Annotated in this window: 49 protein-coding genes (1 of these 49 only partly in view); 27 read left to right on the forward strand and 22 right to left on the reverse strand. The window is 71.5% G+C overall.

Annotation, left to right across the window (positions count from 1 at the left end; translation table 11 throughout):
* The 6 genes from L3i22_RS21855 to narI form a co-directional block, all read left to right on the forward strand.
* A protein-coding gene (locus L3i22_RS21855; RefSeq protein WP_221328809.1) for an FAD-binding oxidoreductase crosses the window boundary here: on the forward strand, positions 1 to 1,332 show its 3' portion. Its footprint begins 45 nt before the window's first position; only the last 1,332 of its 1,377 coding nucleotides appear in the window; its start codon lies beyond the left edge, outside the window; it ends in the stop codon at positions 1,330 to 1,332.
* Positions 1,333 to 1,433: 101 nt separating this feature from the next.
* Complete coding sequence (locus L3i22_RS21860; protein WP_221328810.1) at positions 1,434 to 2,693, forward strand: MFS transporter; 1,260 nt, start codon at positions 1,434 to 1,436, stop codon at positions 2,691 to 2,693.
* A complete protein-coding gene (locus L3i22_RS21865) occupies positions 2,690 to 6,370 on the forward strand; it encodes a nitrate reductase subunit alpha (protein WP_221328811.1) in 3,681 nt (1,226 codons plus the stop codon). Before L3i22_RS21860 ends, L3i22_RS21865 begins: the two co-directional genes overlap by 4 nt.
* Positions 6,370 to 8,013, forward strand: coding sequence for a nitrate reductase subunit beta (gene narH / locus L3i22_RS21870; RefSeq protein WP_221328812.1), 1,644 nt, complete (start codon positions 6,370 to 6,372; stop codon positions 8,011 to 8,013). The genes L3i22_RS21865 and narH overlap by 1 nt, the downstream gene beginning before the upstream one ends.
* Entirely contained in the window at positions 8,010 to 8,612 is a 603-nt protein-coding gene (gene narJ, locus L3i22_RS21875) for a nitrate reductase molybdenum cofactor assembly chaperone (protein ID WP_221328813.1), read from the forward strand. Before narH ends, narJ begins: the two co-directional genes overlap by 4 nt.
* Entirely contained in the window at positions 8,609 to 9,343 is a 735-nt protein-coding gene (gene narI / locus L3i22_RS21880; protein WP_221328814.1) for a respiratory nitrate reductase subunit gamma, read from the forward strand. The genes narJ and narI overlap by 4 nt, the downstream gene beginning before the upstream one ends.
* Positions 9,344 to 9,454: 111 nt before the next feature.
* Here narI and L3i22_RS21885 read toward each other — a convergent pair whose 3' ends face one another.
* Complete coding sequence (locus tag L3i22_RS21885) at positions 9,455 to 10,105, reverse strand: hypothetical protein (RefSeq protein ID WP_221328815.1); 651 nt, start codon at positions 10,103 to 10,105, stop codon at positions 9,455 to 9,457.
* Positions 10,106 to 10,225: 120 nt separating this feature from the next.
* Between L3i22_RS21885 and L3i22_RS21890 the strand changes: the two genes are divergently transcribed.
* On the forward strand, positions 10,226 to 10,525 hold the full coding sequence (locus tag L3i22_RS21890) for a hypothetical protein (RefSeq protein ID WP_221328816.1): 300 nt from the start codon (positions 10,226 to 10,228) through the stop codon (positions 10,523 to 10,525).
* Between the two features lie 197 nt (positions 10,526 to 10,722).
* Here L3i22_RS21890 and L3i22_RS21895 read toward each other — a convergent pair whose 3' ends face one another.
* The 3 genes from L3i22_RS21895 to L3i22_RS21905 form a co-directional block, all read right to left on the reverse strand.
* Positions 10,723 to 10,926 carry a cold-shock protein gene (locus L3i22_RS21895; RefSeq protein WP_221328817.1) on the reverse strand — a complete coding sequence of 68 codons (204 nt, stop codon included), beginning with the start codon at positions 10,924 to 10,926 and terminating at the stop codon, positions 10,723 to 10,725.
* A gap of 253 nt (positions 10,927 to 11,179) precedes the next feature.
* Positions 11,180 to 11,656, reverse strand: coding sequence for a hypothetical protein (locus L3i22_RS21900; protein WP_221328818.1), 477 nt, complete (start codon positions 11,654 to 11,656; stop codon positions 11,180 to 11,182).
* 21 nt (positions 11,657 to 11,677) lie between these two features.
* Entirely contained in the window at positions 11,678 to 13,303 is a 1,626-nt protein-coding gene (locus L3i22_RS21905; protein WP_221328819.1) for a diguanylate cyclase, read from the reverse strand.
* 123 nt (positions 13,304 to 13,426) lie between these two features.
* Between L3i22_RS21905 and L3i22_RS21910 the strand changes: the two genes are divergently transcribed.
* The 5 genes from L3i22_RS21910 (at position 13,427) to L3i22_RS21930 (ending at position 17,529) form a co-directional block, all read left to right on the forward strand.
* Positions 13,427 to 13,942: an RNA polymerase sigma factor gene (locus L3i22_RS21910; protein ID WP_255658481.1), complete on the forward strand. Its 516-nt coding sequence runs from the start codon at positions 13,427 to 13,429 to the stop codon at positions 13,940 to 13,942.
* Positions 13,939 to 14,748: a zf-HC2 domain-containing protein gene (locus L3i22_RS21915; RefSeq protein WP_221328821.1), complete on the forward strand. Its 810-nt coding sequence runs from the start codon at positions 13,939 to 13,941 to the stop codon at positions 14,746 to 14,748. Before L3i22_RS21910 ends, L3i22_RS21915 begins: the two co-directional genes overlap by 4 nt.
* Positions 14,745 to 15,611, forward strand: a complete 867-nt coding sequence (locus L3i22_RS21920; RefSeq protein WP_221328822.1) for an ATP-binding cassette domain-containing protein — start codon at positions 14,745 to 14,747, stop codon at positions 15,609 to 15,611. The genes L3i22_RS21915 and L3i22_RS21920 overlap by 4 nt, the downstream gene beginning before the upstream one ends.
* Positions 15,608 to 16,456: a hypothetical protein gene (locus tag L3i22_RS21925; RefSeq protein ID WP_221328823.1), complete on the forward strand. Its 849-nt coding sequence runs from the start codon at positions 15,608 to 15,610 to the stop codon at positions 16,454 to 16,456. Before L3i22_RS21920 ends, L3i22_RS21925 begins: the two co-directional genes overlap by 4 nt.
* 137 nt (positions 16,457 to 16,593) lie before the next feature.
* Complete coding sequence (locus L3i22_RS21930) at positions 16,594 to 17,529, forward strand: hypothetical protein (protein ID WP_221328824.1); 936 nt, start codon at positions 16,594 to 16,596, stop codon at positions 17,527 to 17,529.
* A 7-nt stretch (positions 17,530 to 17,536) separates the two neighbouring features.
* Here the strand turns inward: L3i22_RS21930 and L3i22_RS21935 are convergent, their stop codons facing one another.
* Genes L3i22_RS21935 through L3i22_RS21970 form a run of 8 tightly spaced genes read right to left on the reverse strand, consistent with a single transcriptional unit; the run spans position 17,537 to position 26,409 of the window.
* Entirely contained in the window at positions 17,537 to 18,403 is an 867-nt protein-coding gene (locus tag L3i22_RS21935) for a helix-turn-helix transcriptional regulator (RefSeq protein WP_221328825.1), read from the reverse strand.
* 18 nt (positions 18,404 to 18,421) lie between these two features.
* A complete protein-coding gene (gene hpaD, locus L3i22_RS21940) occupies positions 18,422 to 19,435 on the reverse strand; it encodes a 3,4-dihydroxyphenylacetate 2,3-dioxygenase (RefSeq protein ID WP_221328826.1) in 1,014 nt (337 codons plus the stop codon).
* Positions 19,436 to 19,454: 19 nt separating this feature from the next.
* Positions 19,455 to 20,951 carry a 5-carboxymethyl-2-hydroxymuconate semialdehyde dehydrogenase gene (hpaE, locus tag L3i22_RS21945; RefSeq protein WP_221328827.1) on the reverse strand — a complete coding sequence of 499 codons (1,497 nt, stop codon included), beginning with the start codon at positions 20,949 to 20,951 and terminating at the stop codon, positions 19,455 to 19,457.
* Entirely contained in the window at positions 20,948 to 21,901 is a 954-nt protein-coding gene (gene dapA, locus L3i22_RS21950) for a 4-hydroxy-tetrahydrodipicolinate synthase (protein ID WP_221328828.1), read from the reverse strand. Before dapA ends, hpaE begins: the two co-directional genes overlap by 4 nt.
* The gene (locus L3i22_RS21955; RefSeq protein WP_221328829.1) at positions 21,898 to 23,340 is read right to left on the reverse strand and encodes a fumarylacetoacetate hydrolase family protein; all 1,443 of its coding nucleotides are present in this window, start codon (positions 23,338 to 23,340) and stop codon (positions 21,898 to 21,900) included. Before L3i22_RS21955 ends, dapA begins: the two co-directional genes overlap by 4 nt.
* Complete coding sequence (locus tag L3i22_RS21960) at positions 23,337 to 24,818, reverse strand: GMC family oxidoreductase (protein ID WP_221328830.1); 1,482 nt, start codon at positions 24,816 to 24,818, stop codon at positions 23,337 to 23,339. Before L3i22_RS21960 ends, L3i22_RS21955 begins: the two co-directional genes overlap by 4 nt.
* Complete coding sequence (locus L3i22_RS21965; RefSeq protein ID WP_221328831.1) at positions 24,815 to 25,594, reverse strand: molybdenum cofactor biosynthesis F family protein; 780 nt, start codon at positions 25,592 to 25,594, stop codon at positions 24,815 to 24,817. Before L3i22_RS21965 ends, L3i22_RS21960 begins: the two co-directional genes overlap by 4 nt.
* A gap of 11 nt (positions 25,595 to 25,605) precedes the next feature.
* Positions 25,606 to 26,409, reverse strand: a complete 804-nt coding sequence (locus L3i22_RS21970) for an SDR family NAD(P)-dependent oxidoreductase (RefSeq protein ID WP_221328832.1) — start codon at positions 26,407 to 26,409, stop codon at positions 25,606 to 25,608.
* A gap of 161 nt (positions 26,410 to 26,570) precedes the next feature.
* Between L3i22_RS21970 and L3i22_RS21975 the strand changes: the two genes are divergently transcribed.
* Genes L3i22_RS21975 through L3i22_RS21985 form a run of 3 tightly spaced genes read left to right on the forward strand, consistent with a single transcriptional unit; the run spans position 26,571 to position 30,256 of the window.
* Positions 26,571 to 27,644: an ABC transporter permease gene (locus L3i22_RS21975; protein ID WP_221328833.1), complete on the forward strand. Its 1,074-nt coding sequence runs from the start codon at positions 26,571 to 26,573 to the stop codon at positions 27,642 to 27,644.
* Between the two features lie 12 nt (positions 27,645 to 27,656).
* Positions 27,657 to 28,742, forward strand: a complete 1,086-nt coding sequence (locus L3i22_RS21980; protein ID WP_221328834.1) for a sugar ABC transporter substrate-binding protein — start codon at positions 27,657 to 27,659, stop codon at positions 28,740 to 28,742.
* Positions 28,743 to 28,744: 2 nt separating this feature from the next.
* Positions 28,745 to 30,256 carry a sugar ABC transporter ATP-binding protein gene (locus L3i22_RS21985; protein WP_221328835.1) on the forward strand — a complete coding sequence of 504 codons (1,512 nt, stop codon included), beginning with the start codon at positions 28,745 to 28,747 and terminating at the stop codon, positions 30,254 to 30,256.
* A gap of 2 nt (positions 30,257 to 30,258) precedes the next feature.
* On the opposite strand, the gene L3i22_RS21990 is transcribed toward L3i22_RS21985, so the two are convergent.
* Positions 30,259 to 31,236 (reverse strand): helix-turn-helix domain-containing protein, encoded by a 978-nt coding sequence (locus L3i22_RS21990; RefSeq protein ID WP_221328836.1) that lies wholly within the window; start codon positions 31,234 to 31,236, stop codon positions 30,259 to 30,261.
* 231 nt (positions 31,237 to 31,467) lie between these two features.
* Between L3i22_RS21990 and L3i22_RS21995 the strand changes: the two genes are divergently transcribed.
* Together L3i22_RS21995 and L3i22_RS22000 are read left to right on the forward strand one after the other, a co-directional pair.
* Positions 31,468 to 33,006, forward strand: coding sequence for an aldehyde dehydrogenase (locus L3i22_RS21995; RefSeq protein WP_221328837.1), 1,539 nt, complete (start codon positions 31,468 to 31,470; stop codon positions 33,004 to 33,006).
* Positions 33,006 to 33,395 carry a nuclear transport factor 2 family protein gene (locus L3i22_RS22000; protein ID WP_221328838.1) on the forward strand — a complete coding sequence of 130 codons (390 nt, stop codon included), beginning with the start codon at positions 33,006 to 33,008 and terminating at the stop codon, positions 33,393 to 33,395. Before L3i22_RS21995 ends, L3i22_RS22000 begins: the two co-directional genes overlap by 1 nt.
* Before the next feature lie 8 nt (positions 33,396 to 33,403).
* On the opposite strand, the gene L3i22_RS22005 is transcribed toward L3i22_RS22000, so the two are convergent.
* Positions 33,404 to 33,814, reverse strand: a complete 411-nt coding sequence (locus L3i22_RS22005; protein WP_221328839.1) for a VOC family protein — start codon at positions 33,812 to 33,814, stop codon at positions 33,404 to 33,406.
* Positions 33,815 to 33,986: 172 nt separating this feature from the next.
* Between L3i22_RS22005 and L3i22_RS22010 the strand changes: the two genes are divergently transcribed.
* Entirely contained in the window at positions 33,987 to 34,844 is an 858-nt protein-coding gene (locus L3i22_RS22010) for an aldo/keto reductase (RefSeq protein ID WP_221328840.1), read from the forward strand.
* Between the two features lie 55 nt (positions 34,845 to 34,899).
* On the opposite strand, the gene L3i22_RS22015 is transcribed toward L3i22_RS22010, so the two are convergent.
* Positions 34,900 to 35,742, reverse strand: coding sequence for an aspartyl/asparaginyl beta-hydroxylase domain-containing protein (locus L3i22_RS22015; RefSeq protein WP_221328841.1), 843 nt, complete (start codon positions 35,740 to 35,742; stop codon positions 34,900 to 34,902).
* A gap of 217 nt (positions 35,743 to 35,959) precedes the next feature.
* Between L3i22_RS22015 and L3i22_RS22020 the strand changes: the two genes are divergently transcribed.
* The 7 genes from L3i22_RS22020 (at position 35,960) to L3i22_RS22050 (ending at position 43,749) form a co-directional block, all read left to right on the forward strand.
* Positions 35,960 to 36,436, forward strand: coding sequence for a hypothetical protein (locus L3i22_RS22020; protein ID WP_221328842.1), 477 nt, complete (start codon positions 35,960 to 35,962; stop codon positions 36,434 to 36,436).
* A 15-nt stretch (positions 36,437 to 36,451) separates the two neighbouring features.
* Positions 36,452 to 37,477 carry an SMP-30/gluconolactonase/LRE family protein gene (locus L3i22_RS22025; protein WP_221328843.1) on the forward strand — a complete coding sequence of 342 codons (1,026 nt, stop codon included), beginning with the start codon at positions 36,452 to 36,454 and terminating at the stop codon, positions 37,475 to 37,477.
* Positions 37,478 to 37,708: 231 nt separating this feature from the next.
* Positions 37,709 to 40,636 carry a glycosyl hydrolase gene (locus L3i22_RS22030; protein ID WP_221328844.1) on the forward strand — a complete coding sequence of 976 codons (2,928 nt, stop codon included), beginning with the start codon at positions 37,709 to 37,711 and terminating at the stop codon, positions 40,634 to 40,636.
* A gap of 33 nt (positions 40,637 to 40,669) precedes the next feature.
* Positions 40,670 to 42,091 carry a dienelactone hydrolase family protein gene (locus L3i22_RS22035; RefSeq protein ID WP_255658701.1) on the forward strand — a complete coding sequence of 474 codons (1,422 nt, stop codon included), beginning with the start codon at positions 40,670 to 40,672 and terminating at the stop codon, positions 42,089 to 42,091.
* Between the two features lie 49 nt (positions 42,092 to 42,140).
* Positions 42,141 to 42,800, forward strand: a complete 660-nt coding sequence (locus tag L3i22_RS22040; RefSeq protein WP_221328846.1) for a type 1 glutamine amidotransferase domain-containing protein — start codon at positions 42,141 to 42,143, stop codon at positions 42,798 to 42,800.
* On the forward strand, positions 42,797 to 43,417 hold the full coding sequence (locus tag L3i22_RS22045; protein WP_221328847.1) for a TetR/AcrR family transcriptional regulator: 621 nt from the start codon (positions 42,797 to 42,799) through the stop codon (positions 43,415 to 43,417). Before L3i22_RS22040 ends, L3i22_RS22045 begins: the two co-directional genes overlap by 4 nt.
* A complete protein-coding gene (locus L3i22_RS22050) occupies positions 43,414 to 43,749 on the forward strand; it encodes a TfoX/Sxy family protein (protein WP_221328848.1) in 336 nt (111 codons plus the stop codon). Before L3i22_RS22045 ends, L3i22_RS22050 begins: the two co-directional genes overlap by 4 nt.
* 123 nt (positions 43,750 to 43,872) lie before the next feature.
* On the opposite strand, the gene L3i22_RS22055 is transcribed toward L3i22_RS22050, so the two are convergent.
* From L3i22_RS22055 to L3i22_RS22070, 4 genes are all read right to left on the reverse strand, one after another.
* The gene (locus L3i22_RS22055) at positions 43,873 to 44,595 is read right to left on the reverse strand and encodes a ZIP family metal transporter (protein WP_221328849.1); all 723 of its coding nucleotides are present in this window, start codon (positions 44,593 to 44,595) and stop codon (positions 43,873 to 43,875) included.
* 245 nt (positions 44,596 to 44,840) lie between these two features.
* On the reverse strand, positions 44,841 to 46,673 hold the full coding sequence (gene asnB, locus L3i22_RS22060) for an asparagine synthase (glutamine-hydrolyzing) (protein WP_255658482.1): 1,833 nt from the start codon (positions 46,671 to 46,673) through the stop codon (positions 44,841 to 44,843).
* A gap of 196 nt (positions 46,674 to 46,869) precedes the next feature.
* Entirely contained in the window at positions 46,870 to 47,592 is a 723-nt protein-coding gene (locus tag L3i22_RS22065) for a hypothetical protein (protein WP_221328851.1), read from the reverse strand.
* Between the two features lie 43 nt (positions 47,593 to 47,635).
* The gene (locus L3i22_RS22070; RefSeq protein ID WP_221328852.1) at positions 47,636 to 48,136 is read right to left on the reverse strand and encodes an SRPBCC family protein; all 501 of its coding nucleotides are present in this window, start codon (positions 48,134 to 48,136) and stop codon (positions 47,636 to 47,638) included.
* Positions 48,137 to 48,231: 95 nt separating this feature from the next.
* Between L3i22_RS22070 and L3i22_RS22075 the strand changes: the two genes are divergently transcribed.
* Positions 48,232 to 48,903: a TetR/AcrR family transcriptional regulator gene (locus L3i22_RS22075; RefSeq protein WP_221328853.1), complete on the forward strand. Its 672-nt coding sequence runs from the start codon at positions 48,232 to 48,234 to the stop codon at positions 48,901 to 48,903.
* 3 nt (positions 48,904 to 48,906) lie between these two features.
* Here L3i22_RS22075 and L3i22_RS22080 read toward each other — a convergent pair whose 3' ends face one another.
* Positions 48,907 to 52,017, reverse strand: coding sequence for a PAS domain-containing hybrid sensor histidine kinase/response regulator (locus L3i22_RS22080; protein ID WP_221328854.1), 3,111 nt, complete (start codon positions 52,015 to 52,017; stop codon positions 48,907 to 48,909).
* Between the two features lie 383 nt (positions 52,018 to 52,400).
* Between L3i22_RS22080 and L3i22_RS22085 the strand changes: the two genes are divergently transcribed.
* On the forward strand, positions 52,401 to 54,038 hold the full coding sequence (locus tag L3i22_RS22085; RefSeq protein ID WP_370644545.1) for a methyl-accepting chemotaxis protein: 1,638 nt from the start codon (positions 52,401 to 52,403) through the stop codon (positions 54,036 to 54,038).
* A 58-nt stretch (positions 54,039 to 54,096) separates the two neighbouring features.
* Here L3i22_RS22085 and L3i22_RS22090 read toward each other — a convergent pair whose 3' ends face one another.
* Together L3i22_RS22090 and L3i22_RS22095 are read right to left on the reverse strand one after the other, a co-directional pair.
* Complete coding sequence (locus tag L3i22_RS22090) at positions 54,097 to 55,275, reverse strand: GAF domain-containing sensor histidine kinase (RefSeq protein ID WP_221328855.1); 1,179 nt, start codon at positions 55,273 to 55,275, stop codon at positions 54,097 to 54,099.
* A gap of 754 nt (positions 55,276 to 56,029) precedes the next feature.
* A complete protein-coding gene (locus L3i22_RS22095) occupies positions 56,030 to 57,643 on the reverse strand; it encodes an ATP-binding protein (protein WP_255658483.1) in 1,614 nt (537 codons plus the stop codon).
* Positions 57,644 to 57,671: the final 28 nt, after the last annotated feature.

Raw genomic sequence — 57,671 nt, forward strand, 5'->3', positions numbered from 1 at the left:
GGCCCGATCTTCCTGCCCGGCGACCCCGGCTACGACCTGGAGTGCGCCACCTTCAACCTGAACTCCCCGCTGACCCCGGCGATCGTGGTGGGCGCCGCGAGCGTGCGCGACGTGCAACTCGCGATCCGGTTCGCCACCGGGCACGGGCTGGCCGTGGCCGTGCGTGGCGGCGGGCACCTGCAACCGCGTACCGGGGAAGGGCAGTTGATGTTGACTTTGGATCGCATGACGTCGTGGACGGTCGACGCCTCGCGCGCGTCGGTACGGGTCACCGGATCGCCGCGCTGGGGGCAGCTGATGGCACCGCTGGCCGCGCACGGGCTGGCCGCGATGAACGGCTCGTCGCCGCACGTGGGCGTGGTCGGCTACCTGCTCGGCGGCGGGCTGAGCCCGGTGCTGGCGCGCTCGCACGGCTACGCCTCCGACCACGTCACCGCGATCGAGGTGGTCACCGCCGACGGCGAGCTGCGCCGGGCCACCGAGCACAGTGACCTGTTCTTCGCGTTGCGCGGCGCGAAGGGCAACCTCGGCGTGGTCACCGCGGTCGAGTTCGGCGTCTTCCCGATCCCTGCCGTGTACGGCGGCGGCCTGTGGTTCCCGGTCGACCGGCTGGCCACGCTGCTGCCCGCCTGGCGCGACTGGGCGCCGACACTGCCCGAGCGGGCCGGCACCTCGCTGGGCATCCAGCGGCTGCCCGACCTGCCGGGGATGCCGGAACCGCTGCGCGGGGCGGCCGTGGTGCACCTGCGCTACTCGTACGTGGGCGGGGCCGCCGAGGGGGAGGCCCTGCTCACGCCGATGCGCGGGCTCGGCGACCCGGTGTTCGACACGGTCACCGAGATGCCGTACGCGGCGTCGGGCACGATCCACAACGACCCGCCCGAACCGCTGCCCTACTTCGACCTCGGCACCGGCCTGCGCTGGCTTCCGGACGCGGCCTTGGCCGCGCTGGTCGAGCTGACCGGCCCGGATTCGGGCTGCCCGCTGGTCAACGTGGAGATCCGGCTGCTCGGCGGCGCCCTCGACCGGGCACCGGACGCACCGGACGCGGTGCCCACCCGGGGGCTGCCCTACCAGTTCACGGCGTTCGGCATCGGCGGGCCGGAGCAGGCCGGCTTCGTCAACGGCTGGCTGACCCGGGTGATCGAGGGCATGCGGCCGTGGGCGGACCCGCGCCAGATGCTCAACTTCATCTCGCCGGAGGCCGGGCTCACCCCGGGCGAGCTGCGCGGGATCTACGGCGCCGACCTCTACGACCGGGTTGTCGCGGTCAAGGAGAAGTACGACCCGGCCAACACGTTCCGGGTCAACCACAACCTGGTGCGCGCCTGACCCCGGCCACGCTGTCGGGACCAACGGCCCTATGTGGACGGGCGGACAACCGGGACCTTGGGAGGGGCCGCGCATCACCGCGAACGAGATGGGGGACGACGATGAGCCAAGGGCAGCCCCGCTCCGGTCCGCGGCCGGCGATGATGCTGGCCCTGGCCACCCTCGGGTTCGCGGTCAACTTCTGGGCCTGGGCGCTGCTCAGCCCGCTCGCCCCGACGTTCAAGGACGTGCTGCACCTGAGCTCGTTCCAGCAGGCCCTGATCGTCGCCGTCCCGGTCGTCGTCGGCTCGGTGGGCCGGATCCCGGTCGGCGCGCTGACCGACCGGTTCGGCGGGCGGGCGATGTTCCCGCTGGTCTCCCTGATCACCATCGTTCCGGTGCTCTACCTGGGCCTGTCCGGGCACGCCACGCTGACCGGGCTGCTGGTCGGCGGGTTCTTCCTCGGTGTCGGTGGCACCGCGTTCGCCGTCGGGGTGCCGTTCGTCAACGCCTGGTTCCCGCCCGAGCGCCGGGGCCTGGCGATCGGGGTGTTCGGCGCCGGGATGGGTGGCACCGCGATCAGCGCGCTGAGCACGGTCAAGCTGGTCACGGCCCACGGCATCGCCACCCCGTTCGTGGTCACCGCGGTCGTGCTCGCCGGGTACGCGCTGCTGGCCGGGCTGCTGCTGCGCGACGCGCCGGGCCGGGTCGCGCCGGCCGAGCCGCTGTCGCGGCGGCTGGCCGCGACCGCCCGGCTGGCCATCACCTGGCAGGCGTCCGCGCTGTACGCGGTTCTGTTCGGCGGGTACGTCGCCTTCTCGGTCTATCTGCCGGCCTACCTGCGGACCGCCTACGGGCTGACCCAGGCCGACGCGGCCAACCGGATGGCCGGGTTCGTGCTGCTGGCCGTGGTGATGCGCCCGGTCGGCGGCTGGCTGTCCGACCGGCTGGCCCCCACCCGGGTGCTGGCGGTGTCGCTGGCCGTGGTGGTCGCCGGCGCGGCCGGGCAGGCGTTCACCCCCGGGCTCGCGCCGTGGGGCACGGTCGCGTTCCTGGCCATGGCCGCGGCGCTGGGCGCCGGCAGCGGGGCGACGTTCGCGCTGGTCGCCCTGCTGGCGCCGCAGAACAAGGTCGGCTCGGTGACCGGGATCGTCGGCGCCGCCGGCGGCCTGGGCGGGTTCGTCCCGCCGCTGATCATGGGAGCGCTCTACGGTCAGTACGGCTCGTACGCGCTGGGCCTGGCCGCCCTCGCGGTCGTCGCGCTCGCCGCGCTGGGGCTGACCGTCACCGCCGTCGCCGGCAGCGTCGCCCGATCGGCGACCGGCCCGGACCCCCGGGTCACCGCACCACCCGGAAGCGAGCTACGGGAGGACCGATCATGACCGGCCGCACCGATCCGCTGACCGAGGCGCTGGCCGGCACCCGCCGGTTCTTCACCCGCGGCGAGGTCTCGGCCGACCACCGCACGCTGTATCAGATCGGCGGACGCCAGTCGGACGCGTTCTACCGCGACCGCTGGTCACATGACAAGGTGGTGCGGTCGACCCACGGGGTGAACTGCACCGGCTCCTGCTCGTGGAAGGTGTACGTCAAGGACGGCATCATCACCTGGGAGTCGCAGCAGACCGACTACCCGTCGGTGGGCCCGGACCGGCCGGAGTACGAACCGCGCGGCTGCCCGCGGGGCGCGGCGTTCTCCTGGTACACCTACTCGCCGACCCGGGTGCGCTACCCGTACGTGCGCGGGGTGCTGCTCGAGATGTACCGGGAGGCGCGCGTCCGCCTGGCGGATCCGGTCGCCGCCTGGGCGGAGATCACCGGCGATCCGGCGAAGGCCCGCCGGTACAAGTCGGCGCGCGGCAAGGGCGGCCTGGTGCGCGCCACCTGGGCGGAGGCGACCGAGCTGATCGCCGCCGCGCACGTGCACACGATCAAGGAGTACGGCCCGGACCGGCTGGCCGGGTTCTCCCCGATCCCGGCGATGTCGATGGTCTCGCACGCCGCCGGCGCCCGGTTCTACCACCTGCTCGGCGGCGTGATGCTGTCGTTCTACGACTGGTACGCCGACCTGCCGGTGGCCTCCCCGCAGGTCTTCGGCGACCAGACCGACGTGCCCGAGTCCGGGGACTGGTGGGACGCCGGCTACCTGATCATGTGGGGTTCCAACCTGCCGGTCACCCGGACCCCGGACGCGCACTGGATGGCCGAGGCCCGCTACCGGGGGCAGAAGGTGATCGCGGTCGCGCCGGACTACGCCGACAACGTCAAGTTCGCCGACGAGTGGCTGGCCCCCGCCCCGGGCACCGACGGCGCCCTGGCGATGGCGATGGGCCACGTCATCCTCAAGGAGTTCTTCGTCGACCGGCCGGCCGCCTACTTCGCCGGCTACGTCGCCAAGTACACCGACCTGCCGTTCCTGGTCATCCTCGACGAGGACGGCGACGGGGCGTACCGGCCGGGCAAGCTGCTCACCGCCGAGCAGCTGCCCGGGGCGCTGGCCGGCGCCGAGCACGCCGCCTTCAAGACGGTGCTGCTCGACGCGGACGGCACGCCGGTGGTGCCCAACGGATCGCTCGGCTTCCGGTTCGGTGCGGCCGGCGCCGGCCGGTGGAACCTCGACCTCGGCGACGTCGAGCCCCTGCTGTCGGCGGCCGGCGGCCCGCAGCCGGCGGTCGAGGTGGTCCTGCCGCGCTTCGACACCGCGTCCGGCGCGGCCGGCGTGTCGCGCCGGGGCGTCCCGGTGCGGCGCATCGGCGGGCATCTGGTCACCACCGTCTACGACCTGATGCTCGCGCAGTACGGCGTCGGCAGGCCGGGGCTGCCCGGACAGTGGCCCAGCGGCTACGACGACGCCGCCCAGCCTTACACCCCGGCCTGGCAGGAGACGATCACCGGCGTTCCCGGCCCGGCGGCGGCCCGCATCGCCCGGGAGTTCGCCGCCAACGCCGAGGAGTCCGGCGGCCGCTCCATGATCATCATGGGGGCGGGGACCAACCACTGGTTCCACTCGGACACCATCTACCGCTCCTTCCTCACGCTGACCACGATCACCGGTTGCCAGGGGGTCAACGGCGGCGGCTGGGCGCACTACGTCGGTCAGGAGAAGGTTCGCCCGATCACCGGCTACTCGGTGCTGGGCACCGCGTCCGACTGGTCGCGGCCGGGCCGGCAGATGATCCAGACGGCGTACTGGTATCTGCACACCGACCAGTTCCGCTACGACCCGTTCTCCGCCGCCACCCTGGCGACCGGGCAGGCGAGCGGCGGCTTCGCCGGCCGGTCCACCGCCGACCTGATCGCCGCGTCCGCGCGGATGGGCTGGATGCCGTCGTACCCGACCTTCGACCGCAACCCGCTCGAGCTCGCCGACGAGGCCGCGGCGGCCGGGGTGCCGGTCGCCGAGCACATCGTCGACCGGCTCCGCGGCGGCGACCTGCGGTTCGCCGGTGAGGACCCGGACGCCCCGGCGAACTTCCCGCGGGTGCTGACCGTCTGGCGGGCCAACCTGCTCGGCTCCTCGGCCAAGGGCAACGAGTACTTCCTGCGCCACCTGCTCGGCACCGATCACGCGGTCCGCGCCGGCGAGGCCGCGCCCGAGCACCGGCCCCGCGACGTGGTCTGGCACGAGCAGGCGCCGACCGGGAAGCTGGACCTGCTGCTCACCCTGGACTTCCGGATGACCTCCACGACGATCTTCTCCGACGTGGTGCTGCCCGCGGCGACCTGGTACGAGAAGCACGACCTGAACACCACCGACATGCACCCGTTCGTGCACTCGTTCAACCCGGCCATCGCCCCGCCCTGGCAGACCCGCACCGACTGGGACGCGTTCGCGACCATCGCGACCGCCTTCAGCGCCCTGGCCGCCACCCACCTGGGCACCCGCACCGACGTGGTCGCCGCGCCGCTGCTGCACGACACCCCCGACGAACTGGCCAACCCGCACGGCCGGGTCCGGGACTGGAAGGCCGGCGAGTGCGACCCGATCCCCGGGCAGACCATGCCCAAGCTGGTCACGGTCGAGCGCGACTACCCGGCGGTCGCCGCCAAGATGGCCGCCCTCGGCCCGCTGCTGGACACCCTCGGCGCGACCACCAAGGGCGTCACCTTCGAGGTCGGCGCGCAGCTCGACTACCTGCGCCACAAGAACGGTGTGGTCCGCGGCGGCGTCGCCGACGGGCGCCCGTCGATCGCCCGCGACGTGCAGGCCTGCGAGGCGATCCTGGCCCTGTCCGGCACCACCAACGGGCAGCTGGCCGTGCAGGGCTTCCGCACCCTGGAGAAGCGGACCGGGGTGCGGCTGGCCGACCTGGCGCGGGAGCACGAGGGCAGACAGATCACGTTCGCCGACACGCAGGCCCGCCCGACCCCGGTGATCACCTCCCCGGAGTGGTCCGGGTCGGAGTCCGGCGGCCGGCGCTACTCGCCGTTCGTCATCAACGTCGAACGGCTCAAACCGTGGCACACCCTCAGCGGCCGGCAGAGTTTCTACCTGGACCACGACTGGATGGCCGAGCTGGGGGAGTGGCTGCCCACCTACCGGCCACCGCTGAACATGCACGCGCTGTTCGGTGAACCCCGCGTCGGCGACCGGGGCGAGCTCGGCATCACCGTGCGCTACCTCACCCCGCACAACAAGTGGTCGATCCACTCCGAGTACCAGGACAACCTGTTCATGCTCTCGCTCTCGCGCGGCGGGCCGAACATCTGGGTGTCGAAGCAGGACGCGGCGAAGATCGGGGTGCACGACAACGACTGGATCGAGGCGGTCAACCGCAACGGGGTCGTGGTGGCCCGCGCGATCGTCTCGCACCGCATGCCCGAGGGCACGGTCTACATGCACCACGCCCAGGACCGGCTGATCGACGTGCCACGCACCGAGACCAACGGCCGGCGCGGCGGCATCCACAACTCGCTGACCCGGCTGCTGATCAAGCCGACGCACCTGATCGGCGGGTACGCCCAGCTGTCGTTCGCGTTCAACTACCTCGGCCCGACCGGGAACCAGCGCGACGAGGTCACCGTGATCCGGCGGCGTTCCCAGGAGGTGGAGTACTGATGCGCGTGATGGCTCAGCTGGCGATGGTGATGAACCTCGACAAGTGCATCGGCTGTCACACCTGCTCGGTCACCTGCAAACAGGCCTGGACCAACCGCACCGGCGTCGAGTACGTGTGGTTCAACAACGTCGAGACCCGGCCCGGCCAGGGCTACCCGCGCCGCTACGAGGACCAGCAGAAGTGGCAGGGCGGCTGGCGGCTCAACCGGCGCGGCCGGCTCACCCTCGCCGGCGGCGGCCGGTTCAAGAAGCTGCTGAGCATCTTCGCCAATCCGAAGCTGCCGTCCATCGACGACTACTACGAGCCCTGGACCTACGACTACGAGACGCTGACCAGCGCGCCGCTGCAGGAGCACACCCCGGTCGCCCGCCCGAAGTCGCTGCTCACCGGCCGGGACATGAACGTCACCTGGTCGGCGAACTGGGACGACGACCTCGGCGGCTCGGCGGATCACGGCGACAAGGACGTGCTGCTCAAGAGCATCGCCGACAAGGTGAAGCTGGAGTTCGAGCAGACCTTCATGTTCTACCTGCCGCGCATCTGCGAGCACTGCCTCAACCCGTCGTGCGCCGCCTCGTGCCCGTCGGGCGCGATCTACAAGCGCACCGAGGACGGGATCGTGCTGGTCGACCAGGACCGGTGCCGGGGCTGGCGGATGTGCGTGTCCGGCTGCCCGTACAAGAAGGTGTACTTCAACCACCGCACCGGCAAGGCCGAGAAGTGCACGTTCTGCTTCCCCCGGGTCGAGGTGGGCATCCCCACGGTCTGCTCGGAGACCTGCGTCGGCCGGCTGCGCTACATCGGGCTGGTCCTCTACGACGCCGACCGGGTCCTCGAGGCCGCCTCGACCCCCGACGACCACGACCTGTACGAGGCGCAGCGGCAGGTGTTCCTCGACCCGGCCGACCCGGCCGTGATCGCCGCCGCCGAACAGGCCGGCATCGCCCGGGACTGGATCGAGGCCGCGCGCCGCTCGCCGATCCACGCCCTGATCAACACGTTCAAGGTGGCGCTGCCGCTGCACCCGGAGTACCGCACCCTGCCGATGGTCTGGTACATCCCGCCGCTGTCGCCGGTGGTCGACGTCGTGCGCGACACCGGCTACGACGCCGAGGACCGGGGCAACCTGTTCGCCGCCATCGAGGCGCTGCGCATCCCGATCGACTACCTGGCGCAGCTGTTCACCGCCGGGGATCCGGCACCGGTCGACGCGGTCCTGCGCCGGCTGGCCGCGATGCGCTCCTACCTGCGCGACATCACCCTGGGCCGCGACCCGGACGAGACGATCCCCGCGGCGGTCGGCATGACCGGCGAGCAGCTGTACGACATGTACCGGCTGCTCGCCCTGGCCAAGTACGACGAGCGCTACGTCATCCCGCCGGCGCACGCCGAACAGGCCCACAGCCTGGAGGAGTTGGCCACCGCATGCTCCCTGGACTACGACGGCGGTCCCGGCATGGGCGGCTCCGGACCGTTCGGGGAGTCCTCCGGCGCGCCGACGCCGATCGCCGTGGAGAACTTCCACCTGCTGCGCGAGCGGCAGACCACCGAACCGGGCGACGGGCCGCGCCGGGTCAACCTGCTGAACTGGGACGGCAAGGGCCGCCCCGAAGGACTGTTCCCGCCCCGGCGGGAACCATGAGCGACGCCCGGGCCTGGCAGGCCCAGTCCCTGCTGCTCGGCTACCCCGACGAGCAACTGCTGAGCCGGCTCGACCTGCTGGCCCGGGTCGCCGACACCCTCGGCGGGACCGTCGGCGCCCCGCTGCGCCGATTCGTCGAGCATCTGCGGGCCACCCCGCCGGGCCGGTCGGCCGCCGACTACGTGGCCACCTTCGACCACCGCAAACGCTGCTGCCTGTTCCTGACCTACTACGCCCACGGCGACACCCGCAACCGCGGCATGGCCCTGCTGAGTCTCAAACAGACCTATGCCGCCGACGGCCTGCAGCTGGTCGACGACGAACTGCCCGACCACCTCGCGGTCATGCTGGAATACGCCGCGGCCCGGCCCGCCACGGGCCGCACCCTGCTGCTGGCGCACCGCGCCGGCCTGGAACTGCTGCGCCTGGCCCTGCGCGACGCCGGCTCCCCGTGGGCCGATCTCCTCGACTCGATCTCGGCCACCCTTCCGCCGCTGGCCGGGGACCAGCGGGACGCCGTCGCCCGGCTCGCCGCCCTCGGACCGCCCGAGGAGCAGGTCGGGCTGGAGCCGTTCGCACCACCGGGAGCACTGCGATGACCTCGGCCACCGGCGACGTGCTGTTGTTCGCCGTCCTCCCGTACGTCGCCATCGCGGTCTTCGCCGGCGGGCACATCTGGCGCTACCGCTACGACAAGTTCGGCTGGACCACCCGCTCCTCGCAACTGCACGAACGGCGGCTGCTGCGCCTGGGCAGCCCGCTGTTCCACTTCGGCATCCTGTTCGTCGTGCTCGGGCACGTCGGCGGCCTGCTCATCCCCGAGTCGTGGACCGAGGCCGCCGGGATCAGCGAGAGCGTCTACCACGGCGTCGCCTTCGGGATCGGCACCGTGGCCGGCGTCTGCACGCTGGCCGGGGCGGCCATCCTGATCTACCGCCGCCGTACCGTCGGCCCGGTCTTCTCCGCCACCACCCGCAACGACAAGATCATGTACGTGCTGCTGATCGGCACCCTGCTGCTCGGCCTGGGCGCCACCGTGCTGGGCAACCTCACCGGTCACCCGCACGACTACCGGCAGACGGTGGCGCCGTGGTTCCGGTCGATCTTCTACCTGCACCCGGACACCGACCTGATCCGCGCGGCGCCGATCGGCTTCCGGCTGCACGTCCTGGCCGCCTGGGTGCTGTTCGCGTTCTGGCCCTTCAGCCGCCTCGTGCACGTCTTCTCCGCGCCGGTGGGCTACCTCACCCGCCCCTACATCGTCTACCGCAGCCGCGACGAGCAGCTCGGCAGCCGCACCCCACGCCGCGGCTGGGACCGGCCCGGCTGACCCGGCCCGCCGCGCTTGCCCGATCAACCCCCCAAAACCAGCAAGACCACGATTACGGTACGAACGGAGAACGCGAGCTCGTGCGCGAACGCCCGGCCGTGCTCCCCGCGATCAGGTGGTGGGCTGCGCGGACGGGTCCACGCTCGGCTGGCCGGTGGGCGCGGTGCTGGGCGTGCCTGTCGGAGTCGCGGTCGGGCTGACAGTCGGCGTCGCTGTCGGCGTGCCTGTCGGGGTGCCTGTCGGGGTGGTGGTCGGGGTGACAGTCGGCGTCGCCGTCGGCGTGCCTGACGGCGTGGCGGTCGGGGTGGCGGTCGGCGTCGAGGACCTGGCCTGCACCTTCGACGCCGTGTAGACGGTTCCCGACCGGGTTCCGGTGACGGTGATCCGGAACCCCGCCTTGAGGTCGGCGGCCGTGGCCGGCGCGCCGTTGAGCACGATGCGCACGCTGCTGGGCAGCAGGATGCTGACGGTGTGGCCCTTGACGTCCTTGGTCCCGGCCTTGACCGCGACGGTCACCGTACCCAGGGTGCTGTCGACGGCCGTGATCGAGCCGTTCGCCGCGAAGTTCGCCTTGGCCGGCTTCGCGGGCTTGGCGGGTTTGCCGTGTTTACCGGGCTTCTCGGTCGCGCTGGGCTTGGCCGACGGCGCGTGCTCGGACGACTTGCCGGCCGGCTTGGCCCAGGCGACCGCGGCGGTGGACACGCTGGGGACCAGGATGCCGGCGGCCACGGCCACCGCCACTGCGGTACGACGCACGCGCATGAGAACTCCTTGTTACCGGGGGAGGGACCAGCCCAGACTTCATCCGGGTGAGTGCAGCGCGGGCGTGTGCCGGTTGCCGTCCGGTAGCGGGGTCACCCCTCGTCGTCGTAGCCCAGGGCCTTGAGCGAGAGCCGGTGCAGCGTCTCCCGTTCCGCCGGGGCCGGGGCGATGCCGCTGGTGTCGTCGGCCTACGCGGCGGTTCGCCGCGAGCAGTTGCCGGATGCCACGGCCGTGGTGAACATTCTGCAACGGGTGGGTGGCGTGGTGGGGCTGGCCCTGGTCGCGGTGATCCTGTCCCGCGCGACCGCGTCCGGCTGGGCGCCGGTCGCCGGCTACCACCTGGCGTTCGCGGCGCTGTCGCTCACGGCCTCGGCCGCGTCCACCGTCCTGCGCGGCCAGCAGCGGCGGGCAGCGCGGTGATGGCTTTGCGGGCGGCCTGACCAGGCGCCGGAAACGCCGGGCGGCGGCCTGCCCGGGCGCCGGGCGGCGGCCCGGCCGGAGGCTGGCGACGCTGAACGGCAGCCTGCCCGGGGGCCGGACGGCGGCCCGGCCGGGGGCCGGAAACGCCGAACGGCGGCCCGACTGAAACAGTCGAGCCGCCGTTCAGAACAGGTAAATCAGAGCGGGCGGATGTTCTCCGCCTGCGGGCCCTTCTGGCCCTGGGTGATGTCGAACTCCACCTTCTGGTTCTCGTCGAGGCTGCGGAAGCCGCTCGACGCGATGGCGGAGAAGTGGGCGAAGACGTCAGCGCCGCCGTCGTCCGGGCTGATGAAGCCGAAGCCCTTGTCAGCGTTGAACCACTTCACGGTACCTGTAGTCATGTCTATCTCCTTTGCGGGCTGTAGAAGCCGCACCGTGCGACCTCTGGCGCCGCCGCGTTGATCACCCGCGTCGAAAACGACACGACAAACGAAAAGCGCCTATACGGGTTTATGTTCCCCATCAGGCGCCGCTAACGTCTTTGGAAATCAAAACTGCAACGAGGAAAAGCTACCACATGATCCAGACGTGCCAACCGGCAATCGCCCGATTGAGCGTGTCGAAGGTGACCGAGTCGACTCGCCGGGCGGCCGATCAGACGTAGGTCAGCGGCCGGCCGTGGCCTACCGAGAACTCGGCTGCCTGCTGAAACAGCGCCACGTAGAAGACCAGCGGATCGTCGACGGCATTGGTCAGCGCCATCGGCCCGCTGGGCAGGCCTGCGGGCAGAGCGATGCCGGCGGCGATCGGTGCGATCGCCGCGCGCAGCCGCTGCGCGCTGAACACGTTCGTCACGTCGTCGAAGGAACTGGCCCGCGGAAGCTCGATCAGGCCGGCGAAGTCCACCGGCACGAACAGCGAGGCGTCCAGGAACTCGGCCGCGCCGTGCCGCGCGCACAGCTCGGCGAACGCGTCCATGCTCGGGATCAGCTTCTCCTCGAAGCGCCCGCCCGGGCCCGGCGGGCCGGTCCAGGCCGGCAGATCGCGCGCCGCGAACGCCGCGTCGAGCAGGCCGGCATAGCCGTCGTGCGCCCAGCTGTCGGCGCTGACATCGACCAGGTACATGCCCACGCCGCGAATGGTAACGGCGTACTACCGGTTCGGACCGGCGACCCGGTTGCGGCCGCCGTGCTTGGCCTCGTACAGCCGGCGGTCGGCGATCTCCAGCAGGCCGGCGGCCGAGTCGGCCTCGTGGTGTGCGGCCACCCCGATGCTCACGGTGACCCGCAGGTCCGGTGCGATCACGCTCCAGTCGTACGTCTCGATCGTCGCCCGCAGCCGCTCGGCGACGGCGTCGCCCGGCTCGTCGTCGCTCTCGCTGAGCAGCAGCGCGAACTCCTCGCCGCCGTAGCGGGCCGCGTGATCGGCCGGCCCGCCGGACTGCTGCAGCAGCCGGCCCAGCTGACGCAGCACCTCGTCGCCGATCTGGTGCGAGTGGTTGTCGTTGACCCGCTTGAAGTGGTCCACGTCGAGCAGCGCGATCGAGTACCGCGCCCCGTCGGTCGCCAGCAGCCGGTCCAGCAGCCGGCGGTTGGCCAGGCCGGTCAGCGGGTCCTCCAGGCTCTGCTGCAGCAGGCTCTCGGCGTGCCGGGTCAGCTCCAGGTTCGAGTGGTACAGGTCCTCGGCGCGGGCGCGTTCGCGCATGGCGTACTGCTGGGCCCGGGCGGTCTCCAGCCGGATCGCGGCGATGTTGGCGCTGCGCTGCGCGGCCTCGGAGGCGACCAGGGTGAACAGGGTGTGGAAGCGCTTGTGGTACTCCAGCGCGGCGCGGAAGTTCTCGTTCTTCTCGTGCGCCTCGGACAGGTGCTCGCAGTAGTACATCGCGGCGTTGTTGCCCACGCACCGCTCCAGGGCCTCGGCGAAGAGCCGGGCGGCCTGGTCGTAGTCCCGCAGCGCCATGTAGATGCAGCCGCGGGTGTCCAGGTGGTGGGTGATGGTGGAGACCGAGTCCAGCTCCGGATCGATCCGGAAGGTCTCCATCATCGCCAGCGCCTCCTGCGGACGGCCGACGAAGGCGAGCATCTCGGCCAGGTTGCCCAGCGCGTTGGCCTGGAAGTAGCGGTGCCCGGCCGCGCGGCCGGTCTCCATCGCCTCGCGGGCCCGGTCGATCGCGAGTTCGCCGTGGGCGAGCGCGGTCGGCTCGTCGCCCTCCTCCCGGGCGGCGTGCGCCTGGCCCATCAGCACGCAGGCGATGGTGTCGATCAGACTGCCGTGCACGGCGACGTCACCGAGCAGCCGGGCGGTCTCGGCGGCCCGCTCGCAGTACTCCATCGACATCTCGTACTGGCGCAGGCACAGGTGCACGATGCCGATCGCGGTCAGCGCCAGCTGCCGGGGCCGTAGCTCGCCGCTGAGCTCGGCCAGTTCCAGGGCGATCAGCCCCTCGTCGAGCGCCTCGGTCAGGTCGCCGGTGAGGATCAGGACCCGGGCGATGGTGGAGCGCACCGACGACTCCCCGGCCAGGTCGCCGAGCTCGTGCCACAACCGGACGGCCTGCAGCCCCACCTCGATGCTCTGCGCGTACCGGTCCAGCCGGTGGTGGCAGGCGGCGATCACCGCCAGGGCGTGCGCGCGCACCCCGTCGGTGTCGGCCAGGGTCTCGGCGCGCTCGGCGAGTTCCATCGCCGGGCTGTACCGGGCCATGTCGAGGTGTGCCTGCGCTTGCTGGACCAGCGACGACGCGTCGTCACGGGTCTGGACCTCAGGCTGGGCGTTCACGACCCGTCGTATCGGCCGGACAGATCCCGACCTGAGAGCCCCGCTCACGCCTGCCGATGGTCATGAACCGATCCGGGCCGGTCGGCGGACAGACTGTTCAGGACCGTACGACAGGGGGTGACCGTGGACGACGCGGCCCTGATCAGGTTGACCGCGCGCGGCGATCAGAACGCGCTCGCCGAGCTCTACGAGCGGCATGCGCCCTGGTTGCAGGTGCGGCTGCGCCGGCGGTGCGCCGACGACGACGTGATCGCCGAGGCGCTGCAGGAGACGTTCGTGGCCGCGTGGCGCGGCGCGGCCCGGTGGCGCGGCGACGGTGACGTCGGGGCGTGGCTGTGGGGGATCGCGGTCCGGCGCCTGGTCGACCTGATCGCCAAGCGGCCGGCGCACCGCCCGCTGGCCGGCGTCCCGGATCCGGTCGTGGTGTCGGCGGAGGAGCAGGTGCTGCTCGGCGTCGAGTACGCCGAGCTGTCCACCGCGCTGAACCGGCTGTCGCCCGAGCTGCACGCCGTGGTGCAGGCGACCGTGCTGGACGGCTTGACCACCCGGGAGGCCAGCCGGCTGCTGCGCATCCCGCAGGGCACGGTCAAGACCAGGATGGCCCGCGCTCGCACGTTGCTCAGGGAGGCGCTGTCATGACCGGTTGGCACGCCGACGACGCCCTGTTGAGCGCGTACGCGCGGGGCCGCCTCGACCGGGCCAGGGCGGCCTCGGTCGAGCAGCACCTGTCCGGGTGCGCCCGCTGTCGCGCCGGCATCGCCCCGTACGCCGATCCGGGGTTGCATTCCCGGGCCTGGGCGGACGTCGTCGACGTGCTGCAGCGGCCCCGGCAATCGCTGTTCGAGTGGATCCTCGTCGGGCTGGGACTGTCCGCGCCGGCGGCCCGGCTGGCCACCGGGGCGTCGGCGGCGCGCCGGGCGTGGGTGGCCGGCTGTGTGCTGGTGGCCGCGTTCGCGCTGGTCGCGCGCTACACCGACGGGCGGGTGGCGATCTGGTTCCTCACCGTGGCGCCGCTGGTGCCGCTGACCGGGGTCGCCGCGGCGTACGGGCCGGGCACGTTCCCCATGCACGACATCGTCTCGGCGGCGCCCTATCCCCGGCTGCGGCTGGTCCTGCTGCGCTGCCTGCCGGTGCTGCCGATGACCGCGGCGCTGCTGGCGGTCGGCGGGCTGGCACTGCCGGGCGTGACCCAGGCGGCGCTGTGGCTGCTGCCCGGCCTGGCCCTGGCGGTCTTCGGGCTGGTCGCCGAGCGGTTCGTCGGGGCGCGCGCCGCGATCGCCGGGCTGGCCGTCCTCTGGATCTGTGTCGTGACGGCGGCGCGTGTCTCGACCGGCTCGGTGTTGAGCGCGTTCTCACCCGCCGTACAAATGGCGTCTTTGCTTGTCATTCTCGTCGCGGTGACCGCGGCCGTCGTCGGCGCCGGCCGGGCCCGGGGCCTGCGGTGAGCGGCATCCGGCTCACCGGCGTGAGCAAGACCTACGGGCGCCGCCGCGTGCTCGACGGCGTGTCGCTGGCGGCCGGCACCGGCATCCTCGGGCTGCTGGGGCCCAACGGCGCCGGCAAGACCACCCTGCTGCGGGTGCTCGCCACGGTGGCCCGGGCCGACTCCGGCAGTGTCGGACTGCTCGGCCGCGACGCCGCCGACCCACCGGCGCGGGCCGACATCCGCCGGCGCCTGGGCTACGTGCCCCAGGAGACCGGCTTCCCGAGTGGCTTCACCGCCTTCGAGTACGTCGACTACGTGGCGATCCTCAAGGAGATGACCGACCGGCGCACCCGGCACGACGAGGTGCGCCGGGTGCTGGCCGTGATGGGCCTGGAGCAGGTCGCCCGCCGGCGCGTCCGGCGGCTCTCCGGCGGCACGAAACGCCGCCTGGTGATCGCGCAGGCCCTGCTCGGCGATCCCCGGCTGCTGATCCTCGACGAGCCGACCATCAGCCTCGACCCGGAGCAGCGGCTACGGTTCCGCGACACGATCTCCGCGCTCGCCGAGGACCGGTGCGTGGTCGTGTCCAGCCACCAGACCGAGGACGTCGCGGCGTTCTGCACCCGGATCGTGGTGCTGCACGAGGGCCGGGTGCGTTTCGACGGGGCCCCGCGACAGCTCGCCGCCACCGCGACCGGACGGGTGTGGATCGCCGCCCGGCGCGACCCCGGCGCCCGGCTCGCCTGGCGCACCGACGACGGCCGGCTGCGCCAGGTCGGCACCCCGCCGCCGCACGCCCGGCTGGTGCGGCCGCTGCTGGAGGACGGCTACCTGATGCTCCTCGACGCGACGCGGCCCTCCGCGGCGGCGGCGAGCGCATGAGCGCTGCCACCGCGCCGGTCGTGCGGCGACTCGGCGCGGTCGAGGCCCGCCGGATGCTGCGGCACCCCGCCTACCCGATCGGGATGCTCTACATGCTGACCTGGGCCGCCACGCTGATCGTCAACCGCGAGGGCGCGACCCCCGCCAACGGCGCCTACATGGTCCTGATGCTGAGTCTGCTGCTGGTCTATGCGCCGGTGACGCTCGTGGCCGCGAACCGGGTCGCCGCCGGTACGTTCCGCAACCAGGTCCGTGAAGTGCTCGACTGCGCGCCGGTCGACGAGCGGCAGCGCACGATGGCCGCGATCGTGGGGCTGGTGCGCGGGCCGGTCCTCGTCGGCCTCGCCGGGGCGGCCGCGCTGCTGGTGCTCGGCGCGTTCACCACCGCGGCCACCGCGGTGCCCGACGACCGGGTCTATCAGCGCGATGCCCTGGAGTATCTGCAGGTGCCGGCGCTGGTGCTCGGCGCGGGCCTGCTCGGCATCGCGGTCGCCCGCTGGCTGCCCTGGCCGGGCATGCTGGCGCTGACCACGCTCGTGCTGTGGCTGGGCACCATCGCCATGTACTACCCGTTCCGGGCGGGACCCTCGGCCGGCGGGCCGGAGCTGGTGCACGCCCGGACGTGGTTGTCGCTGTGGCCGGTCTGGCTGGCCTCCAGCCACGGGATCCTGCCGCGGCAACCACTGGGCCAGGAGCTGTGGCACCTGAGCTACCTGCTCGGACTCGGCGCGCTGGCCGGTCTCGCGGCCGTGCTGCGCACCGGTGGCCCGCGCACGGCGCTCTACGCCGCCGCGGGCCTGGTCGCCGCGGTGACGGCGGCCGCGGCCTGGTTGCAGCTCGGCTGAGCCGGGCCGGAACCGGTTCACGGCGCGCCGCCTTCCCGCGCGATCTGCACGAAGTGGACGGCAAGCGCCGAGACCTAGAACCGGAACGGAGGCGGGCGCGGACAGCTCCAACAAAGCCAGATACGGAGGCGATCGAGATGACGTCGACAAAGGTCCGGGACGACCGGATCAGCCAGCAGTTGCAGGACCAGTACGAGGAGGCCGCCCAGCAGGCCGCCACCCGGCGGCGGGGAGCCTCGACCGGACGAGCCCGGGAGGCGTCGGCCGTACCGTCGAAGACGGTCCGCGACGACCGGATCAGCCGGCCGGAGCAGGCCGACTTCGAGGAGGCCACCCGGCAGGCATCCGCCCGGCAGCAGGGGTCCGCCGTCGATCAGAGCCCCGACGGCGATCTGATCCGCCGACTGGACGACATCAGCGACCTGCTGCGTTCGATGTCGGTTCGGGTGACCCGCCTGGAGAGCGGGGACACCGACACGTCGGTGAGCAACCGGCCGCTGGACGCCACCGAGAGCGGCTCCACGGGCATCGTCGCGGGCACGGACCGGGTCACCGGCACCGTGGCCGAGGACTTTCCGTGGTTCTGGCCGTTCCCGCCGCCGCCCCCGCCGGTGCTGACCCGCACGCAGGGGCCGGACTTCATCGACGGGCCGAACGGCAACGCCTTCATCGACACCGTCGCCAACCTGACCCAGTCGGGCCAGCTGCAGGCCACCACGCACGTCCAGGCGACCAACCTGTTCGGCGGCGTCACCACCGGCACGCTGATCCTGGTGGCGGACGAGACCGGGGCGATCATCGCGCGCTCCGGGCTGCAGCAGATCGGGGTCGACGGCACCTGGGTGCCGTTCAAGGAGAGCAACCGCACGGTCGGCTGGGGCGAGGACTTCGGCACGGACGTGGCGAACCGGGGCCGGGCCCTGTACGTCGCGCACTTCCACGCCGGGCGCAACCGGCTGGTCGAAGACCTCAACGAGATCTTCGGGGCGGTCGCGGACGTCGCGGCGTTCGTGGAGAACTTCTGCGCCAAGAACCCGGACCTGTGCGCGGCAGTCGCCGCCGCGTTCGCGTAGGGCCGGCTCAGGCCGGGACGCTGTCCTGGGTGGCGGCCCAGGCGGCGAGCAGTTCCAGAGCGTCGCCGGAGGGGGTGCCGGGCTCGGCGGAGTAGGTCAGCAGCGTCAGGTTGTCCTCGCCCGCCAGCTCGAAGCCCTCGAAGGCCAGTTCCAGTTCGCCGACGGCCGGGTGGCGGAAGCGTTTGACGCCGTGCCGGTGTACGTAGACGTCTTGGGTCGCCCACCAGCCACGGAACGGCTCGCTGCGCCTGGACAGCTCGCCGATCAGGTTCATCAGCTGCTGGTCGTCGGGGTGCCGGGCGGCGGCGATGCGCAGCGCGGCGACGGCGGACTGAGCGACCTGCGGCCAGTCCGGGTAGAACGCCTGGGCCTGCGGGTTCAGGAAGTTGAATCGCATCGAGTTCACTGCCGGTGTCGCGCCGGCGGTGTACATCGGTGCGTAGAGGGCCTGCCCGAGGGGGTTGGCGGCCAGCAGGTCGAAGCGGTGGTTGCGCAGGAACGCGGGAACCCCGGTCATCGAGTCCAGCACGCGGCGTACGGCTGGGCGGATCTCGGGTACCCGGTCGCGGCGGGTCCGCAGCCGGGCGGGGGTGGGGCCGGCGGCGCGGGCGAGGTGGTGCAGGTGGGTGGTCTCGGTGTCGTCGAGGCGTAGCGCGCGGGCCACGGCGTCCAGGACGCTGTCGGAGACGCCGGCGAGGTTGCCGCGTTCCAGGCGGGTGTAGTACTCGACGCTGACTCCGGCGAGGGCGGCGACCTCGCCGCGGCGTAGTCCGGCGACGCGGCGGCTGCCGTAGGCGGGGATGCCGGCCTGTTCGGGGCTGACCTTGGCCCGGCGGGAGGTGAGGAACGCCCGTACCTCGTCGCGGTTGTCCATGAACCCAGGTTAGGCGGGTCAGCGCCGGGTGATCGGGCCGAGGCCGTCGGCGCCGACCTGGATCTCGGATGGGCCGCCGGTCAGGTCGGTCAGCGGCTGCTCGCGGGCGTCGAGGTCCAGCACGGTGGTCGCCTCGGCGTACCAGGACGGGATCACCGCGTTCCCCCAGTAGTCGCGGCGGCGTTCGTCGTGCACGCTCCACCGGTACGTCTCGTGGTCCGGGTCCCCGGTGAAGTAGTCGCTGGTGTAGATCTCGATCCGGTGCCCGTCGGGGTCACGCAGATAGACGTAGAAGGCGTTCGAGACGCCGTGCCGGCCGGGCCCGCGTTCGATGTGCCGCTGCTTCCCGACGGCGCCGAACAGGTCGCAGGTGGTCAGCACGTGGTGGCTCTCGTGGGTGGCGAACCCGAGGTGGTGCAGCCGCGGCCCGGCGCCGGCGGTGAACGCGACGTCGTGGACGGTCTGTTTGCGGAACATCCAGGCGGCGAACATCTGGTGCTCGTCCTCGATCGTCTCCGAGCAGCCGAAACCCAGCGACGCGTAGTGCGCGTAGGCGGCCGGGATGTCCGGCACGACCAGGTTGAAGTGGTCCAGCCGGGCCAGGTGCGCGCCCCGGTGCAGGTCGTAGCGCTGGATCAGGCGTTCGGCCCGGTCGATGCCGTGGAAGAACTCCACGGTGAACCCGAGCGGGTCGACCACCCGGACCGCCTCGCCGACGCCGGCGGTCGCCCCGGCCGGGCGGCGCCGCACCGCACACCCGCGCTCGGTGAAGAAGGCCTGCGCCCGGTCCAGGTCGGCGGCCGAGCGGACCCGGTACGCGATCGCCGCCGCGGCCGGGCGCCCGCCGGCCCGCAGCACCAGGCTGTGGTGCGTCAGCTCGTCGTGTCCGCGCAGGTAGAGGGCGTCGCTCTGCTCGGCGGAGACGACCAGGCCGAGCATGTCGACCCAGAACCAGCGGCTGGCGGCCAGGTCGGTCACGACCAGTTCGGCGTAGGCGGCGCGGACGATGTCGGGCGCTTCGGACTCGGGCATGATGGCTCCTGACGGTGGCTCAGTCGGCGCGCACGCCGAACCGGGGTGTCCTCGGATCGCCGACCGCGACGTGGATCACCCGCTGGTCGGTGTAGAAGTCGATGCTGTGGTGCCCGCCCTCGTGACCCAGGCCGCTGTCCTTGACGCCGCCGAACGGGGTGCGCAGGTCCCGCACGTTGTGGCTGTTGAGCCACGCCATGCCGGACTGGATGGCCCGGGCCACCCGGTGCCCGCGCCGCAGGTCGCCGGTCCAGACGTAGGCGGCCAGCCCGTAGCGGGTGTGGTTGGCCAGCGCGATCGCCTCGGCCTCGTCCGCGAACGGGGTCACGCAGACCACCGGCCCGAAGATCTCCTCCTGGAAGATCCGCATCTGGGGTGTGACGTCGGCGAACACGGTCGCGCCGAGGTAGTTGCCCTCGGCCAGATGCGCCGGCCGGCCGCCGCCGGCTATCAGCCGGGCGCCTTCGGCAAGACCGATTTCGACGTACGACATCACGCGCGCGAAGTGGTCGCGGTGCACGAGCGCACCCAGCTGGGTCGCCGGGTCGCCCGGCGCGCCGACCGTCACATCGCGGGCGCGCTGCCCGAGCCGGGCCACGAAGTCGTCGTAGATCGAGCGTTCGACCAGGATCCGCGAGCCGGCGGTGCAGCGTTCCCCGTTGAGCGAGAAGACCCCGAAGACCGCGCCGTCCAGGGCCCGGTCCAGGTCGGCGTCGGCGAAGATCACGCAGGGTGACTTGCCGCCGAGCTCCATCGACAGCGCCTTGAGGTGCTCGGCGGCGCCGCGCATGATGACCTGCCCGGTGGTGGTCTCGCCGGTGAACGAGATCAGCGGGACGTCCGGGTGTGCGACCAGGGCCGCGCCGGCCTGCTCGCCGAGGCCGTGGACGATGTTGAACACGCCGTCGGGCACCCCGGCCTCGGTCATGATCTGCGGCAGCAGGCTCGCCGACAGCGGGGTCCACTCGGCCGGTTTGAGCACGACCGTGCAGCCGGCCGCCAGGCTGGGCGCGAGTTTCCAGGTCGCCAGCATGAACGGCGTGTTCCACGGGGTGATCAGCCCGGCCACCCCCTTCGGCTGGCGCACCACGTAGCTGAGCTGCTCGTCGCCGACCCGGAAGGCGTCCTCGTGCAGGCCGACGACCAGATCGGCGAAGAAGCGGAAGTTCTCCGCCGCGCGGTGCGCCTGACCGCGGGCCTGGGTGATCGGCAGCCCGGTGTCCCACGCCTCGAGCTCGGCGATCCGGTCGTCGCGCGACTCGATGGCGTCGGCGATCGCGTGCAGCACCCGGGCCCGGGCGCGGGGCAGCAGCCCGGGCCAGGTGCCGTCGGTGAAGGCGGCGCGGGCGGCGCGCACCGCGGCCGCCACGTCCTCGGGCCCGCCGGCGGCCACCGTGCAGTAGGGCTGGCCGGTCACCGGATGCGGATTGTCGAAGCTGGCCCCGCCGATGCTGGGCACCTGCTTGCCGTCGATGAAGTGCAGGATCTGCGCGGGCAGGCCGTCGGGCCGGGTCACGGGCGCGCTCCTTCCGGCCGGGGGATGCCGGTGCCCGGGTCGAGCAGGGCGCCCGCGTCGGCGAGCAGGGCGCCGATGCGCTCGGCGGCGGCCTCGCTCACCGGTGCCAGCGGGGCCCGGACGTGCGCGGACGCGATGCGTCCCCACCGGTGCAGGACGTGTTTGGCCGGGGCCGGGTTGGTCTCGACGAACAGCAGCGACACCAGCGGGTGCAGCGCGTAGTGCAGGTCGCGGGCGCCGTCGTGGTCGCCGGCGACCCATCGCTGGTACATCCGGGCGCTCGCCGCCGGAGCCAGGTTGCTCAGCGCGCTGATGAAGCCGCTGCCGCCCAGGGCCAGCAGCGGCAGGCACAGCAGTTCGACGCCGGACCAGACCAGGAAGTCACGGCCGCACCGGTACAACACGTACGAGAAATGCTCGAAGTCTTTGGTGGTTTCCTTGACGCCGGCGAAGTTGTCGTGGTCGCGGCGCAGCCGGGCCAGCGTCGCCGGGTCGATCTCGACGGCGGTGCGCACCGGCACGTTGTAGGCGACGATCGGCAGGTCGGGGAACTCCGCGCAGATCGTGGCGTACCAGCGGTAGAGGCCCTCCTGGGTGGGGCGCGCGTAGTACGGCGTGATCACCAGGCAGAGGTCGGCGCCCAGGTCGCGGGCGGCCGCGGTGAGCTCGAGCGTCTCGTCCAGCTTGGCCGAGCCGGTGCCGGGCAGGAACGGCACCCGGTCGTCGACGATGAGTGCCGTGGTGCGCATGGCGGCGATGCGTTCGGCGACCGACTGCGCGCTGGGCTCGCCGGTCGACCCGCCGATCGACACGCCGTGGGTGCCGGACTCCAGCTGCCAGCGCACCAGCGCGGCGAGACTGTCGTGGTCGAGTTCACCGGTGGCGGCGAACGGGGTGACCAGGGCGCTGAACGAACCCCGTACCGTCGATGGGTCTGATCGGAATTTCACCGCGTCTCCTTCTCACCGGCGTCGACCCAGGCTTGGTATTGCGCCCGGCGGGCCGGTCCCAGCGGGTACAGGCCCTCGATCGACGCCCCGGCCGCGACCTGCTCGTGGATGAAGCGTTCCTGGCGTTCCAGCTCGCTCGCCTCGGCGGCGACGTTGCCGGCGATGCCGGGCGGGATCACCACCACACCCTCGGCGTCGCCGACCAGGACGTCGCCCGGCTCGACCAGCACCCCGCCGCAGGCCACGGCGACGCCGACGGCCCACGGCACGTGCCGGCGCCCGAGCACCGCCGCGTGCGCCGGGCCGTGATAGGTGGGCAGATCGAGCCCGGCGAACGACGGGCTGTCGCGCAGGCCGCCGTCGGTGACGATGCCGGCCGCGCCGCGGCGCAGCGCCCGCAGCGCGAGGATGTCGCCGATCGTGCCGGAACCGGCCTCGCCGCGCGCGCCGATCACCAGCACCTGCCCGGGGCCGATCTGCTCGACCGCGCGTTTCTGCGCGTTCATCCCGGCGCCCCGGTCGGCGAACAGGTCCTCGCGCAGCGGCAGGTACTGCAGCGTGTGGGCGGTGCCCAGCATGCGCAGGTCCGGGCGGGCCGGGCGGAGCCCTTCGACGAACATGTGCTGCAGGCCGCGGGTGCGCAGCACCGACGACAGGGTGGCCGTCGAGACGCTGTTGAGCAGCGCCGCGGTCCGCTCGTCCAGCGCCGGTGGATCCGCGCTGTCCCGGGCGCCGCCGTACGCGTCGGCCCGGTCCGCCTCGGTGCACCGGGGCATCGCGCCGTAGACGGCCAGCGGCTCGCCGGCGTCGACGATCAGGTTGGCCAGCCGCCCGGTCGTGCCCAGCTCCACCTCGACGGTGTCGCCCGGTTCCACCACGGAGGCCCCGGCCGGCGTCCCGGTCAGGATGATGTCGCCGGCCTCCAGGGTGGTCAGCCGGGACAGGTCGGCGACCAGCTGCTCGACCGGGAAGATCAGCTCGGCGGTGGTCGCGTCCTGCACGAGCGTGCCGTTGACCCAGGTCCGCAGCCGCAGGTCGGCCAGGTCGACGCCGGCCGGGTCGACCAGCACCGGGCCGACCGGGGTGAAGCCGTCCGCGCCCTTGAAGCGCAGGTTCGCGCCCCGGTCGGCGTAGCGCAGGTCGTAGACGCCCGCGTCGTTGGCGGCGGCGAGCCACCCGATGTGCGCCATCGCCTGCTCGGGCGCGACCCGGCGGGCGGATCGTCCGATCACCAGCGCGATCTCGCCCTCGAAGGCCATCAGCCGGCAGCCGTCGGGCCGCTCGATCACCGCGCCGTGCCCGGACAGCGACGAGGGCGGCTTGAGGAAGTACGACGGCTGCGACGGGGTCCGGCCCCGCTCGGCCGCCCGGCTCCGGTAGTTCAGGTGCACGGCGATGATCTTGGAAGGGGCCAGGCCCAGCGGATGCCCGGCGCTCACGACGGCACCCCGGTCAGCAGCAGGTCCGCGGCCCGCTCGGCGATCATCACGACCGGCGCGTTGGTGTTGCCGGTGGGCCCGGCCGGCATCACCGAGGCGTCGGCGACCCACAGCCCCTCGACGCCGTGCACCCGCAGCCGCTGGTCGACCACCGCCTGCTCACCCGTGCCCATCGCGCACGTGCCGGTCTGGTGGTGATAGGTCACCACGGTCTCCCGGATGTAGTCGCGCAGCAGGTCGGTCGTGGTCGCCAGCGACGCCGGGTACACCTCGCGGGCGCCCCAGCCGGTGCGCAGGGCCGGCTGCGCGGCGATCTCGCGGCACAGCCGCACCGCCGCCACCATCGCCTCGACATCCTCGGGGGCGCTGAGCACCCGCGGGTCGATCTCCGGCGGGGCGGCCGGGTCCGCGCCGGTCAGCCGCACGGTTCCGCGACTGGCCGGACGCACGATGCCGGCCATGAACGTGACGCCGTGCTCCGGCGGCTGCATCCAATCGGTCACCAGCGAAGAGCCGAACATCAAGGGCTGCAGATCCGGTACGACCACCTCCGGCCGGCTGCGCCAGAACAGGTGACTCTGACACACCGGCAGGCCCGGCACCGGAGTCACCGCCCGGTCGACGCCGAGCACGACCGGGACCAGCCAGTGATCCCGCAGGTTCGCGCCCACGCCCGGCAACGCCGCCACCACCGGGATGCCCAGCGCCCGCAGAAGATCGGGGTCGCCGACGCCCGAGCGTTGCAGCAGCACGGGCGAGCCGAGCGCGCCGGCGCACAGCACCGTGCGGGCGGCGGTGATCGTGTGGCGCTCGCCGTCCTTGTCGTACTCCGCGCCGATGCAGCGGGTCGCGTCGAAGCGCAGCCGCCGGACCTGCGCGGACGAGACCAGCGACAGCAGCGGATCGCGCCGCACCGGGCCCAGGTACGCGTCGGCCGTCGTCAGCCGGCGCCCGTCGCGCACGGTGAGCTGCACATACGAGACACCGTCCTGGCGGTCCCCGTTGTAGTCGGCGTTGTACGGCAGCCCGTACTCCACGGCCGCCGCGACGATGGCCCGGTGAACCGGATGCGGCGCGAAGCCGGTGAGCACCTCCTGGATCTTCTCGGCCCGCTCGAACAGCGGGCGGACCCGGGCCCACGCCCACTCGTCGTTGCCCAGCCCGGCCCACCCGTCGTAGTCGGCCGGGTTGCCGCGGGCCCAGATCATCGCGTTCAGGGCATGCGACCCGCCGAGGGTCCGCCCGCGCGGCAGGTGCAGGCGGCGGCGGTGCGCGAACTGCTGCGGCACGGTGTGGAAGTCCCAGTCGGCCGGGGTGTGCCACAGCTCGTGCATGCGTACCGGGTCGGTGACCGCCGCGCGGACGGCCTGGTCCCCGGCCTCCAGCAGGACCACCGAGGCGCCGGCGTCGACCAGCCGGCGGGCGAGCGCGCACCCGGCGCTGCCCGCACCGATGACCAGCACGTCAGGGCCGGTCATATGGGCTGTTCCTCCGGGTACGTGACCCGGCCCAGCGCGGTGATCAGCGCGCCCCCGGGCGCACACTGGGCCGCCCCGCTCGCGCCCAGGCCGAAGAACACGCCGGTGGTGCGCATCGCGGTCAGGTCGTAGAGCCAGGTCGCGGCGACCGGGATCAGGAACTCGCGGAACGTGAACACGTACAGGTTGTCGCCGAGCGACCAGGTGCTGGCCAGGTCGACGTCGCCGTGCCCGCGCTGCGCGCCGACCAGGCACTGCCAGGCGTACCGCTCGCTGCTCAGGTAGATGTGCTCGTACAGGTGCTCCGGGCTGTACCGGTAGAGCGCCCGCAGGCCGATCAGGTCCCGGGTGGGCGCGGCCGGCGTGCCGAGGGTCCGGGTGCCCGCCACCGTGCCGGGCCGGAAGAGCTGGCTGACCCGGGGCCGGCCCGGGGTGGGCCCGGCGGCGATGTGCGACTCGACTGTCAGGGTCCGGCCGCGGGGGACGTCGACGACCAGCACCGCGGCGCGCAGCGGCTCGGCGGCGAACGTCAGGGTCAGGAAGAACACGCCGGGGCGGACCTCGATCGCCTCGTACCAGTCGTCGTCGCCGGAGCCCTGCTCGCTGCTCCAGCGCAGCCGGTCGGCCGAGACGAACTCCAGGTGCAGGCGGCCCCCGTCGTCGACGTCGAGCGTCGTGCCGGCCAGCACGCCGGTACGGGCCGCGCGGTTGCCGTCGATGCCGGGCGCGAAGTCGTCCATCCCCTTCCACCCGTGCGGCACGGCGATGTCGTCCATGGGTTCCGTCCTCAGTCGGCGAAGGCGAGCGTGGGCAGGTCGACCGCGCCGGCGCCGCAGTCGGCGACCACCACCGACCCGGTCATCGCCGACGCCTCGGGGGAGGCGAGGAACGCGATGACCGCGGCGATCTCCTCGGGCTCGGCCACCCGGGCCAGCGGGGTGTCCTTGGCGACCAGGGCGTACGCCTGGTCGCGGTCCAGGCCCCGCCGGCGGCCCAGGTCGTCCATCTGCTCGTCGGCCATCGCGGTGCGCACCCAGCCGGGACAGACCGCGTTGGCCCGCACCCCGAAGCGCCCGTAGTCACGAGCCAGCGACCGGGTCAGCCCGATCAGGGCGTGCTTGCCGGTCACGTAGCCGACCACGCCCGGCCCGGCGAACAGCCCGGCGATCGAGGAGACCACCACGACCGCGCCCCGGGCGCGGATCAGGTGGGGGAGCGCGGCCCGGACGGTGACGAACGCGCTGTCGAGGTTGGCATGCAGGCTGTAGCGCCAGGCGGCGTCGCCGACGTCCGCGGCCGCGCCGGGAACGTGCCCGCCGGCGTTGGCCACCACGACGTCCAGCGTGCCGAACGCCTCGACCCCGGCGGCCACCACGGCCTCGGCCTGCTCGGCGACGGCCACGTCGGCCGGCACCACGACCGACGGGCCGGGCAGGCTCGCGGCGACCTGCTGGAGCGGTGCCTCCCGGCGGCCGGTGAGCACCAGGTTGGCGCCCTCGCCGGCGACGCGCCGGCACAGCGCCGCGCCGATGCCGGTGCCGGCCCCGGTCACCAGCACGGTCCGCCCGGTGAAGCGTTTCCTGTCGTCCACGGACCCGAGGTTAGGAACGCCACCCGGTCGCGGGCGATGCCCGGCGCACGGCCGGGCACTGGCCGACAAGCGCTGAGCAGACAGAGTCAAGCGCGCCGCCGGGCTCATCGCCCACGCTGACGGCGGTCCGCTACGAAAATCCCGCACCAGGCGAGGTCGGCGTGAACACAGACAGCACCTCGACGACGGCGCCGAGCGCCGGCGCACCGGCGCCCGCGCCGCCGCCCGAGCCGGCCGCGTTGCTGCGGCGCGCCCCGCGGGCGCTGGTCGCGTTGCTGCGCCGGGCCCTGCGGGCGCCGGCCGCCAGCGTGGTGCTCGCGACCGTGGTGCTCGCCGGCCTGGTGGGCGCGGCCCACCCGACCTTTCTGAAACCCGCCCAGCTGCTCGACATCCTGCAGGCCTCGACCTATGTCGGGCTGCTGGCGATCGGCATGTCGTACCTGGTGGCGATGCGCGAGATCGACCTGTCGGTGGGTTCGCAGTTCGGCCTGTGCCTGATCGCGACCGCGCTGCTGATCGCGCACGGCGTGAATGCCTGGGTCGCCGCCGGTCTCGGGGTCGCCTGCGGCGCGGTGCTGGGCCTGGTGAACGCGACAGTGGTGACCTTCATCCGGATCCCGACGATCGTCGCGACCCTGGCGACCCTGTCGGTCTTCCGTGGCCTGGCCATCGCGCTGACCAGCGGCCAGCAGGTGGTCGGCCTGCCGCTGGACGACTCGTTCTTCACCGTGCTGGGCGGCGAGGTGGCCGGCCTGCCGATCAGCGTGCTCGTGCTGGCGGTCGCGGCGCTGGTGCTCGGCGTGGTGCTGCACCACACCCCGTTCGGCTACCGGGTGCTGGCGGTCGGCTCCAACCCGGAGGCGGCCGCGTTCGCCGGCATCTCGGTGGCCCGCGTACGCATGCTGGTGCTGGTGCTGGTCGGCGTGCTCGCCGGCATCGGCGGCTGCCTGGGCCTGGCCTACTTCACCTCCGGCGACCCCACCATCGGCACCGGTTTCGAGCTGCAGGCCATCGCCGCCGCGGTGATCGGCGGCACGGCCCTGCGCGGCGGGACGGCCACCGTGATCGGCGCGGTCTGCGGGGCGGTCCTGCTCAACGTCGTGGCCGCCGGCCTGACCTACTTCAGCATCCCGGCCAACTGGAGTGCCTTCGCCACCGGCCTGGTGATCCTGGTGGCCGTCGGCATCGACAGCCTCGTCCGGCGCCGCAAGGAGGCCGGCCTCCGTGCACAGTGAAAGGACACCCCGATGCGGACAGATATCTCGCGTACCGCGACCCGGCTGGGCATCTGCGCCACGGCCGGCCTGCTCGCGCTGGCCGGCTGCGACTCGGGCGGCTCGGGCGACGCCGCGGGCGGTGGCTGCGACACCGCCAAGAGCAAACTGAACCTGGCCTTCGTGTACGCCTCGACCGACCAGAACCCGTTCCAGGAGATGGCCCTGGGCGCCAAGGCGGCCGCCGACGAGGACGGCAACGTCAAACTCAACGAGGTCGCCCCGACCAGCGTCGACGGGCCCAAGGCGGTGGCGCTGTTCCAGTCCGCCTCGAAGACGGCGAGCGACGGCATCGCGTACCAGACCGTCGCCCCGGACCTGTTCGTCCGGCCGCTCAACGAGGCGACCGCCGCCGGGACCCCGGTGATCGCGGTGGACGCCGCGCCACCGGCGGGCACCGACGTCAAGACGTACATCGGCAACAGCAACACCGCGCTGGGCGTGCTGCTCGGCGAGGCGTTCGTGAAGCAGAATCCGCCCGCCACCGGCGAGGTGGTGCTCGGCAACGACATCCCGTCGCTGCCGCTGCTGGTGCAGCGCATGGACGGCGTGCAGTCGGTGCTCAAGAGCAAGCTGCCCGGGATGAAGGTCAGCGGTCCCTACGACAGCAAGTCCCAGCCGACCGAGAACTACAACGCGTGGAAGAGCCTGACCCAGGCGCACCCCGACGCGGCCGCGTTCATCGGCGTCGGCGGCCAGGACGGCGTCTCGCTGCCCCTGATCAAGAAGCAGACCGGCCGGACGTTCCTGGCCGGCTCGGCGGATCTGCCCCCGGAGGCCGTCGCCGCGGTCCAGTCCGGTTCGGTCTTCGCGCTGTCCTCCCCGGAGCACTGGATGAAGGGCTACATCGCGATCCACCTGCTGATCCAGGCCAAGCGCACCTGCACGCCGATCCCGCAGGGCTGGTGGAACTCGGGCAACCTGCTGGTCGACAAGAGCAACGTGGACAGCATCGCGGCCCGGCAGGTGAGCCCGCAGACCCGGGCCGAGTACTTCAAACCGGAGATCGCCGAGCAACTCGCGAACCCGCCGCTCAAGCCGCTGTCCGAGGCGAACTAGCCGTGCCCGTCATCGAGGCCACCGGCCTGCGCAAAACCTACGGCGGCATCACCGCGCTCAACGGCTGTGACCTGCGGATCGCCGCCGGCACCGTGCACGCCCTGCTCGGCGAGAACGGCGCCGGCAAGTCGACCCTGGTCAAGATCCTGACCGGTGCGGTGCGCCCGGACGCGGGCCGGATCCTGATCGACGGCGCCCCGGCCCGGTTCCGCGACACCGCCGACGCCGCCCGCCACGGCGTCGCGGTGGTCTCCCAGGAGCTCAATCTCTTCCCCGACCTCGACGTGCTGGCCAACCTTTACACCAAAAGAGAGATTCTTCGGTACGGCGTTTTCGACCGTCCCGCGATGACCGCCCGGGCCGAGCCGGTGCTCGCCGAGCTCGGCCTGCACGTCTCACCCCGCGCCCTGGTCGGCTCGCTGCCCCTGGCGCAACGTCAGCTGGTCGAGATCGCCAAGGCGTTGCTGACGAATCCGCGCGTGCTGGTCCTCGACGAGCCGACCTCGGCGCTCGACGAGGCCGGCTCGCAGCGGCTGCTGCACGTGCTGCGCGCCCTGCGCGACCGCCGGGTGGGCGTGCTGTTCGTCAGTCACATCCTGGAGGAGGTGCTCGCGGTCAGCGACCGGATCACCGTGCTGCGCGACGGCGCCGTCGTGGTCGCCGCCGCCCGGCGCGCCGACATGAGCGTCGAACGCATCGTCGCCGCGATGCTCGGCGACCGCCCGCCGGCGCCCGCCCCGGCCGCGCGGGCGACCGTCGCGGCCGAGGCCGGTCCGGCACTGTCCGCCGAGCAGATCACCCTGCCCGGCATCCTGCACGGCGTCACCGTCCACGCCCGGCCGGGCGAGATCGTCGGACTGGCCGGGGTGGTCGGCGCCGGCCACAGCGACCTGCTGCGGGTCCTGTCCGGCCAGCACCGGGGCGCCACCGGCCGGCTGCGGCTGCCCGGCGACCCGGACCAGCGGCGCCGGCGCGGGCGTCTGCCCCGGAACCTGCGCGGCGCGGTGCGCAGCGGCATCGCGCTGGTCGCCGGCGACCGGCAGTTCGGGCTGATGCCGGACAAGCCGATCTGGATCAACATCGCCCAGGTCCGGTCGGTCTCGCTGGCCCGCGACGGCGCCCTGATCCGCCGGGCGCGGCTGCGTGGGCGCGCCCGGCGCCAGATCGCGGCGCTGGCGGTGCGGACCACGAGCGTCGACGAGCCGGCCGGGCTGCTCTCCGGCGGCAACCAGCAGAAGGTGGTGCTGGCCAAGTGGTTCGAGGCGGCACCGTCGGTGCTGCTGCTGGACGACCCCACCCGCGGCGTCGACGTCGGCGCGAAGGCGGAGATCCACCGGCTGATCCGGGCGGCCGGCGCCGGCCGGGTGACGCTGATCTGCTCCACCGACCTCGACGAGCTGGTGAACCTGTGCGACCGGGTCGTGGTGCTGCGCCGCGGCCGGGTGGCCGCGGAACTGTCCGGCGATCGGCTCGACCGGCACACGCTGCTGGAACAGATGAACGCCACGACCTGAGGTCAGCGCGGGCCGGGGTCGTCGTCGGCGGCCGCCGCCATCTCGACGTGACCGAACACGTCGCGGCTGAGCCGGTACTCGCGCGGGGAGACGCCGTACGTCGCCTTGAACGTCCGGCTGAAATGGGCCGCGTCCAGAAACCCCCAGTGCGCCCCGATGGTGCTCACCGCGGTGTCCAGCTGCCCCGGGTCGAGCAGGTCGCGCCGGCACTGCTCGAGCCGGCGATCCCGGATGTAGCGCCCCACCGACGTGCCGGTGGCCCGGAACAGCTTGTGCAGGTACCCGGTCGAGACGTGGCACGCCGCGGCGATCGCGTCCGGGGTCAGGTCGGCGTCGTCGAGGTTCGCCGCGATGAACGCCCGGATCCGCATCAGCAGCACCTGCATCGCGTCGCTCGGCCGGGCCGCCTCGCCGAGCTGCTCGGCGTAGAGCGTGGTGAGCAGGTCGACGAGGTTGTCGGCCAGCCGGGGCGCGGTGAACGTGCCGAGCTCCTCGATCTGCGACACCAGGTTGACCAGCAGGGGCGTGACCAGCCCGCCGATGCCGTGGCGTCCGGAGACCCGGCGCGCGGTCAGATCGCCCATCGCCCGCTGGGACAGCCGCAGGTCGCGGTGCGGGAACATCAGCACCAGCATCTGACAGGTGTCGCCGAAGGCCACCTGGTACGGCCGGCTGGTGTCGTAGATCGCCAGGTCGCCCGGCAGCAGCGGCGCCTCCCGGCCGTCCTGACTGATCAGGACGTAGCCGCGGACCGGCATGCTGAGCTTGTAGAAGCCGTCGTCGTGGGCGCGGGCGATGTGCCGCTCGGTGCGCACCGCCGTGTGCGCCGCGGCGGTGACCCGGCTGACCGTCACCCCGCCGATGGTCTCGGTGATGATCTCGCCGCGGAAGTTGATCGGATCCGGCACCGTGAAACTCAGGTCCACGAAGGACTTCGACGCGGCCGTACGCCAGAAGTCGGCCCGATCCGCAGGACTCACCTCGGTCGTGCGTAACAGAGTAGACACGAGACTCCAATCACCGTGTCGCCAGACTGCCGAGTACGCAACCTATAATCGTCGGCCCCGCGACGCCAGAGTGGTGCCGTCCGGCGGTCGATGACCCACAGACAAGCCCAGTCCTCCCAGGAACAAGCGGGTCCCGGCGCCCGGCCGCAGACTCCAGGGACGGCGCTCGCACGGCGCGCCCGTCCCGACCGGAGGGCCCACGCGATGTCCACGACGGTGCAGCGGTCCGGCGGATTCCCGGCCGGGCCGGTGACGGGCGACGAACCCGGCGGCCAGGTCCCCGCCACGGCGCTGCTGATCGGCCCGCACTGGCGGGCGGGCTCGACCGGCGCGGCGTTCGCGACCCGCAACCCCGCCGACGGCCGGATCCTCGCCGCCGTCGCGGCTGCCTCCGAGGCCGACGTCGACGACGCCGTGCGGGCCGCGCGCGCCGCGCTCACCGACCCGGCCTGGGCCGAGCTGCCCAGGCCGGCCCTGGCCCGGCTGCTCTGGCGGGTCGCGGACCTGATCGAGGCGCACGCCGACGAACTCGCCCGGCTGGAGACCCTCGACAACGGCCAGCCGATCGGCGTGGCCCGCACCGTCAGCGTCGCCGCGACCGCCGAGCACTTCCGGTACTTCGCCGGCTGGCCCACCAAGATCCACGGCAGCGCCGGCCCGGTCGCCGACCCCGGCGTCCTGCACTACACCCGGCGCGAGCCCGTCGGCGTGTGCGCCCTGATCACGCCCTGGAACTTCCCGATGATGATCGCCGCCTGGAAGCTGGCGCCCGCGCTGGCCTGCGGCAACACCGTGATCATCAAACCGGCCGAGCAGACCCCGCTGACCACCGTCCGGCTGGTGGAGCTGTGCCGGGAGGCCGGCTTCCCGCCCGGCGTGCTCAACCTGGTCACCGGCGGCCCCGAGGTGGGCCGGGCGCTGACCCGCCACCCGGGCGTGGACAAGGTGTCGTTCACCGGCTCGACCGCCGTGGGCCGGGAGATCCTGCGGGTGAGCGCGGAGCACCTCACCCGCACGACGCTGGAGCTCGGCGGCAAGGCCCCGATGATCGTCGCCCGGGACGCCGGCCTCGACGCGGCCGTGCAGGGCGCCGTGCAGGGCGCCCTGTTCAACAGCGGGCAGGTCTGCGCGGCGTACTCGCGCTTCTACGTCGACCGCGCCCGGGTCGACGAGTTCGTCGAGAAGACCGCCGCCCTGGCCGCCGGCCTGCGGCTCGGGCCCGGCCTGGCCCCGGGCACCGACCTCGGCCCGCTGATCACCCAGGAACACCTGACCGGCGTCGACGAGCACGTCCGGCGAGGCGTCGCGGACGGCGCCGAACTGGTGACCGGGGGACGGCGCGCCGAGGGCGAGCTGAGCGCCGGCTACTTCTACGAGCCGACCGTGTTCACCGGCGTGCGCGACGACATGGCCCTGGCCCGCGAGGAGATCTTCGGCCCGGTGATCCCGGTGCTCGCCTACGACGACGCCGACGACCTGGCGGCCCGGGCCAACGACACCGACTACGGCCTGGCCGCGTCGGTGTGGACCCGGGACGTGAGCACCGCCCACCGGCTCGCGGCCGCCGTGCGGGCCGGCTCGATCTTCGTCAACATGCTGCACGTGCCCGACGCCGCCGGCCCGTGGGGCGGGTTCCGGTCCAGCGGCCTCGGCCGCGAGATGGGTCCCGCCGCGATCGACGCCTACACCGAGCTCAAGGGCGTCTTCCTGAATCTGCGGGCTGAAAAATCCGAGGAGCATTGATGCGTACGCCGTTGCAGGCGGTCCAGGAGCACTACGCGGCATCCGCCGCCGGCGACCTCGCCGGGATGCTGGCACCCCTGTCGTCGAAGGTCCGCTGGATCGAGATGGCCGGGTTCCCGTACGCGGGCACCTACATCGGCCCGGCGGCCGTCCAGCACCACGTCTTCGAGCGGATCACCGCGGAGTGGGCGGACTACCGGGTCGTGCCCGAGCACTACGTGAGCGCCGGCGCCGAGGTGGTCGCGTTCGGCACCTACTCCGGCACGTACCGGGCCAGCGGCAAGGCGATGGCGGCGCGCTTCGTGCACCACTGGACGTTCGACGCCGGCCTGGTGGTGCGCTTCGAGCAGTACGCCGACACCCACCTGGTCGCCGCCGCGCTCACCTGAGCCCTCGGTCAGATCCCCGCGTCCTCGGATCGCCGGCCGAGGCGTTCGGCGTCGGAGCGCTCGACGCAGAACTCGTTGCCCTCCGGGTCGCCGAGCACGACCCAGCCGGTGCCGTCCGGCCTGCGCCGGTCGGAGACGAGGCGGGCGCCGGCGTCCAGAAGGCGGGTGACCTCCTCGTCGCGGGTGCGATCGGCGGGTTTGATATCCACGTGCATCCGGTTCTTCACCGTCTTGGCGTCGGGCACCCGGACGAAGAGCATCACCGGACCGGCACCGGCCGGCGGGATCACGGAGGCCTCCGGGTCGCCGGGGTAGTCGTCATCGCTGAGCGGGTTGCCGGTGACCGCACTCCAGAACTGCGCCAGGTCGTAGGGGTCACCGACGCAGTCGACGGTGATGTGGTTGATGACTGAACTCAACAATTCTCCAAAGGCCGGCAGCTCGACATCCGCAAGGATCGCGAAGATCCGCAAGAGTATCGGGCCGGCGACTGAGGGGCACGGCGTTGAGGGGTAATGGCAGGGACCCCCTCGTGCCGCGGCGGCTGCCTAACGTGGCAGAGGTCGGCATCCGGATCGGAAGGATTCACCCATGTCTGTCAGCATTCCCGAGGTCACCCTGAACAACGGCGTACACATGCCGATTCTCGGTTTCGGGGTTTTCCAGGTGCCCGATGAACAGACCGAACAGGTCGTCACCGACGCGCTCGCCGCCGGGTACCGGGCCATCGACACGGCGGCCTCCTACGGCAACGAGGAAGCGGTCGGCCGGGCGATCGCCGCCAGTGGCATCCCGCGCGAGCAGCTGTTCATCACCACCAAGCTGTGGATCCAGCACACCGGCGAGGAGACCGCCAAGCGCGAGTTCGACAAGTCGCTGAGCAAGCTCGGCCTGGACTACCTCGACCTGTATCTGATCCACCAGCCGCTGGGCGACTACTACAGCTCCTGGCACGCCATGCAGAAGCTGTACGGCGCGGGCCTGATCAAGGCGATCGGCGTCTCGAACTTCTACCCCGACCGGCTCGTCGACCTCGTCCAGCACAACGACATCACCCCGGCGGTCAACCAGATCGAGGTGCACCCGTTCTTCCAGCGGGCCGACTACCAGCCGCTGCTGACCGAGCACGGCGTGCGGATCGAATCGTGGGGGCCGTTCGCCGAGGGCAAGAACGACCTGTTCACCAACCCGATCCTGGCCAAGATCGGCGCGGGCCACGGCAAATCCGTCGCGCAGGTCGTGCTGCGCTGGCTCATCCAGCGTGAGGTCGTGGTGATCCCCAAGTCGGTGCGCCCCGAGCGGATGGCCGAGAACCTGGCCGTCTTCGACTTCGAGCTCACCGACGACGAGATGACCCGGATCGCGGCCCTGGACCTGGGCACGTCGCAGTTCTTCGACCACCGCGACCCGGCAATGGTCAAGTGGCTCGGCGGCCGCCGCGTCGACTGACCACCGCCCGCGCCCGCCCGCGGCGACCTCATCCGGGGTCGCCCAGGGCGGCGCACTACGCCACGCACACGCAGGAGTGTTTGGTCCAGTACTCGGATCGGCCGCGCAACTCCCGCCGCGCCCGCGGATCCCGGGCGCCCGCCGCGAGGTCGTCGTAGAGCGCGATCAACTCCCCGTACGCGTCGGCGGCCCGGAGGTCGAACTCGAACGCCAGGAAGTGCCACTCCTTCTCCGCCGCCGCCAGGCCGTGCGTCCCGGCGAGGCCGCGGAAGCGGGCCCGCCGCCGTTCGCGCGCGGCCGCCGTCCACGCCGAGCGCCGGAGCCTGCGCCCCGCCGGGATCCGCCAGGCGCCCGCGCCGAGCCCCGGCCCGCTGCCCGGCCGCGCGTCCAGCAGCAGCGCCACCCGCGTCCCCGACGGTGCGACGTTCGCCGCGCCGTGGCACTGGGTCCCGTCGACGCCCCAGACCTCGCCGGGCCGCATCGCGATCACATCGTCGTCGAAGACGTGCCGGAAGTCGTCGTCCTGCTCGTTCAGCGCGACGATCAGCCGGACCGCGGGGTACATGTCGACGTGCGGGCGGAGCACCTCCCGGCCGGGGAGCACGGCGACCCGGGCATGACTGAAGTCGTAGCCGGCCCGGGTCAGCCGCCGCACGACGCTCATCGCCGCCGGCAGCCGGTCCGCGTACTCGGTGGGGCGGGCCGGGCCGGGATAGGCCTCGAGAATCAGATCATTTCCCGTCCCGGTCTGGTTCAGCAGCGGGAAGTTGATCCAGCCGGCCAATTCCGGCACGGCCGCTCGAATGTCGCCGATAATGTGGATCGCGGTCTGCGCGTCCCGCTCCAGCTCTGCCGCGCCGAAGCCGGGTGCCAGCAGGCAGGCGCCGGTGCCCGTCATAGCGAGAATCCATTTCCGGGAAATGTACGATACCTTCGCGGATTATGCTCTTGATCCCTATTCGGAACAAGTGACCGGGTGCGCCCGGCCCGAATAGTCGGATGTTGCCTCCATCGATCGGCCCGGCGCTTGCCAACCGGCCGCCACGCGCTTCAACCTGACACCGGAGCATCGGTTGCCGTCCATTGATCGCGCGTGCCGGAAAGGGAAACAGACGATGCTGAGCTCGGAACCGGAAATGATCTGGCGCGGCCGTGTCCACCTCGGCGACGAACCGGGAATCTACGGCGACGCGTCCTACAGCGGCCTCGCCGTCGAACTGCCGGTCACGCTGGTCAAGACCGACCCGGCCGGCCCGGACACCACCGTGCTGAGCGTGCGCACCGAGGACGTGCAGACGTTCGCCGGCTACCCGGGGCACGAGCTGACGGTCACCCTGTTCGTGCCGGATCCGGCCCAGCCGTTCCACGCGAACGAGGTGGTCCTCACCAGCGCCCGGCTGGGCACCGCCGACAACAACCGCAAGGACCTGACGGTCAACCTGGCCGGCCACACCGCGCCGTTTTTCGTGAGCTTCAAGGTCGAGATCGACACCGATGTGCCACCCGGGCTCTACGACGATTTCGTGGTCACCCGGCTGGTCAACATCTCGCAGAACTTCACGTTCGTCGCCTCCCTCGGATTCCACGCATAGGGAGATGACGTACCCATGATCGAGCTTTCCCGGCGCTTGCGATACGCGCTGCTCATCCTCGTCGCGATCGTGCTGGTCGAACCGTGGGCCCTCCCGGCCCATGCCGACACGTCTCAGTCGGCAATTGTGGTTCCCGAGCCCGCCACCGGCTCGTACTTCACCCTTTTCAATTACGCGCCGGACGGACGCATCGTCGTTTTCGACGGATTCACCGTAAGCATTCAGGTCGCCCCGAATTCGACCCGGTTCCGGCCGATCGGCACGCTCCCGGAATCATTCCTGGGCGGCACCGACCCGGCTTTCGTCACGGTCGACCCGGACGGCCGGCAGGTGCTCCTCGGCGGCGGCGCGGGCGGCTCCAAGTACCCGGACCCGGCGTTCAACGGCGCCGTCTTCCGCATGCCCCTGACCGGAGGCACGGCGGTGCGCACCGGAACGTTCCCGTACTCGATCGGCGGCGAATTCTGGAACGACGACCTGTTCCTGATGGGACAGGGCGAGACCTTCGGCACGTTCACCGGCTCCGTCGAGGTGCTCGACGTCGCCCGCGGCACCACCCGGCCGCTGGTGGCCCGCATCCCCGGCGACCCCGGCGGGATCGCCCTGGACAGCCGGCAGAACCTGTACGTCGGACTCGGCGCCGGCCAGGACACGTCGCGAACCGGCGAGATCCACCGCTTCGGCCACGACGCCGTCCGGCGAGCGATGCGCACCGGGCAACCGCTCGACTTCGACGCCGACGGCCGGCTGGTCACCCAGGTCCTGAACGCCGGCGATCTGGCCTTCGGCCCGCGCGGCGAACTCTACGTCGGCGGCGGCGACTTCCAGGCCCGGCAGGACTTCGGTTATGTCGCCGTGGTGGACGTGCGCACCGGGCAGGTCCTGCGCCGCCTCGACCCGGTCGACGGCGACCCCGCCGACGGCGACCAGCGCTCGTTCGACATCGCGACCCGGCCGGGCGCCTGCCGGCTGGCCGCCCTCGACCTGTTCAGCTTCTTCAGCGCAGACCCCTCCGTGATCCACCTCGTGTCCGTCTGCTGAACGCGGCAAATCCAGATCAAGATCAAGACCGGCTTTCGGTACGGGGTGAACCGGCTCACCCCGTACCAAAGCAATGGCGGACCGCAACCATCGGCGGCCTTGCCGGAAGCGCCTGCCGTGCCCGGCAATATTTCGGAAACATTGACGAAATGCTCTGCCTCGCCTACGGTTCCAGGCACCAGAGAGCGCTCTCACAGGCTGCTGCCGCAGGTCGGAAACAGTGGAGGCGTGATGGGATTCGTCGTGCGGGCATCGCGATCCTTGTCCGGGCGGGCTCTCGTGCTGACCGCGACCGCGGCCGTCCTCGCCGGGCTCGGCGCGGTGGCCCTCAGCGGCACCGCCGACGCGGCCGTCGTCGGGGCGGGCAGTTACACCGAGACCCTGCCGGCCGGTGGCAGCCTGCCGGTCGGCTGCGGTGACCTGGCGACGAACCCGCGCCAGTTCATGACCGCCAACGCGCCGGCCGGCCCGGTGCCGACCAACGACTGGTGGTCGTCACTGGTCTTCAAGAAGTTCGACTGCGCCTACAGCGAGAACCTGCACGCGCACCCGACCAGCTACGACACCACCGCGAGCGGGCTCGGCTTCTCCTACAACACCACGCCGCAGATCAGCGGCACGGCCACCGGCGTGGGCGAGTACCACTACATCTACCAGGAGGACTTCACCGCCGGGGTGACCGGGCTGAACGCGCCGCGGACCCTGGTGGACAACTGGACCGACTGGACCGTCACGCCGTACTGGAGCGACGGCACCCGGACCATGAAGGCGACCATCGGGCACGGGCTGCCGTTCGCCTACTTCCAGGTCACCGGCGGCGACGCGCAGATCACCACGAAGAGCACCCCGACGATCTGGTCGAACAGCGGGGCGCGGATCGGGTACTCGGTCGCCGGCAAGGACTACGTGGCGTACGCGCCGACCGGGGCCACCTGGACGGTCAGCGGCACCGTCATCACCTCCACCCTGGCCGGCAAGGGCTACTTCTCCATCGCCGTGCTGCCCACCACGCCGTCGACCAGCGCCGCCGACCGGAACGCGCTGGCCACCAGCTACGGCACCTACGCGCACAACCACGTCACCGGCACCAAGGTCTCGTACGCCTACGACCAGAACAGCAGCCGGGTCGCGACCACGTACACGTACACCACCACCGCGCGGGAGGGCTCCGGCACCGGCACCGTCATCGGCCTCTACCCGCACCAGTGGCGGGCGCTGACCGGCGCGACACCGATCGCGCAGACCTACGTGACCGCCCGGGGCGCCATGAAGAACCTGGTCGGCGCGTCGTCGTTCACCACGTCGGCGATCTTCGACGGGGTGCTCCCCGAGGTGCCCGCGGTCGCCGACAGCGGTGGCGCCGACCTGGCCACCCTCAACGGCTATCTGGACCAGGTCAAAGACAACCCGGTCGACGTACGGGGCAACGACACCTACTGGACCGGCAAGGCGCTCGGCAGCGGGGCGCGGATCGCCGAGATCGCCGACCAGCTCGGGCGCACCGATGTCCGCGACACCGCGCTGGCGGCCATCCGCACCCAGCTGACCGACTGGTTCACCGCCTCGGCCGGCAAGAGCCAGAAGCTGTTCTACTACGACAAGAACTGGGGCACGCTGATCGGCTACCCGGCGTCGTACGGTTCCGACGCCGAGCTCAACGATCACCACTTCCACTACGGCTACTTCATCTCCGCCGCCGCCACCCTGGCCAAGTTCGATCCGAGCTGGGCGACCAGCGCCCGCTACGGCGGCATGGTGGACCTGCTGATCCGCGACGCGAACAACTACGACCGCGGCGACAACCGGTTCCCGTACCTGCGGGACTTCGACATCTACGCCGGCCACGACTGGGCGGCCGGGCACGGCGCGTTCTTCGCCGGCAACAACCAGGAGTCCTCGTCGGAGGGGATGAACTTCGCCAACGGCCTGATCCAGTGGGGCCAGGCGACCGGCAACACCGCGATCCGCGACGCCGGCATCTTCATCTGGACCACCCAGGCCGCCGCGATCGACGAGTACTGGTTCGACACCCGCAACGAGAACTTCCCGGCGGCGTTCGGCCACGGCACGGTCGGGATGGTCTGGGGCGACGGCGGCGCGTACTCGACCTGGTTCTCCGCGGCGCCCGAGCAGATCCAGGGCATCAACCAGCTGCCGGTCACCGGCGGGCACTTCTACCTGGGCGACGACCCGGCGTACGTGAAACGCAACTACGCCGAGATGGTCGCCAACGCCGGGCACGAGCCGGCCCTCTGGCAGGACATCGCCTGGCAGTACCTGGCGCTCGGCGACGGTGACGCGGCGCTGGCCAAGTTCCGGGCCGGCAGCGGCTACACCCCCGAGGAGGGCGAGACCAAGGCGCACACCTTCCACTGGATCCGCAACCTCGCCGCCCTCGGCACCACCGATCGCGGCGTCACCGCCAACCATCCGCTGGCCCGGGTGTTCAGCAAGAACGGCGCCAGGACGTACGTCGCGGCGAACATCACCGGCGCCGCGCTCACGGTGACCTTCTCCGACGGCAAGGTCCTCGCGGTGCCGGCCGGCAAGACGGTGGCCAGTGGCTCGGTGAACTGGTCGGGCGGCAACGCGGTCGGTGGCGGGGTCAACCCGTCGCCCACCACCTCGACCGGCAGCCCGTCACCGTCGGCCTCGCCGTCGCCGACCACGTCCACTCCGCCGACCGGTGGCGGCGCGGTGCGATACCTGCAGGCCGGCGGCGCGCTGGCCGGCGCGGCGGGCAGTGCCGGTACCGCGACGGTGGCCGCGGCCTCCGGGGTCAACGACAACCAGCCGCACTCGCCGGCCACGTTCACCGCGACCGGGCTGACCCTGACCTACCGGTCCGGGGCCGCGACCGCCTTCGGCCTCGCGGTGGACTCCGGCACCGCGGTCGGCAACGCCACCCAGGTTCGCGTCTCCTACGACCTGACCGGCGACGGCGGCTTCGACCGGGTCGAGACGTTCCGCTACTTCGCCACCGACCCGGTCACCGGCTGGGAGCGGTACACCGACGCGGCCGGGCAGATCACCACGACCGGAACCTTCGGCAACCTGGTCAACGGCACGGTCAAGGTGGAGATCTGGAGCGCGATCGGCTCCGCCCCGAGCACGGTCTCGCTGGGCGCGCTGTCCACAGTGACCCTGCCGTACCAGTGAGCAGGTGCCACTAGGATCGGCCCCTTGAAACGCATGGTGCTTCTGCTGCTCACCCTCACGATCGCCGGTGTCTGGCTGATCGCCGGCGCGGGTCACGGCCTGACCCGCTCGCATGTCGTCGAAGCCGGGGTGCCGCTCGACGAGGTGCACCCGGCCGGCGGTGGCCGGCATCCCGGGGTGGTGGTCGCGCACGGCTTCTCCGGCTCGGCGACGCTGATGGCGCCGTTCGGCGACACCCTGGCGGCGCGCGGCTACGTGGTGGTGCTGCTCGACTTCGCCGGCCACGGCGCGAACACCGGCCCGCTGGCGGACGAGGCGGCCGGCACGGCACAGTCCACCCAGGTCCTGCAGCACGACCTGGACGTGGCGCTGGCCCACCTGCGCTCACTGCCCGACGTCGACCCGGCGCGGGTCGCCCTGGTCGGGCACTCGATGGGCGCCGGCGCCGTCACCCGCTACGCGGCCGCGCACCCCGACGTGACCGCGACCGTGGCGATCTCCCTGCCGGACTCGTCGGTCGCGTCCGCCGAACGCCCCGCCCGGCTGCTCACCCTCGCCGGGGCGCTGGAGTTCCCCGGCTTCCGTGCGGTCGCCGCCGACGTCGCCGCGCAACGCGCCGACCGGGCCGTCCGCATCGTCCCGTTCGTCGAGCACATCTCGATCCTGTACGCGCCCGCCGCGCACCGGGCGACCGTGTCCTGGCTCGACGACGCGTTCGGCGGGCCGCAGAACGACGACCCGATCCCGTTCCCCGGGCGACGGCTCGCCGGCGCGGCGCTGCTGGTAGCGGCGTTCGTGCTCGGCCTGTACCCGCTGGCCCGGCTGCTGTCCGGCGAGCGTCGCGGGTGGCCCCGCTTCGATCTTCCGGCGCTCGCCCGGGTCGCCGCGGTCACCGCGGTGGCCGCCGGGATCGGGGCGGTCGCGGCCCGGTTCCTGCCCACCACCCGCCTGCCGATCGCGATCGCGGGCTACCTGGTCGGGTTCGCCGCGATCACCGGTGCGTTGCTGCTGGTGTACGGGCGAAAGCGCAGACCCGCCCCCGGCCGGGCCCGCTTCGCCCTGCTCGTGCCGTACGCGATCGTCGCGATCACGCTGCCCCTGCAGTGGGGGATGACCCACATGCTGCCGGCCGGGCACCGCTGGTGGCTGATCCCGATCGTCTGGGCGGCGTTCGCGCTGTTCGCCTACGCCACCGAGCTGGTCGCCGGCGGCAACGCGCTGGGCGTGCTGACCGCCTGCGCGGTCCTGGTGATCGTGCTGGTGGCCGCGGCCGTCGTCGGGCTCACCCACGGTTTCGTGCTGCTGGCCGTCGTCCCGCTGGCCGGGCTGATGGTCTGGCAGTCGCTGTGGTCGGCGATCCTGAACCGCTTCGCCGCGCCCGCCTGGGCGATCGCCCTGGTCGGCTCGGTCGTGGTGATCTGGCCGCTGACCGCCGCGCTCCCGCTTGTTGGCTGAGCGGGCACTGAAATTTGTGCGCACTAAAGTTTTTGTGCATACTGTGATCATGACGCGATCGGTTCTCATGGTGCTCACCTCCCACGACACGTTCGGCACGACCGGCCGGCCCACCGGGTTCTGGCTGGAGGAACTGGTGACCCCGCTGCGCGCCTTCCGGGACGCCGGGCTGACCGTCGACCTCACCTCGGTGCGCGGCGGGCGGTCGCCGATCGACCCGGCCAGCATCGGCGACACCACCACCGACCCCGCGCTCGACGCCGACCTCGCCGGGGCCGTGCCGCTGGCCGCCGTCGACCCGGCCGGCTACGACGCGGTGTTCCTGGTCGGCGGGCACGGCACGATGTGGGACTTCCCCGACGACGAGTCCCTCGCGGCGATCGTCAACACGATCGGCCGCACCGGTGTGGTGGCGGCCGTCTGCCACGGCGTTGCCGGGCTGCTCGGCGCGACCACCGCGACCGGGGAGCCGCTGGTGGCCGGGCGGACCGTGACCGGGTTCAGCGACGCCGAGGAAGTGCTGGCCGGCGCGACCGCCGCGCTGCCGTTCTCGCTGGAGCAGCGGCTCAAGGAGCTCGGCGCCGTGGTCGAGGTCGGCGAGCCGTTCACCCCGACGGTGCGCCGCGACGGCCGCCTGCTCACCGGGCAGAACCCGGCCTCGTCGGCCGGTGTCGCCGCCGCGGTCGTCGACGCGCTGGCGCTGCGGTGACCACCGCCGCCGCCGAGCGGTTCGCGGCGCTGCCGCTGCGGGACCGCAAACGGGCCCGGCTGCGGGTCGGGCTGTGGCAGGCCGTGCGGGAACGCGTCGAGCACACGGCGTTCGCCGACATTCCGGTGCGGGAGCTCGCGGCGGCGGCCGAGGTGTCCGAGCCGACGTTCTTCGCCCACTTCGGATCCAAGACCGAGCTGCTCGCGTACCACATCTGCATGTGGCGCATCGGCACGGTGCTCGCCGCCGACGGGGCGCCGGACGGTGTCGAGTTCATCCGGCGGTTCTTCGACGAGACGGCGCGGTCGATCGTGGCCGGGCCCCGGATGTGGTTCGAGATCACCGCCGAGGTGGCGCGCGGGGGTGGGATCTGTGCGGTGCTGGACATCAGCGTCGCCGAACGGCTGCTGGTCTTCGACGACCCGCGGGCCCTCGACGTCGCGCTGACCCCGCAGGCCGAGCTGTTCCGGCAGCATCTGGGGCCGTCGCCCGACTCCGAGGCGGCGGTTACCGGGCTGCTCGCCGGCTTCTACGGGGTACCGCTGGCGCTCGGTGCCGACCGGCTCGGCGGTCTGGCCGAGGCGTACCGCACGCTCGTCGACCGGTATGCCGCGTGACCGGCTCCCGCGCCCTGGCCGAGCACCTCGTCGACCTGCTCGGGCCGTCCTCGGACGTCGACCTCGCGCCCTTCTTCGGGGGCTGGTCGCTGCGGCACGAGGGGCGGCAGATCGGCATCGTGATGGACACCGCGTACGCCAAGGTGGACCTGGCGGACCGCGAGACCTGGCACGACAACGGCTCGGTTCCGTTCCGGTACACCGCGCGCGGCCGTACGGTCACGGTCGAGGCGTACTGGAGCGTGCCGGCCGACGCCCTCGACGACCCGGACCTTCTCCGCGACCTGCTCCTCGGATCGAACCACGACTCGTCCACGCCGTCGAAGAGGTGACAGTGGGGTCGGGGCCGGTCGTCGGGTTTTGTCGGTAAGCGTGACCAGAAGCGGACGGTGAGGCCGCGGGAGCGGCGGCCGGGACCACGGCGGACATCGCGGTAGCTCAAATCTTTCAAATGATCAAATGGAGGACAGCGCGAGCGACGCGGCGAAACCGGCCACCACGAGCGGTCCGGTGAGGATTCCCTCCACCTCGTAGGCCTCCGGTAGCAGCGTGTTGGAGAGCATGGCCAGCAGCGCGCCGGCCGCGAAGGCCTGCACCAGGGCGCCGGTGCGGTCCTGCGCCGGGTCCAGCAGGGCGTAGCCGGCGACGGCGGCCACCGCGGACACGGCCACCACGGCGACCCACATCAGCAGGACCCGGCGTTCCGGCCACTTCGCCTCGCGAAGACCGCTGGAGGACGCCATCCCCTCCGGAAGATTGGAGAGCACGATCCCGGCCAACAGTGCGACGCTGATCTGACCCTGCATGATGGTGAGGCCGAGCACGAACGACTCGGGGATGCCGTCCAGCACCGAGCCGAGCACGATCGCCAGCGGCGAGCCCGCCGCCTGAGCGCCACCGGCATCCTTGCGTTCCCCGCCGCCGCGACGGTTGAGCAGCCAGTCGCCGACGGTGAAGACCCCCGCACCGATCAGTACCAGCAGGCTGACCGCCGCGACCGTACGCGTCTTGAGCGCCTCGTCGATCAACTCGAAGGAGACCGAGCCGAGCAGCACGCCGGTGCCCAGCGCCATCACCGCCGCGATCAGCCGGCGGCCCGGCCGCAGCTGATACGCGATGACGGCACCGGCGAGCAGGGCCGAGGCGCTGAGCGCTCCCCAGAGGAATGCCTCCAGCATCGGGCCCGCGCCTACGCCGGCTCAGCGGCCCGGGCCGCCTCCGCCGGGGCGGATGTGTCGAAGGTGTGCATGCGGTCGGCCCCCTCCACGGCTCCAGCTGCTTGAGGACGATGGACGCCGAGATCATCCTGAGGGCTCGCGCTCGTGCGCGCATCACCTGTGGCGGGTGATGGGTGGCAGCCGTTTGTCCACGTCACCGCACCCGCAGCCGTGCTCGGAAGACGTCTCGCCGCCCGCGGCGGGCGTCAGTCGAGGCGCAGGCTCACCGGGGTGCGGGTCAGCCACTCGTCGAGGCTGAGCACCATCTCCATGCCCCGCCGCAGGTTGCCCAGCGAACTGCCCTCATACCCACCCCCGACCAGCTGATGGGCGGCCTTGTCGTCGATCAGCGCCCGCACCGGCGAGTTCGGGTCGCTCAGCACCGCCCGGGTCCGGGTCCGCAGCATGTTCTCGTACGCCGGGTCCTGAGTCGACGGATACGGACTCTTGCGCCGCGCGACCACCGAGGCCGGCAGCACGTCCGCGGTCGCCGCCCGCAGCAGGCTCTTCTCCCGGCCGTCGAACGTCTTGAGATGCCACGGCGCGTTGTACACGTATTCGACCAGCCGGTGGTCGCAGAACGGCACCCGTACCTCGAGTCCGTGGGCCATGCTCATCCGGTCCTTGCGGTCGAGCAGGATCTGCACGAACCGGGTCAGGTGCAGGTGGCTCATCTCCCGCATCCGGCGTTCGGTGCCGGACTCGCCGGGCAGGTGGTCGACGTCGGACAGCGCCTGCCGGTACGCCGCGGCCCGGTACCCGTCGAGGTCGAGCGCCCCGGCCACGTCGGGGGTGAACAGCTGCAGGTCCGGCTCGCTGGTGTGCACCTGGATCGCGGCGAGCCACGGGAACGTCTCGGCCGCGACCACCTCCGGGTCGTGGAACCACCGGTAGCCGCCGAACACCTCGTCGGCCGACTCGCCGGAGAGCGCCACCGTGGACCGTTCCCGGACCGCGCGGAACAGCAGGTACAGCGAGGTGTACATGTCGCCGAGCGCGGACGGCAGATCGTTGGCGGTCAGCACCGCGCTGCGGTAGAGCCCGTCCATCAGCGCCGGCGAGTCCAGCACGATGTCGGTGTGGTCGGCGCCGACGTGCTGGGCCACGTCGTGCACGAACGGCGTGTCGGGCGTCTCCCGCAGGTCGTCGGCCCGGAAGTTGTCGGTCTGCCCGACGAAGTCCACCGCGAACGAGCGCACCCGCTCGGCCCCGAGCGCCTTCGCGGCCAGCGCCGTGATGGCCGAGGAGTCCAGCCCGCCGGAGAGCAGCACCCCCACCGGTACGTCGGCGACCAGCTGCCGTCCGACGATGTCGTCGAGCAGTTCGCGCACCGTCCGTACCGTAGTGGCCTGGTCGTCGGGGTGTTCCCGGGCAACCAGCGTCCAGTATCGGGTGGCGTGCACGCCGGACCGGTCGATCCGGATCAGCTCGCCCGGGCGCACCTCCCGCAGCCCCCGATAGACGCCGTGCCCGGGGGTCTTGACCATCGACACCAGCTCGCGCAGGCCGTCGCTGTCGAGCACCGCGGGAACCTGCGGATGCGCCAGCACGCCCTTGGGTTCGGAGGCGAACACCACGCCGTCGGGCGTCGGGTAGTAGAACAGCGGCTTGATGCCCATCCGGTCGCGCACCAGCAGCAGGGCCTGCTCGCGCGGATCCCACAGCCCGAACGCGAACATCCCGTTGAGCCGCTCCACGAACGACGCGCCCCACTGCAGGTAGGCCCGCAGCAGCACCTCGGTGTCGCTGGCGGTGCGGAACTCGTGGCCCAGCCCGCGCAGCTCGGTCCGCAGCTCCCGGTAGTTGTAGATCTCGCCGCTGTAGGTGACCGCGACGATCGTGGCGCCGTCGTGCCGCACGGTCATCGGCTGGTCGCCGGTGTCCAGGTCGATCACCGCCAGCCGGCGGTGCCCGAACCCGGCGTGCTCGTCGAGCCAGATGCCCTGCGCGTCAGGCCCGCGCAGACTCATCGTCGCCGTCATGGCCCGCAGCACCGCGCCTTCGTGCCGCAGATCCCGCCGGTAGTCGACCCAACCCACGATTCCGCACACAAGCGACCTCCCCGCCTCGACCGTCCCTTCAGCTCTAATCGAAGCGTGATGACAAGGCAACGCAAGGTGACATTACAGACAATCAATCATTTGGCACTTGCGCCGGAAACATCCTGGTGAGCCGTTGCGGTCCGCGACAACCACCCCCAAAACCACAAACCCATGATTTCGGTACGGACGTAGATCAGGTCGTGGGTTGCCCGGCCGGGCTCTCCGCGGGGGAATAGTCATCGTCGCCCGGCTTGCCGGCGCGTCGCAGCCGGAACGGGTTGAGCCGGCCCTGCAGCGCGTGCCGGGTCTGATGCCCGGCGCGGGCCGGGCCGTCCCCGGCGGTCCAGAGTGAGGCGGCGATCGTGCTGGACAGCAGGACCGGGCGGATGTTGGCGACGTCCCGGAAGACCTGGCGTTGCACCGCCGAGATGGCCTTCCGGTACTCGGCGTACGAATTGACGTCGAACGACTGCCAGCTCGGCAGCTCCGCCGCCAGATCGCCGACGTACCCGTGCACCAGCAGCTGGGCGGTGGCCGACACCGCCCCGAGCTGGGCCTTCGCGGCGACGACCGGCAGCGTCAGGTCGGCGTCGACGTCCTCGTTGTAGATCTCCAGGAGGACCCGGATGGCCACGCCGTACCGATCGGTGTGCCCGTTGTCCACGACGTCGGTGTAGCGGGTGATGCCGTAGAGCATGGCGATCACCTTGTCGGCGGCCGACACGGTCGCGATCGGGAAGCCCAGCTTCACGGCCAGCGTCGCCTGCATCTGATAGCTCTCCTGCTGCAGGATCGGCAGTTCGCTGCCGTCCGGGGGAGGGGCGGCCGATGGCTCCGGCATGCCGGCGGCCGCCCGGAGCGCCTGGGCGGAAACGCTTACCGGCAGCATCGCGGGTGCGGTGGTGGCGGATGTCATCTGAATCCCTCCTGGTGCGCTGAGTCGATGATGGACATGCCGGTCAGGCGGGCTCGGCCGGCGCCGGGCGCGCGGAACCGGTGGCGACGCCGGCCAGCCGGCGCAGGCTGGTGGTCATGTTCTGGTGGAGGTCGTCGCGCAGGTCGCCGACCCCGAGCAGCACGCGCAGGACGATGTGCAGAGCCGCGGGCACCGGGCGCAGAACCCGGTAGCCGTGCTCGACCTCGGTGCCGGTGCCGGACGCGGTGAAGCGGTAGAACCAGAGGATCGTGCCGCCGCCGCGTTCGGTGCGGGTGAAGGCGAACTCCCGGCCCCGCTCGGCGGTCCGCACGACGGGCCTGTTGGACCAGGCGAACCAGCGCTTCTTGTTGCGGGCGAGGAAACGTGCGCCGGCCCGCGCCTCGGTGTGCCCGTCGAGCCATCGGCACGAGATCACCTCGGGACTCCACTGCGGGGTTCGAGGGACGTCGGAGACCAGGTCGTAGAGCGACTCCGCGGGGGCGTCGATGTGCAGGTGGACCTCGTCGTGATCCAGGCGGTTCATGAGTGGCCTCCTTCGGGGCCGGATGGGTTACCGCCGACTGTATTCGATAGCCTATCGGGTTTTCAATAGGCTATTGGTTGATCTAGAATGCCGCCATGTCGTTGCCGCCGAGCACACCCCGCGACCGGCGCCGGGCCCAGACCCGCGAGGAGATCCTGGACGCCGCGGTGGCGGTCATGACCGAGCAGGGCGTGGCCGCCCTGAATCTGACCGAGGTCGCGCGCCGGGTGGGTCTGCGCCAGCCCTCGCTGTACCAGTACTTCGACTCCCGGACGGCGGTGTACGACGCCCTGTTCGAGCGCGGTGCGCGCACTCACCACGACCTGCTCGCGGCGGCCGCCGGCGCCGACGAGGGCTGGCCGGGAGCGCGCGCCGCGGCCTGGGCCAGCCTGCGGTTCGCGGTGGACCATCCGGCGCTCGCGCAACTGCTGTTCGCCGGCGCCGTGCCCGGGTTCACGCCCTCCGAGCGGGCCTACGCGCCCGCCCTGCGCACCTACGAACTGACCCGCGGCGCCATCGCCGACGCCGTGCGGCATCACCACCTGCACCCGGCCGCCGCGTCCGAGCGCGGGGTGGCGCTGTTCGTCGCGCTCATCGCCGGAGTCTCCGTGCAGCAGCAGGCCAACGAACCCGGCGCCGCCCTCGACGAGGGGCACTACGCCGCCCTGCTCGATCCCGCCCTGGACATGTACACCGGCTATTTCGCCCCCGGCCACCCGGACAGCTGGACGCCGTGGCCGGAAGCCGCCCCCACGTCGGCCCACTGATCGTCAGCCGTCGAGGTCATCCCGGACATCGTCGGCGCGGCATGTCGTATCCAGATCGGCGGTCACCTTTGCCCGGGGCTGAGCTGTCGTCTCGGGGTGGACCGTGTCGAGCATGCTGCGGATCCGGCCGAGCAGTTCGCGGCTGGTGAAGGGTTTCTCCACGATGGTGACGCCGTCTTGCAGGGTGCCGTTCTCGGTCAGGACCGGTTCGGCGTAGCCGGACATGTAGAGCACCGGCAGCCCCGGCCGGATCGTCCGGACGTGTTCGGCGACTTCGTTGCCCATCATCTTCGGCATGATCACGTCGGTGAGCATCATGTCGATGGGTTCGGGGTGGGTCTGGGCGATGCGGATGGCCTGCGAGCCGCCCGCGGCGGCCAGGACGTGGTATCCGGCGCGGGTGAGGATGCGGACGGCGACCTGGCGGAGCGCGTCCTCGTCCTCGACCAGCAGGATGGTTTCGGTCGCTTGAGGGCTCGTGGTCGTGCCGCCGGCGGGTCGTACTTCGTCGGCGGCAACGTCGGTGGATGCGTCGACTGCCGGCAGGACCACGGTGACGGTGGTGCCGATGCCGGCTTCGGAGTACAGGTGCACGTCACCGCCGGCGGCAGTGGCAATGCCGTAGACGGTGGCCAGTCCGAGTCCGGTTCCGGATCCTTTGGGTTTGGTGGTGTAGAACGGCTCGAAGGCGCGTTCGATGACGTCGACGGGCATGCCGGTGCCGGTGTCGCTCACCCGCAGGCGCACGTATCGGCCGGCCTGAAGATTGGTCGCGGCGAAGTCGTCGGCGTCGATGTCGGCGTTGGTGGTCTCGATCAACAGGGTGCCCCCGCCGGGCATCGCGTCCCGGGCGTTGACGGCCAGATTGACCAGGATCTGTTCGATCTGGCTGGGGTCGGCGTGGACCGGCCACAGGTGCTTCTCCAGGGTGGTGATCAGGTGAATGTGTTCGCCGAGGGTGCGCCGCAGCATCGGTTCGAGGTCCCCGACGACATGGTTGAGGCCGAGCACCTGGGCTTGGGTGATGTCTCGGCGTCCGAATGCCAGTAGTTGTTTGGTGAGCCGGGTGGCGCGTTCGGCGGCCCGGCCGATCTGGCCGAGATCGGTGCGTGCGCCGGCCAGCTCCTGCGGTTCGAGCGCCGGCGCGTCGAGGGTCTCGGCGATGAGTTCGGTGTAGTTGGTGATCACGGCGAGAATGTTGTTGAAGTCATGGGCGACGCCGCCGGCGAGCTGGCCCAGGCTTTCCAGGCGCCTGGCGTGTTGCAGTCGTCGTTCCCCGGCGTCACGTTCGGCCTGGGCGATCAGGCGCTCGCGTTCGGCTTGGGCGATCAGGCGGTCGGTGACGTCGCGGATTGCGGTGGAGACGATGATGCCCTGGTCGGTGTCGAGGGCGGAGAGGCTTATCTCGGCCGGGAACTCGCTGCCGTCTTTGCGTACGGCGGTCAGGGCCTGCCCGGCGCCCATCGGCCGGCTCCTCGGTTCGGCGAAGTAGCCGTCACGCTGCTGCGGGTGGGTGGCGCGTAGCCGTTCGGGAACCAGCCGGTCGATCGTCTGTCCGAGCAGTTCGTCGCGCTGGTAGCCGAAGAGTCGTTCGGCCTGAGCGTTGATCAAGGTGATGGTGCCGTCGCGCGTCACCCCGATGATCGCGTCCGGAGCGGCTTCGAGCAGCCCCTCGAACATGGCGTCGGCGCGCTGGCGTTCGGTGAGGTCACGCGAGATGGACGCCACTCCGACGGTCTGACCGTTCGGGCCGGTGATCGGTGAGAGCGTCAGGGAGACGGTTACCGTGGTGCCGTCCTTGCGTAGACGCTGTACCTGATACTGCTGGATGCGTTCGCCCTGGGCGGCACCTTCCAGCAACCTGGTTTCGGTCTGCTGCTGTTCTGGGGAAAACAGCATCGACGACTGCTGACCGACAGCTTCGGCACGGCGGTAGCCGTAGAGTTCCTCCGCGCCGGTGTTCCAATCGGTGATGACACCGTCGACGGTCTTGGCGATGATCGCGTCGGGGGACGATTCGACGATCACCGCGAGGCGTTCCCGTTCGGCCAGGGCCTGCGCTCTTCCGGCCAGGGCGGCGGCCTGACCGGCCAGTTCGGTGAACTGGATCATGTCGTCTTCATCGAACAGGCGGCGATAGCGGCCGAGTACCAGGAGCGCGCCGGGACCGTCGGCGGTGTTCACCGCCGTCACGCTCACGAACCGGGTGCCCGTCGCTTGCGCGAAGGCGACGGCCGCGACGGGCGGCTGGGTCCAGCCGGCGAGAGCGTCGATCGTGGTTCGGCTGGCGATGAGTTCGTTCAGTTCGCTGCGTGTGCGGTCTGGTTGGCTGTCGGGCAGACCGGCGGCGCCGGCCACCCGTATCGCATCACCCGTTGCTGGTGTCAGCACCACGACCGCGTCCGCGCCGAGGACCTTCGCCGCTGCTGCACAGAAGGATTGCCAGGTCTGATCAGCCGGTTCGTCGGGCGGTGCCGCCAGCAGTTGGCGCATCACCACATATGCCGCCCGCCAGGACCAGGCCCGGCGTAGCCATCGCGGCGGCACGAAGGCCAGCAGGTACAGCAGAGCCGACAGCATCGCCACCAGTCGTGCGTCCGCTGCCAGGGAGCGCCCGCCGCCGGCGATCAGCAGCGCGATGCCGAAAAGCGCGGTACCACCGGCGGCGCACCACAGGCGGTTGCGTGCAGCTCCGCCGCGGTTGCGGGCTTCGATCGCAAGGAACCATGCCGCGACGGCTTGTCCAGCGAAGAACACGACGACGCTCGGCCAGATGACCAACGGAGGTAGCGGGCGTGGCAGGACCAGCACCGGCAGCGCGCACACGATCCAGGCGCCAGCCGCGGTTGCCGTCAACCATCTCGGCACGGGCCGGAGCCGACCGGTCAACCGGAGTGTCAGGACCGGCTGGGCCAGCAGTAGCGCTGACACCAGTCCCCGCACCGATCGTGGGGGCTCACCGACGAGACGGCTGAAGACCGCCAGCACGAACAGCATGCCCACCGCGGAAAAAACGGCCATGACATCCCTGAGCAGTGGGTCGCGGTCGCGCAGATACCGCCACGACACCCAAAGCAGAATCAGCACGAAAAGGGCGGTTACCAGGACTGTCACGGTTTCCCTTCCCTGCGGCTGTCATCGAGCACCTGGATGAAAGTCGATTTAGCGTAGGCCTGAAATGGTGGTGGCCAGTCGTGAAGGTCGCTATCCGGCCAAAGACTGACCTTTCCCGGGAACTCGTTGGGCCGTGGCTTTGCCTCAGACCTCACGTGCGGCTCGACCAGTTCGCCTGCCGGCATTGGCCGAAACTGTTGATGTCCAGACCCCGGCCCGGTCTTGCCGTCATAGATGAAGCCTTCGCCCACCCGAAGCTCACGACCGGCGCCGGGCAGCGAAATCCCCGAATTTGAACGTCGGGAGGCCGCACACCCGGATAGTGGATCTGTCGGCCAGGCGCTCAGCGCGGAGTTTCGCCCTTGGGGCCGAGAAGGAAGGGTATGAGTGCGATGATGTCTGGTGGTAACAGGGCTGGGTCAGGAGCGCGGCGCCGAGGCTCTTTCGCTGATCTGAGCGTCCGAGTGAAGGTGGTCGCCGCGGTGGTGACCGCGGCCGTGGTTGCGCTGGTCGTGGGTCTTGTCGGGCTGGTCTCGCTCAGCAGTGCCAGCAGCTCAGCCCAGCTGATCTATCACAGCAACGTCGCGAGTATCAAGGCGGTGGGCCAACTCAAAGGCGTGGTGACGCAGGCTCGGGTGGACGCCGCGAATCAGGCACTGTCGACCGATGACGCGTCGACCAAGAAATTTGCTGACGCGTTTACGGCCGACCTGCAATCGTTCACGACCGCGATGACCGCTTACCGGAAAAGCGTTCCTGCATCAGATGCGAAAATCATCGATGGCTTGCAGGTCAACTGGGATAGTTACGCCGGCCTCGTGACCGGAAAGATGATTCCCGCCGGGAATCGAAGCGCACTGGTCGAATGGGCATCGATTCGCGATAACGAGGCTCTGCCGCTGCTCGGCAAGGTCTATGACGAGTTGGCCTCCATGGACAGCGCCGAGACCGCGGACGCGGCGAAGAACGCCGCTGCGGCCAAGTCCGGCTACGAATCCAGCCGCACCACGTCGATCATCACGCTGGTCATCGGGCTGATGCTGGCCCTGGCGCTGGGCTTCCTGGTCGCCCGTAAGATCGTCCAGTCGCTGACCAAGGTCACCTACGTGTGTGACGGGCTGGCCGAGGGCGACCTGACCCGGCATACGGGTCTGGACACGTACGACGAACCCGGCCGGATGGGCCGCTCCCTGGACACCGCGATGGCTCGGTTGCGGACCACCATCGCCACCATCGAGGGGTCTGCGGCATCGCTGGCCGGCGCCTCCGAACAGATGACGAACACCACCGCGCAGATCTCCGCGTCCGCGGAGGAAACCTCCGTCCAGGCGCAGGCCGTGTCCGTCGCGGCCGAGCAGGTGTCGCGCAGCGTCGAGACGGTCTCCGCGGGCAGCGAGGAGATGGGCGCCTCGATCCGGGAGATTTCACAGAACGCGGCTGAGGCCGCACGGGTCGCTGCCGAGGCGGTCACCGTCACCGCGATGACGTCGGCGACGATGAACAAGCTCGGCGAGTCCTCCGCGGAGATCGGCAACGTGATCAAGGTGATCACGTCGATCGCCGAGCAGACCAACCTCCTCGCGTTGAACGCGACGATCGAGGCGGCCCGCGCCGGCGAGCTGGGCAAGGGTTTCGCGGTGGTGGCCAGCGAGGTCAAGGATCTCGCCCAGGAGACGGCCCGGGCGACCGAGGACATCTCCCGGCGGGTCGAGGCGATCCAGTCCGACACCAGCGGCGCGGTCGCCGCGATCGAGGAGATCTCGATCGTGATCGAGCGGATCAGCGAGTTCCAGACCACGATCGCGTCCGCGGTCGAGGAACAGACCGCGACCACCGCCGAGATGAATCGCAACGTCGCGGAGGCGGCCGGTGGTGCCGGTGGGATCGCGCAGAACATCACCGGGGTGGCCGAGTCGGCGCGGCTGACCAGCCGCGGGGTGGCTGAGACGCAGCAGGCGACCGCTGAGCTCGCGCGAATGTCCACCGACCTGAGCGGTCTGGTGTCCGCATTCCGTCTGTGAGGGATGCGACCGGGTTGAGACCCTCGGCAGTCAGCTCGAGGGTGGCGTCATCACGTGGTCACCGATTCGCGGACTGTTCGGCGAGCAGGATCCGTGCGGTGAAACCCTCGCCAGGCGTGCTGTCCAGCACCAGTGTCCCGCCCTGGGCCTCGATGATCCGGCGGCTGATGAACAGGCCGAGCCCGAGCCCGGGCATCTGGTCCCGGACCGCGTCGGTGCCTCGGGCGAACGGCGCGCCGAGCGCTGCCATTTCGCCTCGAGGCAGTCCCCGTCCATGATCGCGGATGGTGATCGCCGGCCGCGGGTGAAGCTCGACCGAGACCTCCACCGGCGTTTCCGGGTTGCCGAAGCAGAGCGCGTTGCTGAGCAGGTGCCCGATCGCGACCTCGAGCAGGCGCGGGTCGGCGGTGGCCCAGACCGGGCCGGCCGGGGTGTTCAGGCGTACTCGCTGATCGCCGAGGCCGGCCACCGAGGCCGAGGCCACCGAAGCCACGTCGATCAGGTGCCGCTGCCCGATCGGCTGGTGGTTCTGCTGGTTCATCGCGCGCAGCAGGTTGTCCACGGTGCGGCAGAGCCGGTCGGTGTTGCGGGTGATCGCGTCGAATCGGCGCTCGTACCCGGGCCCGATGGCGCCGGGTGAGTCGGTGATCAGCTCCAGGTTGCCGCTGATCGAGGCCAGCGGCGTACGGATCTCGTGCGAGATCGCAGATATCATGTCGTCCTGGTTCACCGTGACCGGGAACGGCCGGTCGGCGAGCAGGTGCCGCAGACCGGTCTCGGCATCCACCCGGCGGGCGATCCGGGACAGCACGCGGATGGTCGCTTCGGTGTTGCGGCGCCGCGGGCTGCCGGCGAAGACACAGAGCGCACCGACGACCTGCCCCTCGTGGTGGAGGGGGGCAGCGCCGAGGAAGCGGACGTGCTCCGAACCACGCACCAGCGGGTGATCGGCGAGTCGGGGATCCCGGGTGGCGTCCTTGACCACCATCGTGTCGTCGGTCGCGGCCACCACGTCGCAGAGCGACACGGATTGCGGCACGTCCAGCGCGTGCCGGATGCCCAGCGTCGCGGCGAAGTGTGCGGAACCCCCGCCGACGAGTTTGAGCGCTGCCATCGGCGCCTGGCAGGCTTCGGCGACGAGCTCGAGAATCTCGGGCACCTCGCTCAGAGCGGCACGGTAGCGGTCAGCCGCCAGGGTCCGGGCATCGGTCGGCACGGCCAGGGTGGAGTGCGTCATTGCGTATTCCTCTGATCATTGTCGCCGTGTCCAGCGGTTCCATGTCCCATCCACTGTTATCGGCCGTATGGCGACAGGTATGTGTTGTACGGGGTTGCCATCACGGAGCGCCTCTGATGTCACTCGGGAACTTCGCGAGCCCGTGAAGTCGCATGTTTTCGCAGCTGGACGAGTAGGTGTCGGCTGGTGACAACGTGTGGTCCTACTTTTGTAAATCGGACGAAGAATGGCTGTTTGCGACCCGGTGCCAGCGTTATTTATGCCCCATATCAGTCGGGCAAATCTTCTCGGTGGCCGCTGTGCGCGACTGATCGGAGTTCGGCACGGCGGCAGGGCCGGGTGGCGCGTCGAGATCACGTGCGGGCCGGCGGCGGGCGCCTGCAAGCTGCCCGCGGACCGGGCCGCGGCGGCCGTGGACGAGAACAATCCGCTGGTGGTCGCGAAGACCGGGGCAGCGGCACGTTCACCTACCGCACGCTGGTCACCGGCCGCGTCGCCGGCAACCCGAAGGCCTGGGGCTCGACGACCTACCGGGTGCGCTGCTGACTTCTCGGCTGCGCGGACCGGGCGGTGGCGGTGAGCCGTTGCCCGGTCCGGGGCCGCGCCCCCATCGGGCATGTTGTCACCGATGGTGTCCCGCCGAAGGCCGGTGACAACCAACCCCACAACCACCAAAACCACGATTTCGGTACGGACGCGGCACGCGATGGTTCCAGCCCGGTGCCGTCGTCCACCGGGCGCGCGGCGCCGATGCTCAGCGAGGCAGGCTGACGTGCAGGGTGGTTCCGCGACGGGGGCCGGCGTTCGGCGCGGCGCTGATGGTGCCGTGGTGGTACTGGGTGATCAATTGGGCGGTGGTCAGGCCCAGCCCGCTGCCGGGGATGGCGAGTTCGGTGGTGATCGCGCCGCGAAAGAAGCGTTCGAACACATGCGGAAGCTCGTCGGCCGGGATGCCGTAGCCGGTATCGCTGACGGCCAGGTCAACGGCCGTGTCGGTGCTGTCGAGCGTGACGATCACGGCACCGCCGTCCGGGGTGTAGGTGAGCGCGTTGTCCACCAGGACGGCGACCAGTTGCCGCATCCGGGCGTGGTCGGCGTGCTGCGTCGTACGGTCCGGCACCCGGCAGGTGAGGGTGATGTTCTTGCCGGCGGCCCGCGCGGCGGCTTGCCCGACGGCGTAGGTCACCACGGCGCTGAGGTCGACGTCGGCCGGATGCAGCGGGCTGTGTCCGGCGTCGAGAGCGGACAGGTCCAGCAGTTGCTCGACCAGCCGGCGTAGGCGTTCACCGCCCCGCCGGGCGCCGGTGATCAGCGGCCGCAGCTGCGCGGCCGGCGTGTCCGGGGCGGCGTCGTGCAGCTCGTCCAGGTACAGCAGAACGATCGAGATCGGGGTGCGCAGTTCGTGTCCGACCAGGTTGAGGTAGTCGTCCTTGGTGCGGTTGAGCAGTTGCTGGAGCCGGTCGGCCTGGCGTGCGGCGGTGATGTCGTGAAAGACGGCTACCGCGCCGAGCGGCTGCCCCTGGTCGCTGCTGATGGGGTGGCCGTTGATCCGGAACAGCCGCTGTTGCCCGTGGATGTGCAGCAGGTGTTCGGCACCCCGGACCGTCTCGCCGCGCAGTGCCCGCAGCAGGGACGTCTGGTAGGCGTGCACCGGGGTGCCCTCGGCGTCGGTGATCGGTAGCCGGGCGGCCCAGTCCTCGGCGCTGCCGGCCGGGTCGCCCCCACCGAGGCGCTCTCGCAGCGATCGGTTCACCAGGACCATCTGCCCGTCGGCGGCGCAGGCGGCCACCCCGGTGTCGAGGCTGTCGAGCAGGGTGTCCAGGAACACCCGCTGGTGGTGTTCGCGTTCCCGGCCGAGGTGTTCGGCGACGAACGCGGTGCACGCCTGCGCGCCGTCGTCGACGCCGGCCAGTTGTTCCGGCAGCCAGTCGCGACACTGGTTGTTCATGACGGCGCACACGCCGACGAGGTGACCATCGGGGTCGCGGATCGGGAATCCGGCGTAGCAGCGCAGATCGGTGGAGCGCACGGGCGCGTCGATCGGCACCCGGATGTCGGTCCGCGTGTCGCAGATGACGACCGGGAAGCCGCTGTGCAACACCAGGCCGGCCAGGGTCGAGGCGATCGGCGCGGACTGGCGTTGATTGAATCCCGGTGGCAGTCCGTGCCCGCCGATCAGGCGCAGATGCTGTCCGTCGGTGAGGTGGATCATCGCGCTGCTCGCCTGAGCGGCCCGGGCGATGACGGCTGCCATCCGGTCCGCGGAGTTCCGTGTCAGGCCGCCCGGCGCGAGCTCCAGCGCGGCCGCGGCCGGCCCCGAGGCCGCCGCGGCTGCCGTCGTCCGGTTCGGCTTGCCCCGCAGGCTCACACCTCATCATTGCCCGAACCGCCGTCGG

It is taken from the genome of Actinoplanes sp. L3-i22 (assembly GCF_019704555.1).
Taxonomy (GTDB): Bacteria; Actinomycetota; Actinomycetes; order Mycobacteriales; family Micromonosporaceae; genus Actinoplanes.

Coding starts and splice junctions, on each gene's coding strand:
- L3i22_RS21860 (WP_221328810.1), top strand. CDS start 1,434: ATGAGCCAAGGGCAGCCCCGCTCCGGTCCGCGGCCGGCGATGATGCTG.
- narH (WP_221328812.1), top strand. CDS start 6,370: ATGCGCGTGATGGCTCAGCTGGCGATGGTGATGAACCTCGACAAGTGC.
- L3i22_RS22090 (WP_221328855.1), bottom strand. CDS start 55,275: ATGACGCACTCCACCCTGGCCGTGCCGACCGATGCCCGGACCCTGGCG.
- L3i22_RS22015 (WP_221328841.1), bottom strand. CDS start 35,742: ATGACGGGCACCGGCGCCTGCCTGCTGGCACCCGGCTTCGGCGCGGCA.
- L3i22_RS21865 (WP_221328811.1), top strand. CDS start 2,690: ATGACCGGCCGCACCGATCCGCTGACCGAGGCGCTGGCCGGCACCCGC.
- L3i22_RS21915 (WP_221328821.1), top strand. CDS start 13,939: ATGACCGGTTGGCACGCCGACGACGCCCTGTTGAGCGCGTACGCGCGG.
- L3i22_RS21965 (WP_221328831.1), bottom strand. CDS start 25,594: ATGGACGACATCGCCGTGCCGCACGGGTGGAAGGGGATGGACGACTTC.
- L3i22_RS21925 (WP_221328823.1), top strand. CDS start 15,608: ATGAGCGCTGCCACCGCGCCGGTCGTGCGGCGACTCGGCGCGGTCGAG.
- L3i22_RS22055 (WP_221328849.1), bottom strand. CDS start 44,595: ATGCTGGAGGCATTCCTCTGGGGAGCGCTCAGCGCCTCGGCCCTGCTC.
- L3i22_RS22000 (WP_221328838.1), top strand. CDS start 33,006: ATGCGTACGCCGTTGCAGGCGGTCCAGGAGCACTACGCGGCATCCGCC.
- L3i22_RS22025 (WP_221328843.1), top strand. CDS start 36,452: ATGATCGAGCTTTCCCGGCGCTTGCGATACGCGCTGCTCATCCTCGTC.
- L3i22_RS21935 (WP_221328825.1), bottom strand. CDS start 18,403: ATGGACAACCGCGACGAGGTACGGGCGTTCCTCACCTCCCGCCGGGCC.
- L3i22_RS21980 (WP_221328834.1), top strand. CDS start 27,657: ATGCGGACAGATATCTCGCGTACCGCGACCCGGCTGGGCATCTGCGCC.
- L3i22_RS22070 (WP_221328852.1), bottom strand. CDS start 48,136: ATGAACCGCCTGGATCACGACGAGGTCCACCTGCACATCGACGCCCCC.
- hpaD (WP_221328826.1), bottom strand. CDS start 19,435: ATGCCCGAGTCCGAAGCGCCCGACATCGTCCGCGCCGCCTACGCCGAA.
- narJ (WP_221328813.1), top strand. CDS start 8,010: ATGAGCGACGCCCGGGCCTGGCAGGCCCAGTCCCTGCTGCTCGGCTAC.
- L3i22_RS22030 (WP_221328844.1), top strand. CDS start 37,709: ATGGGATTCGTCGTGCGGGCATCGCGATCCTTGTCCGGGCGGGCTCTC.
- narI (WP_221328814.1), top strand. CDS start 8,609: ATGACCTCGGCCACCGGCGACGTGCTGTTGTTCGCCGTCCTCCCGTAC.
- L3i22_RS22065 (WP_221328851.1), bottom strand. CDS start 47,592: ATGACATCCGCCACCACCGCACCCGCGATGCTGCCGGTAAGCGTTTCC.
- L3i22_RS21885 (WP_221328815.1), bottom strand. CDS start 10,105: ATGCGCGTGCGTCGTACCGCAGTGGCGGTGGCCGTGGCCGCCGGCATC.
- L3i22_RS22010 (WP_221328840.1), top strand. CDS start 33,987: ATGTCTGTCAGCATTCCCGAGGTCACCCTGAACAACGGCGTACACATG.
- L3i22_RS22035 (WP_255658701.1), top strand. CDS start 40,670: ATGGTGCTTCTGCTGCTCACCCTCACGATCGCCGGTGTCTGGCTGATC.
- L3i22_RS21995 (WP_221328837.1), top strand. CDS start 31,468: ATGTCCACGACGGTGCAGCGGTCCGGCGGATTCCCGGCCGGGCCGGTG.
- L3i22_RS21930 (WP_221328824.1), top strand. CDS start 16,594: ATGACGTCGACAAAGGTCCGGGACGACCGGATCAGCCAGCAGTTGCAG.
- L3i22_RS22085 (WP_370644545.1), top strand. CDS start 52,401: ATGAGTGCGATGATGTCTGGTGGTAACAGGGCTGGGTCAGGAGCGCGG.
- L3i22_RS22075 (WP_221328853.1), top strand. CDS start 48,232: ATGTCGTTGCCGCCGAGCACACCCCGCGACCGGCGCCGGGCCCAGACC.
- L3i22_RS21895 (WP_221328817.1), bottom strand. CDS start 10,926: ATGACTACAGGTACCGTGAAGTGGTTCAACGCTGACAAGGGCTTCGGC.
- L3i22_RS22020 (WP_221328842.1), top strand. CDS start 35,960: ATGCTGAGCTCGGAACCGGAAATGATCTGGCGCGGCCGTGTCCACCTC.
- L3i22_RS22040 (WP_221328846.1), top strand. CDS start 42,141: ATGACGCGATCGGTTCTCATGGTGCTCACCTCCCACGACACGTTCGGC.
- L3i22_RS21960 (WP_221328830.1), bottom strand. CDS start 24,818: ATGACCGGCCCTGACGTGCTGGTCATCGGTGCGGGCAGCGCCGGGTGC.